Annotated in this window: 56 protein-coding genes (2 of these 56 cut by a window edge); 22 read left to right on the top strand and 34 right to left on the bottom strand. The window is 44.1% G+C overall.

Annotation, left to right across the window (positions count from 1 at the left end; all coding sequences use genetic code 11):
* The 3 genes from R8N49_RS13695 to R8N49_RS13685 all read left to right on the top strand — a co-directional run.
* Nucleotides 1–468: the final stretch of an efflux RND transporter periplasmic adaptor subunit gene (locus R8N49_RS13695; protein WP_054579512.1), read on the top strand. It extends 702 nt beyond the left edge of the window; the window shows 468 of its 1170 coding nt (coding positions 703–1170); the start codon falls outside the window, past its left edge; its stop codon occupies nucleotides 466–468.
* 12 nt (nucleotides 469–480) lie between these two features.
* Nucleotides 481–3621: a multidrug efflux RND transporter permease subunit gene (locus R8N49_RS13690; protein ID WP_318190004.1), complete on the top strand. Its 3141-nt coding sequence runs from the start codon at nucleotides 481–483 to the stop codon at nucleotides 3619–3621.
* A gap of 145 nt (nucleotides 3622–3766) precedes the next feature.
* Entirely contained in the window at nucleotides 3767–4696 is a 930-nt protein-coding gene (locus R8N49_RS13685; RefSeq protein ID WP_025768139.1) for a LysR family transcriptional regulator, read from the top strand.
* 1233 nt (nucleotides 4697–5929) lie between these two features.
* Here the strand turns inward: R8N49_RS13685 and R8N49_RS13680 are convergent.
* Nucleotides 5930–6829, bottom strand: a complete 900-nt coding sequence (locus tag R8N49_RS13680) for a LysR family transcriptional regulator (protein WP_053307039.1) — start codon at nucleotides 6827–6829, stop codon at nucleotides 5930–5932.
* 112 nt (nucleotides 6830–6941) lie between these two features.
* Between R8N49_RS13680 and eamB the strand changes: the two genes are divergently transcribed.
* From eamB to queC, 3 genes are all read left to right on the top strand, one after another.
* A complete protein-coding gene (gene eamB / locus R8N49_RS13675) occupies nucleotides 6942–7526 on the top strand; it encodes a cysteine/O-acetylserine transporter (RefSeq protein WP_005388201.1) in 585 nt (194 codons plus the stop codon).
* Between the two features lie 299 nt (nucleotides 7527–7825).
* Complete coding sequence (locus tag R8N49_RS13670) at nucleotides 7826–8164, top strand: helix-turn-helix domain-containing protein (protein ID WP_005388200.1); 339 nt, start codon at nucleotides 7826–7828, stop codon at nucleotides 8162–8164.
* A gap of 67 nt (nucleotides 8165–8231) precedes the next feature.
* Nucleotides 8232–8888 carry a 7-cyano-7-deazaguanine synthase QueC gene (gene queC, locus R8N49_RS13665; RefSeq protein ID WP_258489137.1) on the top strand — a complete coding sequence of 219 codons (657 nt, stop codon included), beginning with the start codon at nucleotides 8232–8234 and terminating at the stop codon, nucleotides 8886–8888.
* A gap of 310 nt (nucleotides 8889–9198) precedes the next feature.
* Here queC and queE read toward each other — a convergent pair whose 3' ends face one another.
* Nucleotides 9199–9849: a 7-carboxy-7-deazaguanine synthase QueE gene (gene queE / locus R8N49_RS13660; RefSeq protein WP_005377296.1), complete on the bottom strand. Its 651-nt coding sequence runs from the start codon at nucleotides 9847–9849 to the stop codon at nucleotides 9199–9201.
* 216 nt (nucleotides 9850–10065) lie between these two features.
* Here queE and R8N49_RS13655 point away from each other — a divergent pair, with 216 nt between their 5' ends.
* Nucleotides 10066–10875, top strand: coding sequence for a Cof-type HAD-IIB family hydrolase (locus R8N49_RS13655; protein ID WP_017821691.1), 810 nt, complete (start codon nucleotides 10066–10068; stop codon nucleotides 10873–10875).
* A gap of 160 nt (nucleotides 10876–11035) precedes the next feature.
* Here R8N49_RS13655 and R8N49_RS13650 read toward each other — a convergent pair whose 3' ends face one another.
* The 10 genes from R8N49_RS13650 to R8N49_RS13605 all read right to left on the bottom strand — a co-directional run bounded on the left by R8N49_RS13650 (nucleotide 11036) and on the right by R8N49_RS13605 (nucleotide 24527).
* On the bottom strand, nucleotides 11036–12481 hold the full coding sequence (locus R8N49_RS13650) for a bifunctional NUDIX hydrolase/phosphatase PAP2 family protein (RefSeq protein WP_017633779.1): 1446 nt from the start codon (nucleotides 12479–12481) through the stop codon (nucleotides 11036–11038).
* A 385-nt stretch (nucleotides 12482–12866) separates the two neighbouring features.
* Complete coding sequence (locus tag R8N49_RS13645) at nucleotides 12867–14198, bottom strand: trypsin-like serine protease (protein WP_186585011.1); 1332 nt, start codon at nucleotides 14196–14198, stop codon at nucleotides 12867–12869.
* A gap of 191 nt (nucleotides 14199–14389) precedes the next feature.
* Nucleotides 14390–14869, bottom strand: a complete 480-nt coding sequence (locus R8N49_RS13640; RefSeq protein ID WP_005377290.1) for a GNAT family N-acetyltransferase — start codon at nucleotides 14867–14869, stop codon at nucleotides 14390–14392.
* 189 nt (nucleotides 14870–15058) lie between these two features.
* Entirely contained in the window at nucleotides 15059–16936 is a 1878-nt protein-coding gene (locus R8N49_RS13635; protein ID WP_186585010.1) for a propionyl-CoA synthetase, read from the bottom strand.
* Between the two features lie 77 nt (nucleotides 16937–17013).
* Complete coding sequence (gene prpF / locus R8N49_RS13630) at nucleotides 17014–18210, bottom strand: 2-methylaconitate cis-trans isomerase PrpF (RefSeq protein ID WP_186585009.1); 1197 nt, start codon at nucleotides 18208–18210, stop codon at nucleotides 17014–17016.
* Nucleotides 18211–18219: 9 nt separating this feature from the next.
* Nucleotides 18220–20811 carry a Fe/S-dependent 2-methylisocitrate dehydratase AcnD gene (gene acnD / locus R8N49_RS13625; protein ID WP_186585008.1) on the bottom strand — a complete coding sequence of 864 codons (2592 nt, stop codon included), beginning with the start codon at nucleotides 20809–20811 and terminating at the stop codon, nucleotides 18220–18222.
* 156 nt (nucleotides 20812–20967) lie between these two features.
* Nucleotides 20968–22110 (bottom strand): 2-methylcitrate synthase, encoded by a 1143-nt coding sequence (gene prpC, locus R8N49_RS13620; protein WP_005377283.1) that lies wholly within the window; start codon nucleotides 22108–22110, stop codon nucleotides 20968–20970.
* Nucleotides 22111–22241: 131 nt separating this feature from the next.
* Complete coding sequence (gene prpB / locus R8N49_RS13615) at nucleotides 22242–23138, bottom strand: methylisocitrate lyase (protein WP_258489136.1); 897 nt, start codon at nucleotides 23136–23138, stop codon at nucleotides 22242–22244.
* A gap of 12 nt (nucleotides 23139–23150) precedes the next feature.
* Nucleotides 23151–23864, bottom strand: coding sequence for a GntR family transcriptional regulator (locus tag R8N49_RS13610; protein ID WP_005377279.1), 714 nt, complete (start codon nucleotides 23862–23864; stop codon nucleotides 23151–23153).
* A 264-nt stretch (nucleotides 23865–24128) separates the two neighbouring features.
* Nucleotides 24129–24527 carry a GFA family protein gene (locus R8N49_RS13605; RefSeq protein WP_005377278.1) on the bottom strand — a complete coding sequence of 133 codons (399 nt, stop codon included), beginning with the start codon at nucleotides 24525–24527 and terminating at the stop codon, nucleotides 24129–24131.
* Between the two features lie 265 nt (nucleotides 24528–24792).
* Here R8N49_RS13605 and R8N49_RS13600 point away from each other — a divergent pair, with 265 nt between their 5' ends.
* The 5 genes from R8N49_RS13600 (at nucleotide 24793) to R8N49_RS13580 (ending at nucleotide 29689) form a co-directional block, all read left to right on the top strand.
* Nucleotides 24793–25764: a tripartite tricarboxylate transporter substrate binding protein gene (locus R8N49_RS13600; RefSeq protein ID WP_005388181.1), complete on the top strand. Its 972-nt coding sequence runs from the start codon at nucleotides 24793–24795 to the stop codon at nucleotides 25762–25764.
* Between the two features lie 237 nt (nucleotides 25765–26001).
* Nucleotides 26002–26496, top strand: a complete 495-nt coding sequence (locus R8N49_RS13595) for a tripartite tricarboxylate transporter TctB family protein (RefSeq protein ID WP_005388179.1) — start codon at nucleotides 26002–26004, stop codon at nucleotides 26494–26496.
* Between the two features lie 19 nt (nucleotides 26497–26515).
* Entirely contained in the window at nucleotides 26516–28042 is a 1527-nt protein-coding gene (locus R8N49_RS13590) for a tripartite tricarboxylate transporter permease (RefSeq protein ID WP_005388177.1), read from the top strand.
* A 279-nt stretch (nucleotides 28043–28321) separates the two neighbouring features.
* Complete coding sequence (locus R8N49_RS13585; RefSeq protein WP_104979245.1) at nucleotides 28322–28837, top strand: adenylate kinase; 516 nt, start codon at nucleotides 28322–28324, stop codon at nucleotides 28835–28837.
* 81 nt (nucleotides 28838–28918) lie between these two features.
* Complete coding sequence (locus R8N49_RS13580; protein WP_047102688.1) at nucleotides 28919–29689, top strand: sulfite exporter TauE/SafE family protein; 771 nt, start codon at nucleotides 28919–28921, stop codon at nucleotides 29687–29689.
* 293 nt (nucleotides 29690–29982) lie between these two features.
* On the opposite strand, the gene R8N49_RS13575 is transcribed toward R8N49_RS13580, so the two are convergent.
* The 15 genes from R8N49_RS13575 to sctW all read right to left on the bottom strand — a co-directional run bounded on the left by R8N49_RS13575 (nucleotide 29983) and on the right by sctW (nucleotide 42628).
* Nucleotides 29983–30954: a TAXI family TRAP transporter solute-binding subunit gene (locus R8N49_RS13575; protein ID WP_005388171.1), complete on the bottom strand. Its 972-nt coding sequence runs from the start codon at nucleotides 30952–30954 to the stop codon at nucleotides 29983–29985.
* Between the two features lie 259 nt (nucleotides 30955–31213).
* On the bottom strand, nucleotides 31214–31579 hold the full coding sequence (locus tag R8N49_RS13570) for a hypothetical protein (protein ID WP_053350348.1): 366 nt from the start codon (nucleotides 31577–31579) through the stop codon (nucleotides 31214–31216).
* 6 nt (nucleotides 31580–31585) lie between these two features.
* Entirely contained in the window at nucleotides 31586–32608 is a 1023-nt protein-coding gene (locus tag R8N49_RS13565; RefSeq protein WP_047009803.1) for a hypothetical protein, read from the bottom strand.
* Nucleotides 32609–32965: 357 nt separating this feature from the next.
* Complete coding sequence (gene vopD, locus R8N49_RS13560; RefSeq protein ID WP_005377262.1) at nucleotides 32966–33970, bottom strand: type III secretion system translocon subunit VopD; 1005 nt, start codon at nucleotides 33968–33970, stop codon at nucleotides 32966–32968.
* A 10-nt stretch (nucleotides 33971–33980) separates the two neighbouring features.
* Complete coding sequence (gene vopB / locus R8N49_RS13555) at nucleotides 33981–35180, bottom strand: type III secretion system translocon subunit VopB (RefSeq protein WP_005377260.1); 1200 nt, start codon at nucleotides 35178–35180, stop codon at nucleotides 33981–33983.
* A 7-nt stretch (nucleotides 35181–35187) separates the two neighbouring features.
* Entirely contained in the window at nucleotides 35188–35673 is a 486-nt protein-coding gene (gene vcrH / locus R8N49_RS13550) for a SycD/LcrH family type III secretion system chaperone VcrH (protein WP_005377258.1), read from the bottom strand.
* A 12-nt stretch (nucleotides 35674–35685) separates the two neighbouring features.
* Complete coding sequence (locus tag R8N49_RS13545; RefSeq protein WP_284144530.1) at nucleotides 35686–37509, bottom strand: virulence-associated V antigen; 1824 nt, start codon at nucleotides 37507–37509, stop codon at nucleotides 35686–35688.
* 10 nt (nucleotides 37510–37519) lie between these two features.
* Nucleotides 37520–37804: an LcrG family type III secretion system chaperone gene (locus tag R8N49_RS13540; RefSeq protein ID WP_005395092.1), complete on the bottom strand. Its 285-nt coding sequence runs from the start codon at nucleotides 37802–37804 to the stop codon at nucleotides 37520–37522.
* A gap of 60 nt (nucleotides 37805–37864) precedes the next feature.
* Nucleotides 37865–38278 (bottom strand): LcrR family type III secretion system chaperone, encoded by a 414-nt coding sequence (locus R8N49_RS13535; RefSeq protein ID WP_042523767.1) that lies wholly within the window; start codon nucleotides 38276–38278, stop codon nucleotides 37865–37867.
* Nucleotides 38278–40404, bottom strand: coding sequence for a SctV family type III secretion system export apparatus subunit VcrD (gene vcrD / locus R8N49_RS13530; protein WP_155484594.1), 2127 nt, complete (start codon nucleotides 40402–40404; stop codon nucleotides 38278–38280). The genes R8N49_RS13535 and vcrD overlap by 1 nt, the downstream gene beginning before the upstream one ends.
* Nucleotides 40388–40729, bottom strand: a complete 342-nt coding sequence (gene vscY, locus R8N49_RS13525; protein ID WP_005377248.1) for a type III secretion system chaperone VscY — start codon at nucleotides 40727–40729, stop codon at nucleotides 40388–40390. The genes vcrD and vscY overlap by 17 nt, the downstream gene beginning before the upstream one ends.
* A 5-nt stretch (nucleotides 40730–40734) precedes the next feature.
* Nucleotides 40735–41112: a type III secretion system protein VscX gene (gene vscX / locus R8N49_RS13520; protein ID WP_005377246.1), complete on the bottom strand. Its 378-nt coding sequence runs from the start codon at nucleotides 41110–41112 to the stop codon at nucleotides 40735–40737.
* Complete coding sequence (gene sycN, locus R8N49_RS13515; protein ID WP_005388159.1) at nucleotides 41109–41483, bottom strand: type III secretion chaperone SycN; 375 nt, start codon at nucleotides 41481–41483, stop codon at nucleotides 41109–41111. Before sycN ends, vscX begins: the two co-directional genes overlap by 4 nt.
* Nucleotides 41470–41754 carry a TyeA family type III secretion system gatekeeper subunit gene (locus R8N49_RS13510; RefSeq protein ID WP_005377239.1) on the bottom strand — a complete coding sequence of 95 codons (285 nt, stop codon included), beginning with the start codon at nucleotides 41752–41754 and terminating at the stop codon, nucleotides 41470–41472. Before R8N49_RS13510 ends, sycN begins: the two co-directional genes overlap by 14 nt.
* Nucleotides 41735–42628: a type III secretion system gatekeeper subunit SctW gene (sctW, locus tag R8N49_RS13505; protein ID WP_017821331.1), complete on the bottom strand. Its 894-nt coding sequence runs from the start codon at nucleotides 42626–42628 to the stop codon at nucleotides 41735–41737. The genes R8N49_RS13510 and sctW overlap by 20 nt, the downstream gene beginning before the upstream one ends.
* A gap of 185 nt (nucleotides 42629–42813) precedes the next feature.
* Between sctW and vscN the strand changes: the two genes are divergently transcribed.
* From vscN to R8N49_RS13455, 10 genes are all read left to right on the top strand, one after another.
* Entirely contained in the window at nucleotides 42814–44136 is a 1323-nt protein-coding gene (vscN, locus tag R8N49_RS13500; RefSeq protein ID WP_258489299.1) for a SctN family type III secretion system ATPase VscN, read from the top strand.
* Entirely contained in the window at nucleotides 44133–44594 is a 462-nt protein-coding gene (locus R8N49_RS13495) for a type III secretion protein (RefSeq protein ID WP_005377236.1), read from the top strand. Before vscN ends, R8N49_RS13495 begins: the two co-directional genes overlap by 4 nt.
* A 9-nt stretch (nucleotides 44595–44603) precedes the next feature.
* A complete protein-coding gene (locus tag R8N49_RS13490) occupies nucleotides 44604–45815 on the top strand; it encodes a type III secretion system needle length determinant (protein ID WP_238844307.1) in 1212 nt (403 codons plus the stop codon).
* Nucleotides 45812–46780, top strand: a complete 969-nt coding sequence (gene vscQ, locus R8N49_RS13485) for a SctQ family type III secretion system cytoplasmic ring protein VscQ (RefSeq protein ID WP_318190003.1) — start codon at nucleotides 45812–45814, stop codon at nucleotides 46778–46780. The genes R8N49_RS13490 and vscQ overlap by 4 nt, the downstream gene beginning before the upstream one ends.
* A complete protein-coding gene (gene vscR, locus R8N49_RS13480; RefSeq protein WP_005377232.1) occupies nucleotides 46777–47427 on the top strand; it encodes a SctR family type III secretion system export apparatus subunit VscR in 651 nt (216 codons plus the stop codon). Before vscQ ends, vscR begins: the two co-directional genes overlap by 4 nt.
* 13 nt (nucleotides 47428–47440) lie before the next feature.
* Nucleotides 47441–47707: a SctS family type III secretion system export apparatus subunit VscS gene (vscS, locus tag R8N49_RS13475; RefSeq protein WP_005377227.1), complete on the top strand. Its 267-nt coding sequence runs from the start codon at nucleotides 47441–47443 to the stop codon at nucleotides 47705–47707.
* The gene (gene sctT / locus R8N49_RS13470) at nucleotides 47704–48489 is read left to right on the top strand and encodes a type III secretion system export apparatus subunit SctT (RefSeq protein WP_031778955.1); all 786 of its coding nucleotides are present in this window, start codon (nucleotides 47704–47706) and stop codon (nucleotides 48487–48489) included. Before vscS ends, sctT begins: the two co-directional genes overlap by 4 nt.
* Before the next feature lie 15 nt (nucleotides 48490–48504).
* Entirely contained in the window at nucleotides 48505–49554 is a 1050-nt protein-coding gene (vscU, locus tag R8N49_RS13465; RefSeq protein WP_053350339.1) for a SctU family type III secretion system export apparatus subunit VscU, read from the top strand.
* A gap of 102 nt (nucleotides 49555–49656) precedes the next feature.
* Nucleotides 49657–50367, top strand: a complete 711-nt coding sequence (locus R8N49_RS13460) for a helix-turn-helix domain-containing protein (RefSeq protein ID WP_182016484.1) — start codon at nucleotides 49657–49659, stop codon at nucleotides 50365–50367.
* Between the two features lie 106 nt (nucleotides 50368–50473).
* Nucleotides 50474–51376, top strand: a complete 903-nt coding sequence (locus R8N49_RS13455) for a DMT family transporter (protein ID WP_373921220.1) — start codon at nucleotides 50474–50476, stop codon at nucleotides 51374–51376.
* 89 nt (nucleotides 51377–51465) lie between these two features.
* Here R8N49_RS13455 and R8N49_RS13450 read toward each other — a convergent pair whose 3' ends face one another.
* The 7 genes from R8N49_RS13450 to R8N49_RS13420 form a co-directional block, all read right to left on the bottom strand.
* A complete protein-coding gene (locus R8N49_RS13450; RefSeq protein WP_053304391.1) occupies nucleotides 51466–52944 on the bottom strand; it encodes a hypothetical protein in 1479 nt (492 codons plus the stop codon).
* Between the two features lie 9 nt (nucleotides 52945–52953).
* Nucleotides 52954–53412, bottom strand: a complete 459-nt coding sequence (locus tag R8N49_RS13445) for a CesT family type III secretion system chaperone (protein ID WP_005387141.1) — start codon at nucleotides 53410–53412, stop codon at nucleotides 52954–52956.
* Nucleotides 53413–53642: 230 nt separating this feature from the next.
* Complete coding sequence (vopR, locus tag R8N49_RS13440) at nucleotides 53643–54620, bottom strand: type III secretion system effector VopR (protein ID WP_258489297.1); 978 nt, start codon at nucleotides 54618–54620, stop codon at nucleotides 53643–53645.
* A gap of 10 nt (nucleotides 54621–54630) precedes the next feature.
* Nucleotides 54631–55077, bottom strand: coding sequence for a type III secretion system chaperone (locus R8N49_RS13435; RefSeq protein ID WP_025768119.1), 447 nt, complete (start codon nucleotides 55075–55077; stop codon nucleotides 54631–54633).
* 255 nt (nucleotides 55078–55332) lie between these two features.
* On the bottom strand, nucleotides 55333–56496 hold the full coding sequence (locus tag R8N49_RS13430) for a VopS family T3SS effector adenosine monophosphate-protein transferase (RefSeq protein ID WP_318190002.1): 1164 nt from the start codon (nucleotides 56494–56496) through the stop codon (nucleotides 55333–55335).
* A gap of 3 nt (nucleotides 56497–56499) precedes the next feature.
* Nucleotides 56500–56985: a type III secretion system chaperone gene (locus R8N49_RS13425; protein WP_258457090.1), complete on the bottom strand. Its 486-nt coding sequence runs from the start codon at nucleotides 56983–56985 to the stop codon at nucleotides 56500–56502.
* Nucleotides 56986–57116: 131 nt separating this feature from the next.
* Nucleotides 57117–57671: the 3' portion of an HrpE/YscL family type III secretion apparatus protein gene (locus R8N49_RS13420; protein ID WP_053307008.1), read on the bottom strand. Its footprint extends 84 nt past the window's final position; 555 of the gene's 639 nt are visible here — the last part of the coding sequence; its start codon lies off the right edge, out of view — the gene reads right to left on this strand; the stop codon is at nucleotides 57117–57119.

Raw genomic sequence — 57671 nt, 5'->3', positions numbered from 1 at the left:
TCTGGACAAAATGGGCAGGAGTTTTTTGGACGCGTTGACTTTGTCGACAACTCCATCAACGAAAACACCGGTACTTTGCAGGTTCGAGCGGTATTCGATGCAACAAAATCAAACTTAAAAGTGGGATCGTTTGGCCGAGTTCAGATATCAACAACCAAACCAGTTGAACGAGTTCTCGTTCCAGAGCGTTCTATTGGCACAGATCTAGAAAACCGCTTTGTATTAACACTCAATGAAGAGAATACGTTGCAATACAGCATCGTAACCTTAGGCGAACGTTACGGAACATTTCGTGCCATCGAGAATGGCTTGAACGCCGACTCAGTTATTGCGGTAAATGGCCCAGCAAAAGTTGGCCCAAATAGCAAAATCACACCAAAAAATGTCACGCTAGATATTAGCAACACTTCATTGATTATGGCTTCAAACTCAACATCGTTGCCAAACAAACGTTTAGCTCAAGACTAAGAAGACAACCGAATGAAATTTGCACACTTTTTTATTCAAAGACCCATATTTGCCTCTATGTTATCGCTATTGATATTAATAGTAGGCGCAATTTCACTTTTACAGTTGCCTGTGAGTGAATATCCAGAGGTTGTCCCTCCTACAGTGGTAGTTACAGCAAACTATCCTGGTGCGAACCCAAAAGTAATCGCAGAAACAGTTGCTACGCCTCTGGAGCAAGAAATTAATGGTACAGAAAACATGTTATATATGTTTTCGCAGGCAACCAGTGACGGCAGAATGACATTGACCGTAACCTTTGCTTTAGGTACGGACTTGGACAAAGCTCAGGTTCAAATTCAAAACCGCGTCACTACAGCTTTGCCCCGATTACCAGAAGCCGTCCAACGGTTAGGAGTTGTTGCCGAAAAAGCCTCTCCTGATCTCACCATGGTTGTGCATATATATTCTCCAGATTCTAGCCGTGAAGTCAGTTATTTAGCTAACTACGCTAATTTAAACTTGAAAGATGAGATAGCTCGGCTCGGAGGCGTTGGTGATGTGCGCCTTTTCGGTGGTGATGAGTACTCAATGCGCTTGTGGTTAAATCCAGATGAGCTCGCTTCTAGAAATCTAACCGTAATGGACGTTGTCTCAGCCGTCCGATCTCAAAACCAACAGGTGGCAGCAGGCTCATTAGGTGCGCAACCAGCCGCTAATGAAAACCAATTCCAAGTTTTGTTGAGCGTAAAGGGCCGTTTGGAGAATATTGATGAATTCAACGACATTGTAGTAAAAGTTGACGAAACAGGGGCTTTGACACGTCTTAAAGACGTTGCACGCGTAGAGCTAGGTCAAAACTCTTATGCACTGCGCGCCTTGTTAAATGGTAAACCAGCGGTGGCGATGCCCGTATTCCAGCGCCCTGGTGCTAATGCTATTGAGCTATCTAATCAGGTTCGTTCAACCATGGACCGTTTACAAACAGCCTTTCCAGCTGGAGTTTCATATGAAATAGCCTACGACCCGACCGTCTTTGTTCGTGGTTCGATAGACGCGGTGGTTCATACTCTGCTAGAGGCAATTGTACTTGTTGTTGTCGTAGTCATTTTGTTTTTGCAAACATGGCGCGCGTCTATCATCCCTATCATTGCGGTGCCTGTTTCATTAATCGGTACGTTCGCCGTAATGCAAATGCTTGGAGTATCGATTAACACGCTTTCGTTGTTTGGGCTTGTTCTCGCCATAGGCATCGTCGTCGATGACGCCATTGTTGTCGTCGAAAACGTGGAACGGAACATCCATAATGGACTTGCACCACTAGAAGCAACGAAACAAGCAATGACCGAAGTTACCGGGCCAATTATTGCAATTGCTTTAGTGTTATGTGCGGTGTTCATCCCGACGACCTTTATTACAGGGTTATCCGGTCAGTTTTATAAGCAGTTCGCACTAACAATTACGATCTCGACGATTATTTCAGCAATTAACTCGTTGACGTTATCGCCTGCTTTATCAGCACTGCTATTACAAGATAAGAACGCAAAACCCGATCGGCTAACCAAGCTCTTGGATGCGGTTTTTGGTAAGTATGTTTTTGCGCCATTCAATAGAATTTTTGAGTATAGCTCGAACCAATATCAAGCTCTGGTCAAGAAGCTGATTCGCTATAGCCTTGTTGTTGTGGTGGTATACATTGCGTTACTCGGGGGAACGGTTTCTCTATTCAAAGCTGTTCCTGGAGGATTCATTCCTCAACAAGATAAGCAGTATTTAGTTGCGATCGCCCAACTTCCAGATGCAGCAAGTTTAGATCGAACAGAGTCCGTTATTAAAGAAATGGAAAACCTCGCGCTGGCAACACCTGGCGTAGCACAAACCATTTCTTTCCCAGGCTTATCGGTCAATGGTTTTACTAACAGTCCGAATAGTGGCATCGTTTTTGTTACGCTTGAGGACTTCGATAAACGAAATGATCCAACTCTCGGAGCAAATGCGATTGTTGCATCTTTGAATAAGAGCTTTTCAATCATTGATGAAGCCTTCGTTGCGATTTTTCCACCACCACCAATCCAAGGACTTGGCTCTACTGGCGGCTTTAAACTTCAAATCGAAGACCGAGCGAACAAGGGGTTTGATGAGCTCTTCAAGCAATTGAACTTGGTAATAAGTGAGGCATCAACAAGACCCGAGCTGATGGGATTATATTCCACATTTCGTATACAAGTGCCGCAGATGGACATCCAAATAGATCGTGAACAAGCGATGCTGCAAGGTGTTCCTCTAGAGCAGGTTTTTGATGCGCTTCAAGTTTATTTAGGATCATTATACGTCAATGACTTCAATATGTTTGGTAGAACATACAAAGTGAATGCCCAGGCAGACATGAACTATCGTCTCGAACCTGACCAAATACTTAACTACAAAGTAAGAAATGCTGCCGGACAAATGGTTCCTCTCGGCGCTGTACTGGAGATCATACCCACGATTGGGCCTGACCGCGTGATGCACTATAACGGCTACCCTAGTGCAGAACTAAACGGCAGTCCTGCTTTTGGTTACAGTTCTGACCAAGCCCAAACGGCTATTGAGGAAGTACTGGATCAAAACCTAGCAGAGGGAATGGTTTATGAATGGACTGATGTAACCTACCAGCAGATTTTGGCTGGTAACACGATGGTGTATATATTCCCACTTGTTGTTTTGTTAGTTTTCATGGTGCTAGCTTCGCAGTACGAGAGTTTAAAACTGCCATTCGCTATCATTTTGATCGTTCCTATGACCATTTTTTCTGCACTAGCAGGTGTTTGGTTCATTGGTGGTGACAACAATATATTCACACAAATTGCTTTGATTGTCCTTGTGGCTCTAGCGTGTAAAAATGCCATCTTGATGGTGGAGTTCGCTAAAGAACTTAAAGACAATGGCCAAGATACCTTATCAGCGATTTTGGAAGCATGTCGTTTACGTCTTCGACCGATTCTAATGACATCAATTGCATTTACCGCTGGTGTTATTCCATTAATGATTGGTACAGGGGCCGGAGCGGAAATGCGACAAGCAATGGGTATTGCTGTATTCTCGGGTATGGTAGGCGTAACGGTATTTGGATTACTACTCACACCTGTTTTTTACATGTTAGTGAGTCGAAACAAAAAACGTCAAACACTATAACCATAATATAAATACTCATTTAAATTCATACTAAAGGGAGCTATTGCTCCCTTTTCTTTTGGTTATTAAGTATATTAATAATTTCTAGACAGAGCAGAAGTTATACATGAAACTAATACGCTAATATCTAACGTGGATAAACATTGTGGATTTAGCAAATAAACTACACCTGCTTTTAGAAGTCTCTAAAGCTGGATCTTTTGCAAAAGCAGCAGATGGGATGAATATCGACCGCTCTGTTTTGTCTAAACACATCAAGCAGTTAGAAGAGCACTTAGGCGTTAGGCTATTAAACAGAACGACTCGCTCTCTTTCATTAACACAAGTCGGCAAGCAAATAGTAGAAAAAGCAGACCAAATATCTCAACTCCTTGATGATACTCAACAAATAGCGGAGAACTTTCAGACTGAGCCTTCAGGGAAAGTACGAATTTCAAGCTCAACATTATTTGGAAAACTCTATCTACAACCTTCGATAGAGAAGTTTTTACATAAGTACCCAAAAGCAAGTGTTGAACTAATGCTAGATGATCTTCATGTAGACGTGATTAGAAGTAATTTTGATATTGCTTTTCGAATCGGACCTATGAGGGATTCATCAATGGTAGCAAGAAAATTAGCAAAAAATACGACTGCAATCATTGCTTCTCGAAATTTAATTGAAAAACATGGTAACCCAGAAACGCCTGATGAGTTAGTTAAGCTACCTTTTATTATTTATTCAAATGGTAATTTTATTGTCGATAAACTTAAATTCTACGACAAAGCAAAATCAGATGGTTTAGATACATACCCAATATCAGGGTCATACATGGTAAATGAAGCTGAGCTAATAATTGAAAGCGTAAAGTCAGGTCTGGGCGCAGCACTTATAGGTCAATTTATGCTCCCTAACAACCTAGAGTCTTCTAATTTAGTTCAACTTTTACCAGAATATGAAACTCAAGATTTTGGTGATATTTATGCCATGTACTCACACCGTCAGCAATCACCATTGGTTAGGGCATTCATTGATATCGTTCAAGAAGAAATTGGCATACCACCAATATGGGAAAAGCATTTCAATAAAAGCTAGGTAATTCTATTTAACCAAAATTAACAGAAAATAAAACATCAAATAAAATCAATAAGTTAAAACAGGAATATTTAAGATTCATAGGAGTTTAATGTTAGGTGAATTAAGTTCCATTCTAAATGGCGCTTAATTCACTAAATATAAAACATTCTTGATTTATAATACTAACAAATCCATCACCTATACAAGTTACGATGTATATTAAAGAAAAACACACCTCGGTCACTAGTTTGTTAGTATATAAAATATCTTATCTTATTTTTTTGGTTATTTACACGTTAGCAACGATTTATTTTAGCGTACAAATGGACAAAAGCACATCGGAGAACTCTCTTATAGAAATGACTCAAATAGCATTTGTGCTTTTTTCATCGTTAATGTGTTTGTATAAATCTAAGGAATATCTTGAACTCAAACACATATTAGTAATAATGTCTTCATTTTTTATGGTTATATTCGTTAGAGAAATGGACTACCACATAGAGCAGTATTTCCCTCACGGTTCATGGAAGTATCCTGCTTGGATTATAATAGTCTCGGTCTGTTATTTTTGTTTTAATAACATAGTTAACATAAAAAATGAGGTAAAACTTTTCATTTCTCATTCTAGCTTCACGACATTAACGATTGGCTTTTTTATTGTTTTCTTATTCTCACGCTTTGCAGGGTATGGTGATTTTTGGGTCGAGTTTATGGGGAACTCATACAATAGAGACGTGAAAAACTTGGTCGAAGAAAGCTTAGAGTTACTAGGTTACGCGATACTTTTAAACGGTGTTTTACTTATTAAAGTAGAAAACCACTAAGTATAAATAAAAGTTCATAGCTTGTAGTTCAAGCTTTGAACTTTTTTGGTTAAAAAAAAGCAGCAAATTATATTTGCTGCAAATGATGAAAAAAACAATATGCGTAAGTTAACTTCCTAGCAATGGATGCGTTAACGAGTTAATAATAACGAACCGTAACAATTAAGTCTCGTTGAAAATAATCCATAAAGAATGGAATTTATTACACTGTTAATTATGTAACCTTATCTAATCTAGTTATCACACGCCGTCGTTTTTATATCTTATCTCTTTCCGTCAATAAATAGCTCTTCACATCAGATCCCATTTATCATCCCACAACAGTCGGATTCAAAACAAAGCAATAAAAATCAATAAATTAGAAGTAGCCACTTAAAAAATAAAAAGGAGTAAAAACGAAACTATATCAGATAGAACATATTAAAGATCACCGACTCTGAGTAGAAAGCCGTTCATACTCGTTACGCATACAATCAATAAAGACTTCCATCGCCGGCGTCACACACTTCCCAGCATGATAAGCGCAGAGTGGCTTGATCATCTGTGAAAATTCGGTGAACTCAAGCTCTTGTAAACTGCCCTCTTGCAACTCTTTTTCAACCGTAAAACGAGGTAAGTAAGAGATACCAATATTACTCTCAACGCAATTTTTGATCGTATTAATACTGCTAAGTTCGATCATGTTGTCGATGCTAATATCACGCTCCTGAATAATGCTCTCAAACATCCGTCGAAAAAGGCACTTAGGGCCATTGCTTATAAACCCTAAATCAATATGTTGCTCTCTCTTCTTTAAATCTAGCCCTTTTAAAAGCGGTGAAGCAACCAATACCAGTGGCTCGTGCTCAAACTCGTGGACCTTGAGCGTATCGTCATTACCTACTCGATAAAACACACCTAAATCAGCTTTATCCGCTATCAACTCATCTCGAATCTGATAGCAATTTTGTGATTGCAGAGAGAGTCTGACATTGGGCGCTCTGATCCTGAACTCTTTTAAAACATTAGCCATCTTATAAGCAAGTTGAGTCTCAGCAACCAGCACTTTCAATTCACCGGTCGGCTCCGAGTTTTCTTGCTGTGCTGTTCCCTCAATATTTTCCATCACTCGCGACAGTTCATAGACGTAAGGCAGTATCTTTTCTCCTGCTTGAGTCAAAACCATCTTACGCCCTATTTTTTCGAACAGCTGCAGAGACAGATCTTGTTCCAACTGCTTGATTTGAAAGGTGACGGTTGATTGCGTGCAATAAAGCTTCTGTGACGCTTTTAGAAACGATCCTTCTTCAACAATAGCTTTAAAAGTAAGAAAGCGTTTTAGATTCATGACTAGACTCCACAACCAACAGTTCAATAAATTAAAAGTCTAAGTTTTAATTTATTCAATTTTTTAATCAATTGTAGCGAAGTATAGTGCAGTAAAAACAGGAGAGATAGAGATGACCGCCATCTACACCGCATTTTTTACTTACGTAATCATTACTTCAATTACACCAGGGCCAAACAACATTTTATCGCTCAGCATCGCGACGCAATATGGACTAAAACGCTCAACAAAAGTGATTTCGGGGATGTTTTGTGGCTATGTTGTTTTGATGCTACTTTGTGGCGCTTTCACGTATAACATGATCAGCCTCTTGCCCGTGATTACACCTTGGCTAACATGGATTGGAGCAGCTTATATTGTTTGGTTGGCTTGGGGGCTTGCTACGAGTGAGATCAAAACTTCATCGGATAATTCTAAAGGTATCAGTTTCTTAACAGGTTTCGGTTTGCAGTTCGTTAATGTGAAAATCATTCTTTATGGAATTACCTCTATTTCTACGTTCGTACTGCCCCACACTCAGAATATCTACTGGATCTTAGCGACTAGCCTCATTCTTGCTTTGATCGCACTTCTTAGCAACGTAGTCTGGGCCGTTGCAGGAAAGCTACTTCAATCGCAATTCCAGAGATATGGCAAAGTCATCAATATGAGCTTAGCAGCAGCTCTGATCTATTGTGCGACACAGTTATTTACTTAAGTATATAGTTGATCATCAAGAACAATATTGCTCTTCAACTTAGACGACTACGTTTATGTGAAGAGCAAATTCTGCTCTACAAATCGCTGCGGTTTCTCGTGCCCTTACTCGCTCCTTCATACGGCAGTTTTTGAAGAAGTAGATTCAACGTCACTTAATCAACCTAAAGATACGAAATCTTTTTTAGTTATACAGACACGGCCTTGGCGACCTCGGCAATAACTAAGCATTACTTAGTATACACAAATCAGAAAAACTAAGATAATCTTAGTCATCCAAGTCCTTCGTATGAACTTTAAGTGTTGTTTAATAATCCACTCCCAGCCCGCCTTAAGCATGCGCGTAAACAAGCGAATCTATCCCAAAAAGCACTGGGCATCCGTATCGGCATGGATGATAGTTCTGCAAGTGCAAGGATGAATCAATACGAAAGGGAGCGCCATACTCCCGACGTAAAAACGCTCAAACTTATCGCAGATGAGCTAAACGTGCCTCTAAACTATTTTTTTTGTGAAGATGAAATCACCGCTGAACTTGCTGTGAATCTCCACAAGCTGTCAAATGATGACAAGCAAAGAGTGCTTGAGAGCACAGCCCAGCTGATTGCGGACGCAATCGCCACGAAGTCGAGTACGTAATTGGGATTAAACGCCTAAGAATACGTATCAATACCAAAGAATCAAAGAGCATAACTAAGGGTTCAACATGGCTACAACAAAAGCACTTGTGGTTTTTTCCGGTGGGCAGGACTCTACGACCTGCTTAATCGATGCATTAAATACATATGATGAGGTTCATGCTATAACGTTTGATTATGGCCAGCGTCATTCAGATGAAATAGATATCGCTATCGAATTAGGTAAGCAACTTAACATCAAAAGCCACAAAGTCCTGGATGTAAAATCAATTAATGAGTTAGCGATAAGCTCGCTGACAAGAGACAACATTCCGGTATCTAATGACTTAAGCGACGCTAACGTACCCAATACATTCGTTCCAGGGAGAAACATTCTCTTTCTTACTTACGCATGTATCCATGCTTACCAGCTTGGCATTCAAGACATCATTACGGGAGTCTGCGAAACAGACTTTAGTGGTTACCCTGACTGCCGAGACAACTTTATTCGCTCTCTAAATCTCTCTTGCAATTTAGGTATGGATAAAGCCTTCAACATTAAGACTCCTTTAATGTGGCTTACTAAAGCAGAGACCTGGGCTCTAGCTGATAAGAACAATATGTTGGAGTTTGTCCAAAACAATACGTTAACATGTTACAACGGAATCGTTGGTAAAGGCTGTGGTGAATGCCCAGCGTGCCTACTGCGACAAAGCGGCTTAGAAGAATACTTAGCGAGCAAATAGTCTTTGTTAGCGGTAATAGCGCTGGGATAAAACCTTTTGCGTTAGCTTCTAAACGTTTTATCTCAGCGTGAAACTCCAGCCAACAGAGCTTCATTTTGATGCCGCCAGATTGGTGGCATCAATTAAATGCGAAACGATTGTCGAACCAAAGATAGCACTACACCACAACAGCCAACACTGCTTAGCTTTTACAACGCTATAAATTGCTTAGATATATCGACAATGTTTCGATAGCAAAGCTACCAACGGCATTACTCGCGAAACCGGGATTAGATAGAAAAGCTACCTCGAATGATGACGAGTCTCTCGTCTAAGCAATACTCAAATATTTATGAGTTTGAACAGACAAACGCCAATTGCGGGCAATGCACGTATCAATACACAATTGCGTAGCACGAGGCTTCTGGCTAATTGGTTGTAGTGCAATGATAGTCTCAGCCGCTACGTTCGCATTTGCTAAAAGGTCATCAAGGTGGTCGATGTCTTTCTGGGTGCCGACTGGATGCTTAATCTCATTTGCCCGCTCTAACGCGCTATTAAGCACTGGTAATTTACCTTTCATTGCTACTTTTGGTGACACTGTCACCCACGTATTTTCTGAAGTAATCACTTCTGATGTGCCACTGGTTTCAATTTGGCATTGGCACCCCATATCTTCAAACGCCTTTGTTAAAGGGCGCAGATCATAAATACAAGGCTCTCCACCAGTAATCACGATATGCTTAGCATTAAAGCCTTGCTGTTGATATTGCTCTACGATGTTCTCGGCAGATGCAACACACCACGTCGGAGAGTCTTCCGTTTTCACCAGAATATCGCCTATTTGACGTTGATCATTCTCATCTGCATACCACGTTTGTTTGGTATCGCACCATGAGCAACCAACCGGACACTCTTGAAGCCGAACAAAAACAGCAGGGACTCCAGTGAAAACCCCTTCCCCTTGGATGGTTTCAAACATCTCATTTAGCTTATACAACGCAGAACTCACTCAACTCATAACATTTCGAGGCGAAGACCATAATGGACACGCGTGTCTAGGTCAATTTAAACCAAAAATTAATTGTTAAAATAGACCATTTTGTAGTTTCATAGCGTAATGAATATAGGTTTCTGGTTAACGTTAAACCAAGCCTTATTCACTGACAGCTCCCAAAAAACTTTAAGGTAAGAAATGATGTATAAACTGATCGCACTAGATATGGATGGCACGCTACTCAATAGTGATAAAGCCATTTCTGAAGAAAACAAACAAGCGATCGCAAAAGCTCGAGAAGCAGGCGTTACTGTCGTTCTCGCTTCTGGTCGCCCATTAGAAGGAATGCAAGACAAGCTCGACGAACTGAATATCCATTCCGATCGAGATTTTGTTCTTTACTACAACGGTTCGATGGTCAAGAACGTAGGCACAAACGACATCATCCACCAGCAAATCATAGATGGTAAAGCTGCAAAATTGGTGGCGCGAAAAGCCGAAGAGCTAGGTGCGTACGTCCATGCTTTTAGTCAAGTTCATGGTTTAATCACCAACGAACACAACCCTTACACCGATATTGAAGCAAAGATAAATGGCTTAAATGTCACCGAGATGAACTTCGAATCACTAGAAGACGATCATCCAATCATCAAAGCTATGATGGTTGCAGAGCCAAGCAAACTAACAGAAGTTATAGCAGCACTGCCAGCTGAAATGCGCGAAGCGTTTACGGTTGTTCAAAGCGCTCCGTTTTTCCTTGAGTTTCTTAACCCTGCGAGCAACAAAGGTATTGGTGTTGCCGCAATTGCCGAGTATCTGGGAATTAAACCGGAAGAAGTTATCTGTATGGGTGACGCAGAAAATGACCACCACATGCTGAAATACGCTGGCCTTGGTATCGCGATGGCAAATGCAATGGAAGAAACCAAGCAAATCGCTGACTACATTACGGCAAGTAATGATGAGCACGGTGTCGCTAAAGCTATAGAAAAGTTCGTGCTCAATGCATAGCCCTTTCCGCCATGTCTGTTGCGTTAAGCTTCTTACGTTTAACACCCCTAGCCGTCCAAGATAGGCAAGCGGCGTTGTTCGTGGACTAAACGTGTAAAAGCCTTGCTGTAATGCAAGGCTTTGTTTTTACTAAAATACTAATAGATAACAAATACAGCCATCAATCTAGCAACGTTTTGCTCGGTTGGTTTTCACAAGTCAGCTTCCTTGCAAGCAGCATAAATAACAACATTAATAATGGATAATGTAACGTCGACAAGACTAATGACCACAAACCGCTAAACGATACGATATTAGCCGAGTACAAATAGAGTTGATCAACAAGCAACAATGCCAGCGTCACAAAGATCATCTGCCGAGTATCTAAATGTGCTTTCGACTCTTTAAATGTCATGACCAACGCTGATGCAGTGATTAAAATTGCTAACCAGCGACCAAACACAGGTAATGGCCAGATGACGGAGATGACCGATGTTGCCGCAGTCATAATGAACCAGACGCCTTTTGAGCTTAGAACTTGATCAACGTTCACATCTTGATTTGTCTCCAGTCGAAGAACATGCCAAGCCACCAAGCTGCCTAACAGCGCGCCAAATAACATATCTAAAATAAAGGCACTGCCGAGGAAAAACTTACCTAACACCACAGTAAGAGTGATGAACACGAAGACTGCCGTTGTTCCATTCAAACCAAAATACTGGGTTCTATGAAACAAGAACGTCAGCACACAAAACCACACAGCGATAGGCAAGCTAGGAAAACTAAAGCCAAAGCTGTGCGTTAACTCCATCATTGGTATATAGACATGTGGGCGCGGTAGCGAAAAGCCTTGTTGAGCGACAAGCACCATAAGCGACGTTGCACTAATTGCGAAAAAGAGTCGGTACACAAACCGGCTACCAAAGCGCATCATGGCAAAAGGAAATAGAAAGAGTAGTACCGTCGGTTCTGTCAGATCTATAACGAGTTTCGAGATCTGACTAGCTACCTCGTAACTCGTTTCTGACAACGCCCCTACCCAACTCTGTAAATCTATCAGCCACGCCAATTCAACCTGACGAAATGAAGGCGCGGATTCGATCAACTGAGTCACATAAGATACTGATTGCTTGGTAGCTTGATCAAAAAACTGAGTGGCTTGTGGCCATTGCTCAGGATAACGATATAAAGATGATGGTAATTCAGATGGGCTAAGCAACATCGCTGACGCAACTTCTACTCCATAATGAGGGGCAAACCAAATAGGCAGTTCATTTCCACCTAAAGAATTATTCATAGAAAAAGCGATAATGTCAGAGTCTGATATACAGTCGTAAAAAACCGCAGTGTCCGTTCTGCCAAGCTCCTCTCCAACCGTAACCACTATACCGGTTTCTTCCCACGTTTCTCGTTGAGCAGCAACTTGTGGAGACTCACCATCAATAATGGTTCCGCCAGGTAGAGAAATCTTATCCGTTAATACTTCATGAACTAGCACTAACTTGTCATCAGCGCGAACAATACAGAGCGCTCCTTTAACTTCGCTCGCAGTGGCTTTAGCCGTAGAGATCGGTGAAACAGGTAACAAAATAAAACAAAGGATGAGTAATAACAGCTGTCTCAACACAAAATATGACCTTAAATAAACATAATGATAACCAATGAATCATGGCAGTTAATCTTATCTTTTTCGACAAAAATTAAGTAACGAGTTATGCCAAACTGAGTTGATCGCGTAAAACCTGATCTCAACGCTCACTGGAGAATAATTTAATGCAAACCTGACAAAAATCAGACAAAACATAAAATGTTGATCGCAATTCTGCCAGTTATATAAAGATAACGTCAGGAAAAAGTCATACACATTTTGTGGGTTCTCATAGTTGACACAATAAAAAAGGGCTTATTATTCGCAAACAATAAACCCCAGTTATGGTAACTATGTACTGATCGTTGAAACCAAGAATGAATCTTATCTCATGGTCAACGAATCAAATTCACTGGCCCGATCGTTAGTTAGACTTGCAATTCGCATCGCCGACTTTTTGCCAAACACCCCAAGGCCCTGAGTCTGCTGGATTATCACCTTGAGTCCACCACTGCGCTTGCCAAACTTTACCATTCCAAGTAACCGTATCTCCTTTGAGATACACTAAGCTGGCTTGCCATACAGTTTTACAGCTATCTGTGGGAGGCGTTGTCACCGTTTTCGCTTGAGCGGATACTAACGCTTGGTATTGTGTGCTGGTCTTATCAACGTTGAAGTTCAAAACCACTCTTGCTTCTCCGCTCTGAGTAGCACCAAATTCAACATCAATACGACAACTTGCATTCATTGCTAACGTCGCCTGAGAGCACTGATCATTGGCAATAACAGCTGCATCAGTAACACCCGAAGCAAACGCGCGAACATTTTCCACAGTGAAGGTGGTGTTCCCTGAATTCTGGATAACAAAGCTATGTTGCTGTAACTCCCCAACATTAAATGATGCCAGTGTCTGTTCGGTGGTGTATCCAACAGAAACATTCTCTTTTGGTGGTGTTACTGTTCCGATAACACCATCGACAAAATTGCGCATAGCAGCGATATCGCTATAAACCCCATACATACCAGGACGAGCACAACCTATTCCCCAACTGACCACACCAAGTTGAGTAATTACACCACTGCGATTAATGACGATTGGACCACCACTATCTCCCTGACAAGAATCTATCCCACCTTGAGGAATACCAGCACAGAATGACACTTCTCCAACCGTTGTGTAGTTGCCACCGGCTTGACGGCAAGTCATATCCGACACAAGTGGGACGTCAACCTCTTGCAATCGAGACGGAGAGCTTCCTCCTTCAGAAGTTCGCCCTAAGCCAGCAACACTAAGCCAATCTCCGATGCTCGCGTATTGCGTTAGACTACCATTCGCAATCTCAACTGAAGAAACAGCTTGAGGCACAGAGTCGAGCTTCAATACCGCGAGGTCATGAGAAAGCGTCGCGCGGCGATATGCCGGGTGCATATGGATCTCACTGACGTTTGCACGAACACCATCACTACCGTTATAAACAACGCCACCGATTTTAACCGCAATCTGACTCGGAGAATCACCCTCAACACAATGTGCAGCAGTCAGGACGTAACCATTCCCGATATAACTGGCCCCACAATACGATCGGTTACCATAACGACTAACAATTTGGGTGTAGAATTTCCAGTCACGTGGGTCGGCAGTTACTCCGCCTACGATCTGGGGTTGGATAGTGTGATTTTGCGTCTGTGACAAATCATCAGCACTTGCGAACATTGGCAAAACGGCTAAAGCAAGTAACGATTTTGTTAGTTTCAAAATATTGTCCTCTTGTTTTTGTAAGCACGATCCTCGTGCTACTAATAAACAAGCAGACAAAAACGCCGATACCAATGTAGGTGCATATCAATTTGTTAACATTGCGAGTAGCTTATAGAGAAAAGTCTATTGACGAACTGAATGATTTCAATTCGATCGAACCTAAATCACAATATTAAAGTTAAATACGATTATTCGTTCAGCGGTTTTCTTAAATAGTGGATATGGTGTGCAAATCCTTGTTTTTCATACAAAGATATTGCGCCCTGGTTAAAATGCCATACTTCAACAAACATCTGTTTTGCACCGTAATCAGAGAACGTTGACTCAATTTTATTAATCAAAGCCTGCGCCGTACCTTGTTTTCGATATTCAGGCAGCACATAGAGCTCATCCACGCTTCCCATCATAACTGGCTGGCTGACGGTAGAAATAAGTTCACAGAAGTGACCAGAAATAAAGCCAATAATTTCATCTCCTTGTTTTGCTACGTAAACAAGGCACTCAGGGTCATCAATATATCGAGCAATGCTTTTTTCTTGTTCTATCTCCTCTGCCGTTTTGAAAAGCTCAGGAGATTGAAGATGATGCTCATCATGAAGCTCGAACATAAGATCGTTGAGCAACTCTAGGTCGCTAAAACACGCAGGTTTAATCGCAAACGTGGTCATACAAAGGGTCACTAAAAATGGAATGGCTGTAGTTTGTGAGGAAAACGTCGTATTGGCAAGTCACAAATGCTTTCACGATACGTTTGTACTGTTTGAGCAACAAAAAAGCCCCTGTACTTAATAAACGTACAGAGGCAGAACCAACCTACAGAGTTCGAGGATCAGGGGTTAGTTAGAATTGAGTTTTTCTCAGCGTCGTAGCACTCGCTCAATTTCGTTCAAGCTACTTGGGTCATCAATCGTTGACGGAACGGTGTATTTTTCACCATCAGCTATTTGACGTATAGTTCGACGCAAAATTTTACCTGAACGTGTTTTCGGTAAACGGTCTACAACCAACGCATGCTTGAAGCAAGCAACTGCACCTATCTCACTACGCACTTTGCCAACAAGCTCACCTTCAAGGTCTAGCTCATCCACTTTGACGCCGTCTTTCAGTACAACAAAACCAAGTGGAAGCTGACCTTTTAGATCATCGTGGATACCGACCACCGCACATTCTGCAATCGCTGGGTGGCCTCCTACTATTTCTTCCATTTCACCTGTCGACAATCGGTGTCCCGCGACATTAATCACATCATCAATACGTCCCATAATAAACAGGTAACCGTCTTCATCCAGATAGCCACCATCACCAGACACGTAGTAGCCTGGGAACTGGCTAAGATAACCAGTTTCAAAACGGTCATGATTACGCCAAACCGCTGGCAGACAACTTGGTGGTAGCGGACGTTTTAATGCGACAAAGCCTTGTTGGTTAGGCCCGACAGCCTCTCCAAGTTCATTCAGAATTTCGACCTGATAACCCGGAATGGGCTTCGTCGAAGAACCAGCTTTAACTGGCATCATTTCGACACCTGTCGGGTTGCCAGCGATGGCCCAGCCCGTCTCGGTTTGCCACCAGTGGTCAATAACGGGCTTGTCCGCTTTGCTCTGAACCCACTCCAGTGTCGGAGGGTCAAGGCGTTCTCCCGCCATAAAGATGTTTTTCAGATTCGACAAGTCGTACTGTTTTAAGTGCTCGCCTTCCGGGTCCTCTTTCTTAATCGCACGAAACGCCGTTGGTGCAGAGAACAACGCATCTACTTTATATTCATCACACACTCGCCAAAATGCGCCAGGATCCGGTGTTCGAACAGGCTTGCCTTCGAATAGGATAGTAGTGCAACCGTGAATCAGTGGGGCGTAAACAATGTAAGAGTGCCCTACTACCCAGCCCACATCAGATGCCGCCCAAAAGACGCCATCTTGAGGAATGTTATAGATTGCGCTCATGGAGTACTTCATCGCGACAGCATGGCCACCGTTATCACGCACAACGCCTTTCGGCTTACCTGTCGTGCCCGATGTATAAAGTATGTAGAGCGGATCGGTTGCTAACACCGGAACACAACCATGTGGCAGCGCTTGTTTGTACTCTCGCAGCCAATCTAAGTCTCTTTCTTGGTTTAGCTCAGCGTCGCACTCTGGACGTTGGAAAACAAACACTTTCTCAGGCTTCCAACGGCTGTCCATAATGGCTTTGTCTACCATTGGTTTGTATGGAATGACTTTGTTGATCTCAATCCCGCACGACGCCGTCATGATCACTTTCGGCTCTGCATCTTCAATTCGTACAGCAAGCTCATTAGGTGCAAAACCACCGAATACTACGGAATGAATCGCCCCCAAACGCGCGCAGGCAAGCATCGCCATTGCGGCTTCTGGGATCATCGGCATATAAATAACGACTCGGTCGCCTTTTTCAACACCTTGAGCAGACAGCATGCCAGCAATTTTTGCTACTTGGTCACGTAGATCGCTATAGGTGTACGTGGCTTTACGACCTGTCACTGGCGAGTCATAAATGAGTGCAGTATTATCACCGCGTCCTTGCTCGCAATGGTAATCTAATGCTAACCAGCACGTATTCATTACACCATCTGGAAACCAACGTTCTATGCCGTTTTCATCAGATTTCAAGATAGTTTTAGGAGATTCAAACCAATCGAGATTCTCCGCTTGAGCGCGCCAAAAACTCTCCGGTTCATTCTTCGCCCATAAGTATTCTTTTTCGTATGAAGACATATTGCTTCCTCCAGTATGTCCTGACATTGCTCTCGTTCTACTCAAAGATCGCTCTTTTAATCCAAAGATCGTCTCTTTTAATCGAAGACATAGAAGGGTACACGCACAAATCCCTCCATCAGTATTCTCGCACTTCGGCTCATAATGGCTTTTTGCACCACCCAGCCCTGCTCAGTTTGCTTCGCTTGTGCCCCAACTTTTAACGTTCCTGACGGGTGACCAAAAGTCACGGACTCTTTTTCACCGCCACCAGCGGCTAAATTCACTAACGTTCCGGGCACACACGCAGCAGAAGCAATAGCAACGGCTGCTGTTCCCATCATTGCATGATGTAGCTTGCCCATCGACAGCGCGCGAACGAGCACATCAATATCCGACTCATTAACGGCTTTACCACTTGAAGACAGGTAACTTTTCGGTTTAGAAACAAACGCTATTTTCGGCGTATGTTGGCGTGTTTGAGCTTCTTCTAAATCAGAAATCAGGCCCATTTTTAACGCGCCATATGCGCGGATGGATTCGAACATCGCTAATGCTGTGTCATCGTTGTTGACATCGTCTTGCAGCTCGGTGCCCTGATATCCTATCGATTCAGCATCAATAAAAATGGTTGGTATGCCCGCGTTAATAAAGGTCGCGTTGAACGTACCCACATCCGGCACCACCAAATCATCAACTAAGTTGCCCGTTGGGAACATACTTCCTTCGCCATCGGAAGGATCAACAAAATCCACTTGAATCTCTGCCGCTGGAAACGTGACACCATCGAGTTCAAACTCTCCGGTTTCTTGGACGAAACCATTGACGATTGGCACGTGAATCAAAATCGTTTTGCTTATGTTCACTTGCCAAACACGCACCGTCACAATGCCATTGTCTGGAATACGGTCTTGTGGGATCAGACCAGCATGAATGGCGAAAGGACCGACAGCGGCAGACAAGTTGCCGCAGTTACCACTCCAATCGACGAATGGTTTGTCGATCGACACTTGGCCAAATAAGTAGTCAACATCGTGATCGGCTCTGCTGCTGCGCGAAACAATCACTGTTTTACTGGTGCTTGACGTCGCGCCCCCCATGCCATCAATTTGCTTCGCGTAAGGATCAGGGCTGCCAATAACGCGTAGCAACAGTTTGTCACGTGCGGCTCCAGCCACTTGCGCTTCTTGAGGTAAATCCTCTAGGTTGAAAAAGACACCTTTACTCGTGCCGCCACGCATGTACGTCGCGGGCACTTTTATTTGGCTTGTTTGATTCGGAGTATTATTTGACATACGCACTCCTTATTGTGCCAAGAAATCTTGCGCGAAACGCTGCAGAACACCGCCCGCGTTGTACACGTGAACTTCGTCAGCGGTATCTAAGCGACAAGTAACCGGAACATCGACTCTATCGCCGTTGCTGCGTGTGATAACCAGCGCTAAATCAGCGCCCGGCTTGATTTCTCCAACCACGTCGTAAAGTTCCGTACCATCCAGCTCTAGCGTATTGCGGTTAACGCCTGGCTTAAATTGCAGTGGTAGTACGCCCATGCCAACCAAGTTAGTACGGTGAATACGCTCAAAGCCTTCAGCAACAATGGCTTCTACGCCTGCCAGTCGAACGCCTTTTGCTGCCCAGTCACGGGATGACCCCTGACCATAGTCAGCACCTGCAACAACAATCAGTGGTTGCTTGCGGTTCATGTAGGTCTCAATCGCTTCCCACATGCGTACAACCTGACCTTCCGGCTCGATTCGCGCCAGAGAACCCTGAACCACTTCACCGTTCTCTTTCACCATTTCGTTAAATAGTTTCGGGTTAGCAAAGGTCGCGCGTTGCGCCGTTAAGTGGTCACCACGGTGAGTCGCGTAAGAGTTGAAATCTTCTTCTGGCACACCCATTTTCGCTAAGTATTCACCTGCTGCGCTGCTTGCGAGAATCGCGTTGGATGGTGATAAGTGATCAGTGGTGATGTTGTCGCCCAGAATCGCCAATGGACGCATACCAGACAATGTTCTTTCTCCCGCTAGCGCACCTTCCCAGTACGGTGGTCGGCGGATGTAGGTACTCATCGGACGCCAGTCGTACAGCGGGTTGGGATTTTGCTCTTGATCATTCAGCTTAAACATCTGAATGTAAACTTGCTTAAACTGCTCAGGTTTAACATGAGTACCGACAACTGCATCGATCTCTTCATCGCTTGGCCACAAATCATTGAGATAAATTGGTTTGCCGTTTTGGTCCGTGCCAAGCGCATCGCGCTCGATATCAAAACGAATTGTACCGGCTAGTGCATAAGCGACAACCAATGGTGGTGAAGCCAAGAAAGCTTGTTTGGCGTACGGATGGATTCGACCATCAAAGTTACGGTTACCAGAAAGCACCGCTGTCGCATATAAATCACGGTCGATGATCTCTTGTTGGATTTTTGGATCCAGCGCACCACTCATACCGTTACAAGTTGTACATGCGTAACCAACAATGCCAAAGCCAAGCTTCTCTAGCTCTGGTAATAAGCCCGCTTCTTCCAGATACAAGCGTGCAACTTTAGAACCCGGAGCAAAAGACGATTTCACCCACGGTTTACGTACAAGACCAAGTTCGTTGGCTTTCTTCGCCACAAGGCCAGCAGCAACCACGTTTCTTGGGTTACTGGTATTCGTACATGAGGTAATAGCAGCGATGATCACTGCACCATCTGGCAACTCGCCTTCTTTCTCTTCCCACGCTCCAGAAATGCCGCGCTGTGCCAACTCAGAAGTTGGTAAACGACGATGAGGGTTTGACGGACCAGCCAAGTTACGGCTAACTGATGATAAATCGAACTCAAGTACGCGCTCGTAAACGGCGCTATCAAGATCGTCTGCCCAAAGACCGGTTTGTTTTGCGTAATTTTCTACTAGAGCAACTTGTTCTTCATCTCGACCAGTTAGTTTCAAGTAATTGATGGTCTGCTCATCAATATAAAACATGCCAGCTGTTGCGCCGTATTCTGGTGTCATGTTTGAAATCGTTGCGCGGTCTCCGATCGTTAGATCACGTGCGCCTTCTCCGAAGAATTCAAGATATGAAGATACCACACGCTCATTACGCAGAAACTCAGTAATCGCGAGGACAATATCCGTTGCGGTAATGCCCGGTTGACGTTTACCCGTCAGTTTGACACCGACAATATCTGGTAGACGCATCATTGATGGTCGGCCAAGCATGACGGTTTCTGCTTCCAGACCACCGACACCTATCGCAATAACACCAAGAGCGTCTACGTGAGGCGTATGACTGTCCGTACCCACACAGGTGTCTGGGTAGGCAATGCCCTGCTTTGCTTGTACCACAGGAGACATTTTTTCCAAGTTGATTTGGTGCATGATGCCATTCCCAGCTGGAATCACGCTGACGTTTTCAAACGCTGTTTTACACCACTCGATAAAGTGGAATCGGTCTTCATTACGGCGCTCTTCAATCGCGCGGTTTTTGTCGAAGGCATCAGGGTCAAAGCCCGCATGTTCAACCGCTAAAGAGTGGTCAACGATCAATTGTGTCTCAACCACTGGGTTCACTTTTGCAGGATCGCCGCCCTGATCTGAAATGGCATCGCGCAGACCCGCTAAATCGACTAGAGCGGTCTGACCAAGAATGTCATGACAAACAACGCGTGCTGGATACCAAGGAAAATCAAGATCGCGTTTGCGTTCTATTAACTGTTTCAGGCTATCTTTCAATGTGTTCGGGTCACAGCGACGGACCAGTTGCTCAGCTAGCACGCGAGAGGTATAAGGGAGTGTTTCATAGGCTCCAGGAGAAATGGCATTGACGGCTTCGCGTGCATCAAAATAATCCAGTTGAGTTCCCGGAAGCGGCTTACGATATTGGGTATTAATATTTGTGTTCATGGTTTGCTTCCATTCAGTCTTTACATCTTGCCTTCATCAAGGTTTTCTATTGCTCCAGAAACACAGTGATGAGAGGTTCTCCTTCCTCTGTTAGAGAGAATGACAAAGGAAGGAGGTGGTCAACCAAAGCATATAATGCCCTCGTTGACCTTCGCGCTAGCGATTCTCGATAGGCACCCATTCTTGATGATCTGGGCCCGTATAATCGGCACTTGGGCGAATAATACGGTTATTGGCACGCTGTTCATAAACGTGTGCAGCCCAGCCCGTTAAACGACTCATCACAAAGATTGGGGTAAATAGTTTGGTTGGAATGTCCATGAAGTGGTAAGCCGATGCATGGAAGAAGTCCGCATTACAGAACAGACCTTTCTCTCGCTTCATCACTGATTCAACACGCTCAGAAACCGCATATAGATGAGTATCACCAACTTGTTTCGATAGCTCTTTGGACCAGCGTTTTATTAAGGCGTTGCGAGGGTCACTTTCACGATAAATCGCATGACCAAATCCCATGATCTTGTCTTTATTGGCTAGCATTTTCATGATGTTCGCTTCCGCCTCGTCGGGCGTTTGCCAATCTTCAATCATTTCCATCGCCGCTTCGTTCGCACCGCCGTGAAGTGGTCCACGAAGCGTACCGATTGCAGCCGTGATACAAGAATGGATGTCTGACAACGTTGATGCACAAACGCGTGCCGCGAATGTAGAAGCATTAAACTCATGTTCAGCATAAAGAATGAGCGAGCAATGCATCACTTGTTTGTGCAGCGCAGATGGCGCTTTGTCTGTAAGTAATCGCAAGAAGTAACCACCGATGCAATCTTCAGTCTGATCCTCGGTGTTAATACGCACTCCATCATGACTAAAGCGGTACCAGTAACAGATGATGGCAGGGAACAAGGCTAGCATACGTTCGGTTGCTTTCAGTTGCTCCTCAAAGCTCATTTCCTGCTCTAGGTTACCCAATACAGAACAACCCGTGCGCATTACGTCCATTGGGTGTGCGCTTGCAGGAATTAACTCTAAAGCTTGTTTTAGCTCGGCTGGCAAACCTCTAAGGCTGAGTAGATGTGTCTTGTACGCATCAAGTTCTTGTTGATTCGGCAAGTGACCGCGTAACAGAAGGTGAGCCACTTCTTCAAACTGTGCGTTGTTCGCAAGATCAGTAATATCGTATCCACGATAAGTTAAACCAGTTCCCGTTTTTCCGACAGTACATAAAGCTGTGCTTCCTGCGCTTTGACCACGAAGGCCTGCGCCACCTAATTCTGCTTTCTTTTCTGCAGTTTGAGACATTGTTTGAACTCCTTTTCTGTCTGACTTTTCCCTCTCTGGGGTGTTTTTAGCCAAACGAATTTCACGTTATTAGATGAGATAAATTCCGATTATCTTTTTCTTGGGCTTCCGTTTATTTTTGCTTTTCCCCGCTATTTCCCTTCAGAGAATAACTGGTCAAGTTTGTCTTCATAGTCGTGGTAATTTAGGTGCTGATACAACTCTTTACGTGTTTGCATCGAATCAACCAGTGCTTCCTGATTACCCACTTCTAGCAAATGTTTGTAGACCGTTTCAGCAGCTTTGTTCATGGCACGGAACGCACTTAATGGATAAAGCACCATGTCCACTTTTGCTTTCGCTAGCTCATCACAGCCATACAGCGGTGTCGCGCCAAATTCTGTAATATTCGCCAGAATAGGAACGTGCTTTCCGGTCGCTTGCTCAAGCGCATTTGAGAACTGAAGGTACTGGCCCAGCTTGTTCATCGCTTCGGGGAAGATCATGTCTGCGCCAGCTTCCACACACGCAATCGCGCGCTCGACTGCGCTGTCCATGCCTTCAACAGCTAACGCGTCAGTACGAGCCATAATCACGAAACTTTCATCATTGCGTGCATCAACCGCGGCTTTTACACGATCAACCATCTCTTGCTGGCTGACTATTGCTTTGTTCGGACGATGACCACAACGTTTCTGTGCGACTTGGTCTTCCATGTGCACCGCTGCCGCGCCTGCTTTTTCCATCGCTTTGATCGTGCGAGCAATGTTAAATGCACCGCCAAAACCCGTGTCGATATCAACCAAAAGAGGCAAATCACATGCGTTAGTGATGCGGTCAACGTCAACCAAAACGTCGTTTAATGTTGTGATACCGAGATCCGGCAATCCGTATGAAGCATTTGCGATACCGCCACCAGACAAGTAAATCGCTTGGTGACCCAAGTTTTTTGCCATCATGGCGCAATACGGGTTTATAGTGCCGACAATTTGTAGTGGATTATTTTGTTCAATGGCGAGTCTGAATTTCGCTCCCGGTGTTAAGCTCATGACGAATTCCTTCTAGTCTTTGTCTAAACTTTCTGTATGTATAATTTGAGATTGGATGAGCTTTCGACTTCCTGATATGTGTCTTCTCATCAACATTTCTGCAAGCTCTTCATCGCGATTGCGAATGGCTTCCAAAATGAATTTGTGTTCGGTGAGCGCCTCATTCGGGCGAGATTGCGCACGTGGCGACTGGTAACGATACATCCGTAATAAGTGATAGAGTTCATCACACAGCAGAGATATTAACTTACTGTTTCTGCTCGCTTGGATGATGCGATAGTGAAAATCAAAGTCACCATGTTGATGGAAGTAAGATGCGCCTTCCATTTGGTCTATATGCTTGGAATGTGTCGACAATAGCATTTCCAAGCTTAAGAGCTCTTCTTGCGTAATGTGTCGCGCAGCTAACCTTGCCGCCATGCCTTCCAATGCTTCTCGAACGGCATAAAGTTCTATCAGCTTTTCCGGAGAAAAAGTGGTCACTCTAGCCCCAACATGAGGAATTCGCTCGATGAGCCCTAGCCCCTCTAAGCGCATCAATGCTTCACGCAAAGGCCCACGACTGACTTGATATTTCTTTGCTAGCTCAGGCTCTGATATCTTATGGCCAGGCTTCACATCGCCATTAACAATGACTTCAATCAGTGTTTCGGTCAGCGTTTCGGATTTGGTGTGTTCTTTCTCAGAACCCAGCACTTTATAACGAGCTTTCAACTCAGAGTTCATATTCAGATACTCTTGTTACCGACATCGAAATGTCTACAATTTCTTAACCTGAATATAAAGTAGTCGATCAAAGTGTCGACAATCAAGTAAATTGTCGACAATTTAGACTAAGGTCGTAATTTAAATGGGTCTAAAATGCCCGTTAAGTGCCTTTTTTAGCAGAAATAAAGAATGGTGAGTTCACATTGTCGACAACTTATAAACCTTTAAGCTTATGATCTAAAAACTAAAAGCTCAGCTGTCGAACAATAATCGGATAAAAAACTATTCTTTAGGTACAAATTGATCAAAGACTTGTTGCGAAGTCATCTTTTGTGAAGCGGAATTGAGGTCATAATAAGCTGGCTTTTCATCGGTAAAAATCTCTAAAGTGAGTTTGAAATCTGGGTTATCGAACAAACCAGCGGAAAGAATGTACTCACCTGTCGGCAACAAATGATAGAAAAGGTTTGTGCCGCATTCGCCACAAAAACCTCTCACCGCCCAGTCAGACGATTGATAACGCTTTGGCTCGGCCCCCTTAAACGTTACGTTAGGACCACAATGCACAGCATGAAGTGCGCCACTCGACCATTTTCGACACATAGAGCAATGGCACAGGCTAACCTCATTTTTAACCTCAGCGATGACTTCAATTGCGCCGCACAAACACGTCCCTTTCATTCTCTTTTCCTCGTTCATTTCCGTCATTTTATTATGGCCTACCAAAGCGTAAAGCCGCGTGACCTAACACCAACTTCTCGTCGTGAACTTTATGAACAAAATAACCGAAATGCTCAATATTCTCTTTATATCTCTTTTACAGACAGATATTTAACACTTAATTAACCTTTACACCAAGTTCAGCTTTAACGCTTACAAGGCATGACAACTGAGCAAAAACAATAAGGCTCAACTAAATAGAGTCGCTAACATAAGGAACGTGAACATGTTAAAGGTACTCAAACCAACGCTCGCCGCTTCAATCATCGCAGCTTCATTTTCATTCAACGCTCTTGCTGCAGATATTGAAAAAATGCACTTTCTTATCCCTGGAGGTGCCGGTGGCGGTTGGGACATGACCGCCCGAGGTACTGGTGATGTATTAATAAAGTCGGACATCGTCGAAACCGTATCATTTCAAAACCTATCTGGTGGTGGCGGTGGCAAAGCAATCGCACATTTGATTGAAACGGCTGATCGTCAAGAAGATACACTCATGGTGAACTCAACACCGATCGTCGTTCGCTCGCTCAGTGGGATCTTCCCACAATCTTTCCGCGACTTGACTCCTGTTGCCGCAACGGTTGCCGATTATGGCGCCATTGTTACATCAGCCGATTCTCCTTACAGCTCTTGGGAAGATGTCGTTAAAGCTTTTAAAGAAAACCCACGTAAGGTGAAGGTTGCTGGTGGCTCTGCTCGTGGTTCTATGGATCATTTGGTTATAGCAGCAGCTTTCAAAGGTGAAGGTTTTGATGCGCGTAAAGTTCGTTACATTGCCTATGATGCAGGTGGAAAAGCCATGGCAGCCCTACTTTCAGGCGAAACACAACTGCTCTCTACAGGGCTAGGTGAAGTACTCGAAATGTCTAAGTCTGGGCAAGTGAAAGTGTTAGCGATTACAGCACCAAAACGTTTAGAAGCTGCGCCTAACATTCCAACTCTCACCGAATATGGTAATGAAACTGTCTTTGCTAACTGGCGTGGATTCTTTGCAGCACCAGGCACAAGCCAAGAAAAGCTAGATGAATGGAATGCCGCATTTACTAAAATGTATAACACCGACGAATGGCAAGTCGTTCGAGACCGCAATGGTTGGATCGACAACTATAAAGCGGATAAAGCATTCTTCGCGTTTCTTGAAGATCAAGAGCAACAGATGGGTGACTTAATGCGCGAGTTAGGCTTCCTGAAGTAACAATCGAATTGGGGTCCCTCAGATACCAACCTCAATGAATAACATAGGTTGGTATTTCCCCATGTATTTGCACTCTAAGTTTCACCGCATATGGACATTGTCGACAATCGGCATGCACACTCCTTTGTTTATATACCCAAAGCGGCTCGACTAGCAGCGAAATGCTTAATTGTTAATGGTTTAGTTTATTCATTGACGTCCATATGCGGTCTTTTTTACTTTTGTTAGGAGTTGAATATGCCTCGTTCAACCAACTTTTTCACCAAAGAGTATTTGCTCTGTCGTGACCGCGTCGGCGCAATGATCTTTCTACTTTTCTGTCTTTGCTACGGTTATCAGACCTCACAAATTCCATTGTTTCCAGGTGATGAGTATGAACCATTCACCGCACGTACTCTGCCAACCATCCTGACTTACGTTGGTGTCGGCCTTTCTTTGCTATTGCTGGTGACAGGACAACCAGATAAACAAAGTGGCGCAGTGCTGACCTTCAATTGGAAGTTACTGATTGCCTTTTTAATTTTAATGGCGCTCTACGGCGTGGGCCTGACTTACTTAGGTTTTGTGATAGCTACTGGCTTCTTTTTATTGGCTGGCTTTTATCTGCTCGGGGAAAGACGTAAACCCGTTCTGTTTGGCGCGTCGTTTCCATTCGTGATCGCGTTCTACTTATTACTCACTCAAGGTTTGGACATCTATCTCGAACCGGGTTTGATTTTCACCATCTGGTAGTCAAAGAAAGGACTGAATTATGTTAGATGGAATTCTACAAGGTTTATCCACCGCAGTAATGCCAATGAACATTATGATGGTGATCGTTGGTTGCTTCGTCGGTACATTTATCGGCATGTTACCTGGACTTGGGCCGATCTCAGCCATTGCTTTGATGATCCCAATTACTTATGGCCTAGAGCCCTCCTCTGGCCTTATTTTAATGGCGGGTGTTTATTACGGTGCGGTATTTGGTGGTTCTACATCGTCGATTTTAATTAACGCGCCGGGTTGTTCTTCAACCGTGGTCACAGCATTCGACGGCTACCCAATGGCTCAAAAAGGCCAGGCAGGTAAAGCATTAGCTTTGGCAGCTTATTCGTCTTTCACTGGCGGTACGCTATCTGCCATTATGTTGCTTGTTGCCGCACCAGCATTGGCTAGCGTCTCCCTTAGCTTCCAATCGTCGGACTATTTTGCGTTGATGCTACTTGGGTTATCAGCAGTCGCGGCTTTTGCGGGGAAAGGTCAGGTAATCAAAGCGTGGATGATGACCATTCTTGGTTTGATGCTATCTACAGTTGGAATCGATAAAGGCGTAGGCGTTGAACGCTTTACCTTCGGTTTAACGGATTTAATGGATGGCTTTAGCTTCTTGTTGCTTGCAATGGCGACATTCGCACTGGGTGAGACACTGATGGGCATCCTTAAACCATCAAAAGACACCAGCGATGAAGAACAAGAAAAGCTGAGCAACATTGGCTCAATGAAAGTGACCAAGGAAGAAATCAAAGATGTTGCGCCTGTTTCAATTCGCTCTTCAATATTAGGTTTCTTCACTGGCGTTCTTCCTGGCGCAGGGGCAACCATTGCTGCTTTTTTAAGCTATGGTATGGAGCGCAACCTCGCACCTAAAGAGAAAAAGGATGAGTTCGGTAAAGGCAGTATACGTGGTTTGGTTGCGCCAGAGTCTGCGAACAATGCAGCATCTAGTGGTTCATTTGTACCGCTATTAACGCTTGGTATTCCGGGCTCTGGTACAACAGCAATAATGCTCGGTGCGCTGATCGCTTATGGTATTCAACCTGGCCCTCGCCTATTTGTTGAACACCCAGATGTGTTCTGGTCAGTGATCATTTCCATGTACTTCGGCAACATCGTACTTGTGATCCTGAACTTACCGTTGATTCCGTACATTTCAAAGCTTTTGGCGGTTCCAAGAACGGTGCTTCTACCGATGATTTTATTCTTCTCAATCACCGGCGTTTATTTGGTCTCTTTTAATACTATGGATGTGTTCGTGATGCTGATTGTGGCTATGGCTGCCATTGCACTTCGGCTCGCTAACTTCCCACTCGCACCTTTATTGCTGGGCTTCATCCTTGGAGGATTAATGGAAGAGAACTTACGCCGCGCATTAATGATTTCAGATGGAGAACTGAGTTTCCTATGGGAGCGTCCTATTACCCTTACCTTTACTGTTTTAGCTGTATTGGTATTGGCAAGTCCACTAATCGTAAAGCTGATTCAAAAGTTTAAAGCACAGCCAGTCAGCGTTGAGCAGTAATCGCTGTCTCTTTCAACCTAGATAAAGCCATCCATCGTGATGGCTTTATCTTCCGCCCTCCAAATCGTTCGCTTATTGTGCAGATGGTATTGACAAATCACTGTCGTTATATGAAGGTGATTGTATGAACACACACTTAGCGCAACTTAACCAACGAATTATCATCATTCCATAGGAATGGTGGGATTTTTTGATGCGCTCAGTATTTATCGAACCCACCCATAGCGGTGGGTTTTCTGTCTCTACCGTATGGGAAAAGCTCTCTTGGAGGCGGTCACTATGCAAAAAATAGCAGTTTTTGGTAAACCCGGTAGTGGAAAATCGACGGTAAGTAAAGTAATCTCGTCGGCTACCGGTCTTCCTCTTCATCAATTAGATTCAATAGTATATAAACCAAACGGTGATCCCGTTGAGCGTAGCGTTTTTGATGAAGCCCATAGCAATATACTAAGCTCAGATCGTTGGATTATAGATGGCCTTGGACCGATCAGCTCTTTCAACGCTCGTTTAGATGCAGCCGATACTCTCATTTATATTGATCTACCATACTCAGTAAGCTATTGGTTTGTGACGAAACGTCTCCTTAAAGGACTATTCATTAAACCTGAAGGTTGGCCTGATGGTAGTTCGGTACTGAAAGGAACGTTACAAAGCTACAAAGTTCTTCAGCAATGCCCCGCATTCTGGAATGATGACTTTATGTATCGCCTCGAAGGGTACTCTCAAAGTAAAGCCGTTCATGTCATCAAAAACGTTACAGAACTGAACAATTTTGTTTTAGAGCGGGTAAAGTAAACCTCATATCAGAACATTAGAGCATGTGGGTTAGAGCATCTGAAGCTCTAACAATGAAAAAGAACATAACAAGGATTGTTTATGCTTTTAGAACTCTCACTTTTATTCATTGCTGGCGTAATTGGTGGGATCATTAACTCCATAGCAGGAGGCGGAAGCTTTATTACTTTTCCGGCTCTATTGGCAGTAGGTGTTCCTCCTATTATGGCTAACGCAACAAACACGTATGCTTCATGTGCGGGTTACATTAGCGGAGCCGTCGGGTTCAGAGAAGAGATCATGAAGAACAAGCATGAACTGCTGTTCACAGTCTCATTCAGTTTAGTCGGCGGCGCTGTCGGAGCATATCTGTTGCTCAACACGCCAGAATCGCTATTTATGGAAGCTATCCCTTGGTTACTCTTATTTGCCACCGTGCTTTTTCTCACCGGTTCTCGTTTAACAATGCTAATCAAAACTGTCGCGAAAGAGCACAAACATGCTGGCATACTCGGAGCAATCGCGTTGGGTTTATTACTTGTTGGTGTCTCTGCTTACGGTGGTTTTTTCAACGCAGGTTTAGGGGTTATTGTTCTGAGCTATCTGGTAGTAGCGGGCCACCAAGACATTAATTTAATGAACGGTTTGAAATTGCTCGTATCTACGTGTGTTTCACTCATTGCTATCGTGATTTTTGTTGCCAATGGCTCCATTGACTGGCACACAGGTAGTGTTGTTTTGGTCGGTACGTTGGTAGGTGGGTATCTTGCAGCTCGTGTCTCTCGTCAACTGAATCCCAATCATGTTAAAGGGTTTGTTGCTCTTTCTTCTATTCTCATCACTATCTACTTTTTCATTGATGTTTATGTTTAAGCAAAACTTGTACAAGTGGATAACAATCCTACAAAAACACCAGCGCGAAAGATTAATGCAGATAGCTTAACGATTTTTTGTGTCACTCCAGCGAGGTTAGGAATCTAATAGCACTACACTGAGCGGCTAATGAAACCATTTTGATCACAAAGTGCTCGGATAGAAGATCCTGTATCACGCTCCTTCGTCGCTGTACAGGATGACGAGAAATAGAAATATGCCACTCGCGGTTAAACGAGTGGCATTGATCGAGAAAGATGGCGTTTTACATCAATAATAAGAGAAAGTAACGCTTACTTAATCAGCCCTACTTCTTTGTAGTATTTGAGCGCACCTGGGTGAAGAGGCGCAGATAAACCGTCTTTTACCATTTCCTCTTTCTTCAAGTTTGCAAACGCTGGGTGGAGACGGCGGAAATCATCGAAGTTTTCAAATACCGCTTTAACCACGTTATAAACCACATCTTCTGGTACCGCAGTAGAAGAAACAAACGTCGCGCCCACACCAAAGGTTTGAACATCACTATCTGTGCCACGATACATACCACCTGGGACATTTGCGACACGATAGAAGCTGTTGTCTGCAACCAGTTTTTCTACATTAGGTCCAGCTACCGTTACGATATTACTATCACACGACGTAGTGGCTTCTTTAATCGCTCCACTTGGGTGACCAACGGTATAAATCATCGCATCAATTTTGTTATCACAAAGTGCTTTTGATTGCTCTGCTGCTTTTAACTCAGAGACAAGCTTAAAGTCGTCGTTACTCCAACCATACTGGTTCATTAGCACTTCCATAGTACCTCGCTGACCAGAACCAGGATTACCAATGTTAACGCGCTTACCTTTCAAATCATCAAAAGTTTTGATGTTCGCGTCTTTACGTGCAACGACAGTAAACGGTTCTGGATGAACGGAGAATACGGCGCGTAGCTCTTTAAAAGGCCCGCTTTCTTCAAACTTACTGGTTCCTTTGTAAGCATGATACTGCCAGTCTGATTGCGCGATACCGAGGTCCAATTCGCCAGCACGAATAGTGTTGATGTTATAAATCGATCCCCCAGTACTTTCTACCGAACAACGGATACCGTGATCTTCTCGCGATTTGTTAACCAAGCGGCAAATAGCGCCACCAGTCGGATAATAAACCCCTGTTACGCCACCGGTACCAATCGTGACAAACGTTTCCTCCGCAGACGCAGAAAAGCCTGTTGTGAGTGCAGCCAAAGAAGCCGCAAGTGCGATTTGCTTAAACTTAAACATTGAACATCCCTTTTACTTGTGTTGATGACCGTTTAAGTATAGCAATCGTTAACAATTTGATAACGTTTAAGTTCTCATCCTTGGCGGTTAGCTTAGTAATCACCATTTTATCGGCATATTCTGCCGTTATATAATGGCTCTATATAAGCGTAAACCGTATAGTCTAGAAAATTAAATCTTTAGACTGATATGTCCATTCTAAATTATCTATTAAATAGAAATACTCAGGTCAAATTACTATAATCTTGTTAAATAACCTTTATTCTATATAAATATGATGAATTATAACTCCAGCCAAAAGACATGATGCACTTGAAATAAATAATACGAATGAGAGAACAAACAATCGTTGAATATGAACTGGAACCTTATCCCTCTTCTCTAACATTTTATATCGTTTCGCATGAAAAGTGCTCAGAAAAACAGTTCCATATTGTAGTACTCCGTGACCTGATAAGAATATATTCAGAGTGTAGTATCGAACTCCATTATCAAGAGCATCTTCAAGATACTTCAACCACTTGGATTTCAAATAAATAACAAACAAAACCCAAGTAAATATACCTAAAATTCCAACCGTAGTCAGATAAATCACTAAATCTGATGCTAAACTGATATCTTCCATCTTCGACTACTTATTAAGTTGAGTTTTATATAATTCTGTTCCCAAATACTCACCAGTCGAACCTCCATACTTTCCTCCTAAGTATCCCCCAGTGCCTCCTGCTACAACAGAGCACCAAAAAGCACTAGTTCCACCTGATGGTAATCCAAAAACTAAAGTACACACTCCCCATGTAGCAAGCATGCCTCCAGCAGTTCCTCCCGCAATACTCGCAGAAGCCTTGCCTATTTGCGAGTACTTGGTTTCAGTGCATTGTTTTTCGTCTTTTACAGTACACGCTTTCTCGATAGATGCCGCAGCTTCAACTCCAGTCAAAGCGATACTAACATAACCAACACGTTTTAAATTCCGTGACATTTTAGCAACTGCTGCATAGTTTTTGGCAAAATCAGGAATGGCAGTTACCGTGCCTTGCTGCTTTCCCCAGCGATGAAGAATACTCTTGCTACTTAAGCCCAAGTTTTTCTTAATATCACCAGCAAGTAAATTATCATTTATTGTTGGCTGTCCAAACCTTTTTAAAGCTGTATTTAAACGCTGAAATTGTATATTACGCTTAGAAAAAAATTGTTGGTTATTTAAATTTCCACTACGGTTAAAACTTGATATGTAAGTTTTTTCGATATCTTTTAGGATTGACTTAACCTGAGTTACGTGAGAATTCCACACATTATTACTAACCCCTAATAGCAAACCGTTATAGCTAGCAACATTAGATAAAAAATCATAGCGTTTTACGAGGATCTCACGCTCAGCTCGATCTAATTCCATAAGAGATTTATCTACTGCATTTGCAAGACTCAAAAACTGAGCTTCCTCTAGCGTACATTCGATTGAGTTAGCTGGAGATAGCAAAACAACTTGTCCAACTTTAACCATATTATCTTTCAAATGAGGGTTAACAGCTCTAAAGTGTTCGTAAACTATCTTATCTGGTGAGTTATACATGATCATTATTAGCCGATCTATTGACATCGTTTTTTCGACTATATGTATCGCCATATCCTTTTTGTGTGATGAAATATCCATTGTTACTCCTCAATGTTGCTGATCCATATCCACACTAGTAAGCTTGCCGTCTTAAAAAGAAATTAGTTGTGTCAAACAACCATCAGATTCGCAGTCATCATCCGACAGAAAAGAACATTTAAAACACTTTCTTCGTAAGTTCAATGGCATTCTAACCCAGCAGTATGCAACAAGACCAATATCAGATGGTAAACTTTGAGCTGAGTTCAACAAAAACAGTAACTTTTATGCAATGTAACTCACTACGTTATATTGCTTTACAAACAAATCACCCAGTAAATATCCGTATCTAGTTTAGATAGCTGAAATAAAAAAAGCGTTGTATAAACAACGCTTTGTAGTTAGTGAAACGGATGGTTACACCGTTGGGACTGACGCTCGCCACGCTTGGTTCTGGCTATCTGAGATAGATCGGAACAAGTCACGTAGCTCTTTCAATAAACCTTCTTGGAAACCAATGTTTTCATCGGCTTTCTGTTTGGCTGCTTGTGCGCGAGTCGCTTGTACTTCATCATCTTTGCTGCGCGCTTGCGCTTTGGTTTGCTCTACATTCGATGCTGAGTTTGCCATCTGGCCCAAAGCTTGAAGAATCGCGTTCTTCGCTTGGTTTGAGCTCATCAACTTATCGAACTTACGGCCACCACTTGTCAGCTGCGCTGTCGTGTCTGCGATATTGTCTTTCGCTAGTGAGTGCGCACGCTTAACCTGATCTTGCTGCGTTTTAGACAAGCTATTGTTATTTAATAACTCTTCTGCTTGATCGAAGCCAGCTTTTTGCGTTTTCAGTACATTATTGCTCGCCATTTCATTCTTGATTTCTTTCCCTGCTTTGAAAGAACCAAGGGCACCAATAATTGCGGTAGCACCCGCTAATACACCCGAAACGACTGCCATCGCGATCATTGCGCTTGCCGAGTTGTTTAGTTCTGCCGCTTGGCTTTCTAAACTCGCGACGTTTGCTTCAACAGCAATTTCACGTTGTAGCACTTGCTGCTCACGGCTCAGCTTTGATACTTGATACAACAATGTTAATAGCGTCAACGATTGTGATACCGCATCTGATGGTGACTTGATCACCTCCTCACCGTTAAGCGCTTTCATCGTTGTGCTCATTAATGAGCTCACCGTCGGCGCAAGAGCACTCATTAAGTTTGCAACAACTTGAGCTTGGTTACTCACTGTGGGAGCTTTAGGTGTCTCTAACTGGTAGCGTGCTGCACCAGAAACACCTGACTCACTTTGGCTTTTAACGGCACCCGCTTCAAGCTTTGTTTCCGGCGCTTTTTCTGCTTTGTTGGTTTTAATGGTATCGCCTAAACCGTATAGTTCACCACGACCCGTTCCGCCTACTTTATCTAGCATAATAAACTCCTTATACCGTTGCAGGACGGCTTAACACCGTTTGCATAGTTTCACTTTTCGCTTGAATCATTTGCATGATGAGGCTCATCAGCTCTTGGAAGTCTTCCATCAACTTACCAATCTCTTCTTTGAGCTTATCAATGACAGCCTGGCTTAACGTCATTTTGGCTCGAAGGTCTGTGATATCAGCCTGAATCTCTGTTACGTGAGCATTGTTAGCAGCATGGACACTGTCCGTTGCGCCTTTACCCACGTTGACGGCAAGATCGACGGTTTCTGCGCCATAACGAATCGCTTTCGCTGTTGTTGTCGCAGCTTTTGTGCCCATATCCGCCACTTTCGCCATGTTTGCAGCGGCTTTCGTAGCGATTTCCGTGACCTTTTGAGCTACCTTACCAGCACCTTTTGCTGCAAGTTTCGCGATACCGCCAGCAGCTGCACCACCAAACGTCACAACAGCTCCGATAACCGCGACGGCGATTTCTAATGCCATTACGACTTTGTTTAGCACATCGACATTTACGCCCGCTTCTTTTAGCGCATCTTGAACGGCTGGCTCTTGCAACGCCATGCTCACTGCTCCCATGACGCCACCAGCGATCATAAGTGCACCGGCTGCTGCACCAACACCCGTTGCCACCATTACGGCACCAACAACAATAGAAACCACCGCACTGATCCAACCAAAGATCTTCGCTGCTAAGCCTGATTTTTGGGCTTCTTTTGCAGCGGCTTCCGATTCTTTGATTTTGTCTTGGTTTTCCACCATCTCTTTTTCGTGCTTAGCTTTTGCGACCTTCACTTCCTGAATTTTCAGCTCGTTTTGAGCACTTTTCAGTTTATCCGTGATAGCAGCAAGCTCTACTTCAAAATCATCAGCAGATCCTGCGATGATTTTGACGGCAATCGAACCTGTTTGGTCTGCAACTGCATGGAGAGATTTTGCAATGGTATCGACGATCTTTTGCAGCTGTGCCATGGCTTTTAGCGTCAAATCATTCACTTTGTCACTAACAGCTGCGTTAGGTGCATCTAACTGAACTTTTACTTTTCCGGTGTTCAGTACATCTGCATCTTTACTCTTCACGTTTTCTACCGTCACAGAAGGCGTCGCTGTAGACGCCGTTTTCTGCACGTTATCTAACGTGGCTTGGCCAGATTCAGGGCTATAAACCTGTGTCTGGATGCGGTCAAGTGCAATAGAACTCATAGTCTAATTACTCCTTTTTATTTCTCACCGCTTCTAACATGATGCCTGCACGCTCATGCAAATCTGCATATTGTGATTTTCCGGCAGACATCTCCTTCGCGCTGTAAAACCCACTCTCTGCTTCTGTCAGTTGTTCCAGTTTAAGGTGACATTCAGCAGAGTGAAAAGGTGGGCGTGGATCATTTACGTCCACTAGCGCTGCGTAGCTGTAGGCGTCTATTGCCTGCAGATACTCACCCAACTCCTGACGAGCCGCGCCAAGGCCAATGAAAAATCGCGCCTGATAATGATCAAGCATGCTGAGTAATTGAAATACTTTCGCTGCTTGCTCAATCTTTCCCGATTGGAAAAAGTTGTAACCTACGGCATAAATGTGTTCGATGGTGTCCTGAGACACATCGTGCAACATTTTTAGCGTGCCTCCCTCTTCCAAAAAAGACAGCAGTTCTTCTGCTTGCATTTGAGATGGATCGGTCGCGTTTGTTTTAGTCATGGTTGGTTATCCTTAAATGGCTCGTAGGATTTCTTGTAAAATACTGTGGTACTTCTGAACAAACTTGTTCATCGCTTCAACGGTCGAGTTGTATTGAGAACTGGTGTCGTTCAGCTCAGTGGTTTTGATTTGCACTTCATCGTTAAGCAACTTGGATTTAGCACTGACAGAACTAGAAAAATTAGACAGCTTTTTCGACTTCTCTTCGTCTTGGTACGAAGCACCATCACCGATAGTAATACCTTGTGTTTGAAGGAAGTCTCGATGGTTTGTTATCTTATTATCCGTCAAATACTTGTACTCAGGTGAAGCTTCAAAATCCGTTTGATTGCTGTAGTTAAAGTCACTCGCTTTGAAGTTACTTTCTGGATATCCCGGTTTATAAACCCCATCAACACTTTGCGTAGAGTGAATTTTTGATTGCACAACACCAAAAACTTTAAGCTGTATTGTGAGATCCTCTAATGCCTCTTTCTGGTCATTACGTTTCTCTAAACGGTTAACACGACGCTCATTTAGTGCAAGCAGCACTTGCTCATCAAAACGGTCTCCAATGCTGGACTCAACAACGGCCAACAAATCACGAGCCGTTAGAGAGTGCTCTGCTCTCACCTCGCGATCCGCTTTCTCTTTATCGGTGATATTGAGTAGACGCTCTTTCAATGCCCCTAAGTTTTTGCGCAATGCCTCGTATCGCTCAGTAAATGAAGCCCCGGTAGATTCACCTTTTACTATTTTTTCAAACTGTAATCGGATATCTCGTTCGGTGTTTTCTTTGATCAAATTAACTTGAGCTGCCGTTATTTGTGTCTTTTGGACATCGGCTATCGCGCTGTCCTGGTAAAAGTCATCGATTTCTATATTTGTTAAACTCACCGCGAAGTTGGCGAACAGACTAGAAAGGGTCAAAGGCTCAGTTCCACCAATGACAGTATTAAGTGTTGCTTTTAGATTGTTCGTTCCACTCGCCTCACCATAAGCTGCGCTATATTGGCCTTTCACTTGAGCGGCCATTTCATCTAACGCTTCTTTAAGCTGCTGTTTAGAAATACCAGGAGTCCAGGTAATTCTGCTAGCTAGCGCACTTGCGTCATCGGTGCTTAAAGTAATACCAATGCCTTGAAAACTACTTTTTAATTGAGCTGAGACTTGAAGGGCGAAACTCTCTTTAGTCAACAGAAAGTCCGAGCTCTTCAGTTGCGCGAGATTAACGGAACCTAAGCTACTAAAGGCATTGCGAAGAAAAGAAATAGAAGCATCTCTCACTTCACGGGAGCCCATTTGATTAGCAAGCTCTGCAACAAAAAGAGAAATTTCTTTGGTGGCATTAGCCAGACCTGTCTCGGAGAGGTTGGCGATCTGCTCCGCTTGGTTACTCTGAGTGCCCAGATTAAATTGACTAACAAACTCAGTAGACAACGAGCTATCTACGTTTTCCGTCAGTAACTTACTAAACCAAGCCTGAAACTGATTTGATAGCGTTTGGTTTGTTTGAGCATTAAACTCGGCTGCGGTTAATTCGCCATCTGAGCTAGCACTTTGTAGCGACTTTATCCAAACAGATGCGGTGTCGGTCAATGATATACCAGCAAACGCGTTATTTTTCGCTTTTAGGTTTTCAAGTGTATCAACATAAAGCGCGATACTTTGTGATTCCGTTTGTCCCGAGATAGTTGGCAATGAAGAGATTATCGAGGCAAGTTGCTGAGTCTCTGCTTCACCCAGTACAGGGGTAAATGCCTCTATCAAGTTTTGTTGGAAAGTGGGTAATGGTGCACTACTCGCAGCTGTGTCTGTTGCTCCTGTCGTAGAGCCAGTCGTTTTCATATTCGTCATTTCCAAACCTCTAAATCATCATGCCGCGCATCACTGTGGGACGCTTTCTGCGTTTACCTGACGTACCTTGTAGCTGATTTTGTTGTTGCCGGCGGCGCTGGACTTCGTCTATTAGCTCTTGCTCTGCACGTTTCATGGTATCTACTGGCGCTTTTATGCCTCCAAGTAAAACATCCCCCGCAACAGGACCAACACCTAAGCCTTCCAATAGCTCGTTAAAAATATCGGTTCTGTCTTCAGCTTTTCTAATGGCAAGCTCAGCGTTCTCAATCGCATCGGTAAACGGTTGCTTCATCTTGATTCCTATCTTAAAGCGGGTCATCTCATCGGTGCTGTCAGTAACAGTCGTGAGTTTTTACTTTTTCAACTTTTTCAAAGGTCTATAATCTGCTAGGCGTAAACAGTACCAGCCGTCTAGCTCATCATGGCTTGCACCGCATGCTTTTAGATAGAACTGTGCCAGTCGCTGGCTGCTCATGTTGCTACCACGTAACACATCGACGTTGCCGCGAATGACCCAATCGGAGGGATAAAGTTGAATGGCATGTTCAGCCAAGAGAAATAAGCCGGCAAAGGGGTTACTCAACCCCAATTTTGGACGAATGCGTTTCAGAAGAACGATGATGATTTCACCGTCCTCCACCCGAAAAACGAGCTCTAAGCCTTCAACTTCAATTCGATAACCAAGTTGAATTTCACTTTGTTGCCAAAAGTATGGCGTCACTTCGATCCCCGCTTGCGCCAGCGAGAGTATTAGTTTTGTTTTCATTACATCCCCACCCTTCCAAGTGGCTGAATATTGATTTGCTGGGTTAGTTCTTGAAATGACAAAACGGGCAGATCGTAGTATTCCGATTCAATAAGCTTTCGCACATATCGGCGTACATCCATAGACACAACTAGCACAGGTTTATTCGGCATGCGGCTTAAGTCACCAATGGTCTGTTTCACATCACTGACAAATTGTTGCGTTACTGACGGGTCTAACGCCAAGTAACTCCCTGCTGAGGTTTGACGAATACCGCTGCGTATTGTGTCTTCGAGACTTTGATCCAATAAGTAAGCGGGCAACATGTTTTGTCCGCTCGCGTATTTGTAGCAAATGTAACGTTTTAAGCTGGAACGAATGTACTCCGTCAGCTGTACAACATCTTTCTCTTTTTGGCCCCACTCAACCATGGCTTCCAAGATCACGCGAAGGTTTCGGATAGAAATGTCTTCAGAAACCAAGCGTTGCAAGATTTCCGTCATTTTTTGCAACGGAACAATACGCTGGGCCTCTTTGACTAGCTCCGAATAACTGCCTTCCATCTGCTCCAACAGATAACGCGTCTCCTGAATACCAATAAAGTCTTGCGCGTACTCCTTAAGAACATGAGACAAGTGGTACGTTAAAATTCTGTCGGGTGTGAGAAAACCTACATGACTGGCTACGAGTTTTTGCTCATAACTCTGTGCCACCCAAATGCTGGAAATACCAGGTAGAAAATCTTCATCTTGCTCATAAGGCACGCCTAATAAATCGATCTGTTCATTCCCTTCTGTCACCAAGAGTTGATCTTTAACAATTCGTCCTCGTGCAACCGGGACTTCTTGTAACTGAATTAAGTACTCGCCATTTTGCATCCCCTCGTTAAAGCGCAGGTGGATGCCTGGGAAAGGCACGCCTAGGTCGAGATATAGTGCGCGTCTAACCCTTGCTAGCTCTTCATTTAATGCGACCGCTTCCAAGCTTTCCTGAAGGCTCGCGTCAAGATCAATCAACAGCGGGACTGTCATGGCGAACTCTTCTTGCTCACCTAACTTACCTTTACTGTTTCTAGAAGGCGTGGGTTTGCTTGGCTTCGCTGCTGGCGATCCGGCTCCTTGCGAAACAAAGCTTGATAAGTCGGTGCTATCTGATTCCGCTTGTTTTTTCTGTTGATAGAAAAGGAAGAAACCACCACCACCAACCACGGCGGCCAAGACCAGAAAAGTGATTTTTGGAAACCCAGGAATGAGTGCGAACAGCACCAAAAGCACACCACCAATAAGAAGTGCTCGTGGCTGAGCAATCACCTGCCCACCAATATCCGATCCAAGATCAGAAGAGTCTTCATGAGAAACACGCGTCACGATAATACCGGCGGTAATCGCGATAAAAAGTGCCGGGATCTGCGATACCAAACCATCGCCAACGGTCAAAATCGCAAACAACTCAAGTGCTTCAGAAGCACTCATGCCTTTTTGCGTTACCCCGATCGTGACGCCACCTAAGATGTTGACCACAATGATGACCAGACCCGCAATGGAGTCGCCTTTAACGAACTTCATCGCGCCATCCATCGAGCCATACATTTGGCTTTCTTTTTCAATCAGTGATCGTCGGTGCCTAGCTTCGTGTACGTCAATTACTCCGGCACGCATGTCACCGTCAATACTCATCTGCTTACCAGGCATCGCATCGAGTGAGAAGCGCGCACTAACTTCTGCTACCCTTTCTGAGCCTTTGGTGATCACCATAAACTGAACAATGGTAATGATCAGGAACACAACGATACCGACCACTAAGTTACCGCCCACAACGAAGTTACCGAATGTATAAACGATTTGACCAGCATCGCCTTGTAGCAAGATCAAGCGGGTTGTCGTGATAGATAAAGACAGACGAAACAATGTCGTGATCAATAGCACCGCAGGAAATGCAGAGAACTCAAGTGGCGTGGTGATGTAAATCGCTAACATAAGCAGCACCACCGCAATGCTCATGTTGGTGCCAATCAGCACATCCACCAGTGCGGTAGGAAGTGGCAATATCATCATAAAGACGATCGCGAGTAACATCACCGCAAGCATGATGTCTTTGCGTTGCCCTACTTTGTTTAGAATATCGATAAACTTATTCATGTGATTCACTATTTAAAGATTGCAGATAGCGTCGGTGCGCTTGGCGTGCCCCATCGACGTCATTTTGTTTCCAACGCGCTTGGCTTAAACAAAACCAGAGTCCTGCCGAGTCAGGATGAAGGTCAGATTTTAATAAGTGCTCACACACCTCAATCGCCCGGGTATATCGACCACTTTGTAAACACGCCACAGCAAGTGTTTGCATCGCCTCTTTGTGCTGCGGTTCTATTTCTAGAACCGCATCGAGAATAGAAATGGCATGCTCTGGCTTTTGGTATTGAACTTGTAGCGCAGCGTGAACAAGTAAGAGTTCAATGTCTTTGGATCTCAACATGTTGGTTAGACCTGAATAAGGAGATTGAGCGCCATAGTGAGGTAACGCTGATCTAGTTGCGTACTTTGTAGCGTTTCAGATGCTTTGATAAAAGAAGCGGAGCCTGAATCCTGTGCAAGAACTTGCAGCTGAGCTAACGTTTCATCAAATTGTTGACGGTATTTTTCTGGACGCAACAACTCTGAGTGCAGCAGCTTGGGCTTAGTTAACGCGATGAGATATTGGTCTGAAGGCCTGAGATCATAGAGCTTCTCTAAATGTGTAGCGACCGCCTGACCATCAGGAAGCAATTGAAATCGCTCTGGGAAATCGGCCTTAACTTCACTATGAGTAACATGCGTAAAGGCTTCGATGCCTACGTTTAAAGTGCTGACTCGAGTCATGAGCCTGCCACATCGTTATGTAGACGAGCCAAAAGCGTAAACGCTTGCTCTAAGGTCGGAAGTGTTACTTCTTCTCCTTTTAGCCTTGCTGAAAAAACCAGAGTTTGCTCATCTAACAAGCCGGTTTTAATTTCGAAAGGCCAGCCTTGATCGGCATGACACAAACACAGTGCACTTTGAATCATGTCACTGGTTTGATGCCAAGATAACGCTCGAGACAACATCAAGAATAACTGCTCACCCTGTCGCTCAATATGCAGCGTACCACTTTGCTCAAAATCCAGCTGCACCCGTCCAGCTGATGAGAAATCGACGGCATCGAGCCCCATTCCTCGGCAAAATTCATCGACGGATGCATCAATCCAACTCATCTTCCCACGCTTCCTCTTCTTCTATATCAATGGCTTCGTCTAGCGCCTTTTGTACCGCTTGGATTAAATTCTGTCGTTGTTCTTCATCGGCGAATACGTCAATTGGGATTGCGCGAACTAACTTATGGAACTCTCGAAAAAAATCGATTTTTTGTTCTACCGCCGTCAATTCCATTGCGTTGGCGACTTTCCATATCTCATCACTGCTTACCCATCGCTGCTCTACCAACGCAATCACATCAGCCATCAAATTAGAAACTTGATAAGCCATAATTCGTCCTTTCAGGTTTAAACATTTGGAACAGCTGACTCACACGATCTTGCAACGTATTTAGAGTTTTGAGTTTTTGCATATCGGACATCAACCACTGCAACTTAACCGAATCGATACTGCTACCTTGAACACTAAGATCTGCACTCATGCCTTGCAGCATAAAGTCAACAGCGGTCGATACCTCCTGCTCACCAAAGCGCGCCACTACATCTTGATAAGCCGCGCCGAGCCCTTGATAACTATGAACGGTATCGCGGTAGAAGCCGCGCAGCTGATGTAAAGAGCTAAACTCTTGCTCTTGGCTGTATTCATCAGCAAAATTTGAGACGCGGATTTCCGTATCGATTTGAGACCATGTATCTGGGTTTTGCTCGATTCTTAGAAGTGCTTGGTCAATCAGCGCTAGTAGGTGTTTACTTTCTGGACTCGCACTCAAAAACTTTTTAACGGCTTTTAGCGCGAGGTATTGATGGCTTTTCTCCTCGGAAAACCCATTCAAGTAGGCTTGTAATTGCGCGATGGTCGAGATATTTCCTCCCGCCATTTTTGTAGCCAAATCTTTGATCTTTTGATTCTTTTCAAGATCAGGGACTTTTCTTAAATAGTCCGAAACGAGTTCATGTGCTTCATTAACTCGAACACCACTGTCTTTCACTTTGCGCTTAGTCAGATCTTTCTCTGCTTTTTCGGAACCGAGTGAAGTGAGTTCTTCCATCGCATCAAAAAGTGATTGTGTGGCATTGTGAACACGGACGGTTTCACCGCGATAATTGCCTTTTTGTGAAACGTCGGGGCGAGACGATTCCAACCCGTTTTGGATAGACGCATCAAACTTTGGATTTGTTGCGATATGATTGTTGATAATACTCATTCACTTGCACTCCTTCCGCACAATACAGGCGAATTATAGGAAGTGCGCTTTTTTGAAGCTGTCAAAATCAGACGTGTTTTTTTAGTGCGCTTTCAGTTTTCTAAAAACTCCCGACTGATATTCACTATAAATTGATTCTTATACTTTCTATTCTCTCAGCATCAATCATTGCGCATATTTTTACCTTGAACGATTTCTCATACATCACTGATATCCAACAATCTGCGATTAAACACACGCGTTTGATCCAAATTCGCGGGCGCGTTACACAAGTCACCGGCACCATTATCAAAGCTGTCGTCCCTGGCGTTCGTGTAGGTGAACTGTGTGAGTTGCGTAATCCCGATCAAACTCTGTCTTTGTTAGCGGAAGTGGTTGGCTTCCAGCAGCATCACGCTTTGCTCACCCCGTTAGGAAATATGTTTGGGATTTCCTCAAATACAGAAGTAAGCCCAATGGGCAAAATGCACGAAGTGGGTGTTGGCGACCACCTGTTAGGTACAACGCTTGACGGGCTTGGACGTCCTTTCGATGGTACGCAAAGTCAGGAACCAAGTGCTTGGTATCCTGTTTATCGCGATGCGCCACCACCAATGCAACGTAAACTAATTGAAAAGCCAATCTCTCTTGGCGTTCGATCCATTGATGGGCTACTGACCTGTGGTGAAGGTCAGCGCATGGGTATTTTTGCAGCGGCTGGCGGGGGTAAAAGTACCCTACTGGCAAAACTGATTCGCTCCGCAGAAGTTGACGTGACCGTTCTCGCCTTAATTGGTGAACGCGGACGCGAAGTGCGCGAGTTTATTGAGCATGACCTAGGCGAAGAAGGAATGGCCAAATCGGTTTTAGTGGTCGCTACCTCTGATCGCCCAGCAATGGAGCGTGCCAAAGCCGCTTTTGTTGCCACTTCTATCGCAGAATATTTTCGTGATCAAGGTAAACGCGTGCTACTGCTGATGGATTCTGTAACGCGTTTCGCCCGCGCACAGAGGGAGATTGGACTAGCCGCAGGCGAGCCACCAACACGACGTGGCTATCCGCCTTCCGTTTTTGCCGCTTTGCCAAAGCTGATGGAACGAGCTGGACAATCAGACAAAGGATCAATTACAGCACTGTACACCGTGTTGGTGGAAGGTGACGACATGACAGAGCCTGTCGCGGATGAAACTCGCTCCATTTTAGATGGGCACATCATTCTCTCGCGTAAACTTGCCGCAATGAACCATTACCCTGCGATTGATGTACTTCGGTCAGCAAGCCGAGTGATGAATCAAATCGTTGAATCCGATCATCAGGCGTCTGCTGCTCATATTCGCGAAATGTTAGCTAAGTATGAAGAAGTTGAACTGCTAATCAAAATTGACGAATACCAACATGGCGCAGATAGCCGAGCGGATATGGCCATTGCACAAAGTGATGATATATGCGCCTTTTTACGCCAAGGCACTCATGAACCAAGCGATCTTGATGGCGCTATCGCTCAACTTAAAGGGATGGTGAAACAATGATAGAACGCTTATTAGAAATCAAAAAAATTCGCGCTGACCGTGCGGATAAAGCCGTCAAGCGTCAAGAATACCGAGTGTCAAACGCCGCAGCACAGGTTCAAAAGGCCGAACGTTCTGTCGCGGACTATCACGTTTGGCGCCAGGAAGAAGAAGAGCGACGTTTTGCTAAAGCAAAACAACAAACGCTCGTTCTCAAAGAGCTGGAAACATTAAGACAAGAAATCGCGTTGTTAAGAGAGAGAGAAGCCGAACTTAAACAACGTGTGGCCGAGTCAAAAAAAGCGCTTGAAATCGAACGCTCGGCACTTAAAGAAAAGCAAAAAGAGGCGCGACAAGCCCATAAAACCAAAGAAAAATTCGTTCAGTTGCAGCAACAAGAAGTCGCGGAAAAATCGCGAGAAAGGCAATACCAAGAAGAACTCGAACAGGAAGAGTTTCGCACTGTCGACATTATCTAAAGGTTCACTATGCGCATTACCCCAACAACTGAAACATCGAATACGCTGCACAAATCAACGCCAGAACAAGCGCCTCTCGAGAAGGAGGCCGAGCTTCAATCACAATTCGAGCATGCAATGACGAAGAAGCCTAGCAAGGGAAAGGAGTCTATCGTTGGGAATCCCCAAAAAAATCATACTGGCGAAGAAGACATACCGCTAAGGCATAAGACATCTCAAGGTCTAGATAAGAAACCTAACCTATCGAACCAAGAAGCCAACGCTGACAAAAACACCTCCACTTTAAAAGGTAAAAGTGACGTCGTCACTAAGAGAGATATAGAGAAACCGCAAGACGACGCAGCAAATAGCGAAGAAATAATTAGCGAAAACAATAAATTGCTTAAAAATGATGGAAAAAGCGATGGCGACACAGTTCTAAGCTCCCCTTCTACCGAGCGTGTTGATCCTCACTTTCAAGCTCAAGCTCATTTGAAAGATGATAAACCGACGCCGATGGATAAACATACCTCGCCGGATTGTCTCTCTACGCTTGAATCTGGCTTGCTTCCCCAAAGTGCGACAGAGACAGAGCTCGCTCAATATGGGATTAACATTGTTGGCTTAACGAAAAAGCAAACTGAAAAAACGCACAATAAGCGTGCAACTCCGCCGCTACAGAATACAGGCAAACGACCAGACCAAACTGGTGGCCTGCCTGAAACCAAGCCTCTTGAAAAAATCGTGACGAAAAGCGCACTAGTCGCCGTTAAAACGGATGAAGAAAAAGTGCCTTCTCAACCCTTTGCAAGTGCGGTAACACAAGGCGATGTCATCTTAAAAAGTGTTGCTTCGCAGGCTCAACCAAGCCCAACGCGAGACGTAAACCAATTACTCCAGCAATTGGTGGACAAAATCTATGTTGCTCTGCCAACCGCATCGGACAACAAAGAGGTTCGGCTGTTTCTAAGTGAAGGGCAATTAAAAGGTGGTGAAATCCACATAAAGTTGGACGCTCAAGGGTATAGCGTGACGATTCGACAAGAGCATGCCCTTTCCATTATTAGCCAGCAAGCTAGACAAGATCTTGCTGAACGGCTAAACCGATTCGGCGGTGAGCAGCCACTTCGCTTAGCGATCAGCGAACAAACTCAACAGCTCGATCAACAACAACATGAACAACAACACTCACGCCAACAACGCAGCGTGTATGAAGAATGGCAAGCGGAGAATGACCTATGACACCGTTAATAATCCCCAAAGTGGATGCAGAAAGTATCGCGCTCAGCAATCAACTTTGTGCAAAACAGTGCCACTTCCAAGGGACTGATGGTCAGAGCGTATCGATTACTGTTGCTCAAATCCCTTCATTTGAAGGGTTCCGTTTAACCACGTTGATTGGAGGGCAAACCCTACAAGTAGACTTTTCTCGTGCGCAGCTCCAACATTGGCTGAAATCGACCTTAAATGCTACTGCGTTTGCGTCCCTGCCTAACTCCCTCCAGTTAGCACTTTTGAGCTCACAGATAGAACCGCATAGTGAGGCAATCAAAGCGCTATTTGGTCAGTTACCCATTCTTAGTCAACTACAGCCGTTAGAGGCGAGCCAGGCCCAAGAGCATACTTTAATGTTAACCCTCAATAAGCCTAACGGCTCTCTTTGTTTGTGGGTTAGCGAAGGATCAGACGTGTTGTTGGATGCGCTACCAAACAGCGCTGCTCTACAAGCTCGACACCTCGCTTTACCTGTGTGGTTAAGTCTTGGAAGGACCCATTTGACGTTAAGCGAATTTAATTCGCTCGAGCTGGGAGATGTCATCTTTTTTGACGATGGTTACATCGCCAAGCAACAAGCCATTTTTCAAGTATCTAACCAGAATCTCTGGCGCTGCCAACTGGATGACCAAACTCTTCACATTATGGAAAAAGAAACCAATATGAATGACGTAAACACTTCAGAAATGTTAACCGACCACCAGCAACTGCCTGTGGAACTCACGTTTGATATCGGCCATCAAACCATCACGCTAGAGCAGCTTAACCAGCTTCAGCCAGGGTACGTATTCGAGCTAAACCAGCCTGTATCTAAGCCGGTAACATTGCGTGCCAACGGCAAAATCATTGGTGAGTGTGAACTGGTTAATGTTAACGAACATTTAGGTGTGCGCGTACTGGAGCTGTTCGGTGGCACGCAGGAGCCAGCATGATCCAGTTACCCGACGAGCTCAATCTCATTGTCAGCTTAGCACTGCTGGCACTGATCCCATTTATCGCCATGATGGCGACGTCGTTTGTGAAACTCGCCGTTGTATTCTCACTGTTGCGTAACGCTCTCGGTGTACAGCAAATTCCGCCGAATATGGCGCTTTACGGATTGGCTATTATTTTGTCAATTTTCATCATGGCTCCCGTCGGGTTTGAAACCTACGACTACGTAAAGCAGCATGATATCTCCCTTGAAGATTCTGCAAGTGTAGAAGGCCTCATTGAAAGCGGTTTACAGCCTTATCGAGAATTTTTGAAAAAGCATATTCGGGAAACCGAAGCCATATTCTTCACTGATGCTGCACGCACATTGTGGCCACAGAAGTACGTAGACCGTTTAGAGTCGGACAGTTTATTGCTCTTACTGCCCGCATTTACCGTCAGCGAGCTTACTCGCGCTTTTGAAATTGGCTTTCTGTTGTACTTACCGTTCATCGCTATTGACCTAATTGTGTCGAATATCCTACTCGCGATGGGGATGATGATGGTATCGCCAATGACGATTTCCCTCCCCTTCAAATTGTTGCTTTTTGTCTTGCTTGACGGCTGGACAAAGCTCACCCACGGCTTAGTGTTGAGTTACGGTTAATCACGGAGAAAGTATGCATTCTGCTGAAATCATTCATTTCACGACTCAAGCATTAACCCTAGTGTTGTACTTGTCATTACCGCCGATTTTAGTCGCAGCATTGGTTGGTACATTGGTGTCGCTTATTCAGGCGTTAACTCAGGTCCAAGAACAAACGTTAGGCTTTGTGGTCAAGCTTATCGCGGTCATTATTACGCTGTTCGTCACAACGCAATGGCTAGGGGCAGAGCTCCACGCCTTCGCCTCGCTTGCTATGGATAAAATTCCTCAAATACGATGAGTTATCACGACTTACACCAGGCTTTATTTTTGTACAGCCTGACGTTACCTCGGTTAATGGCGTGCTTCATCTTTTTGCCTATTTTGAGCAAGCAAATGCTAGGCGGCACCATGGTGAGAAATGGTGTGCTTTGCTCACTCGCACTGTTTATATTTCCGATGATTAATCAGCAAAGCTTGCCCGCAGAAACCGACGGCATTTGGCTGATAATGATTTTGGGTAAGGAGGTATTAATTGGGCTATTGATAGGGTTTGTTGCTGCTATCCCCTTTTGGGCGATAGAAGCGGCCGGTTTTCTGGTCGACAACCAACGTGGGGCTGCCATGGCAAGTATGTTTAACCCAACGCTAGGCTCACAATCCACACCAACAGCGGTATTACTGACCCAAACGTTGATTACCCTGTTCTTCTCTGGCGGGGGCTTTGTCACTTTTATCTATGCGTTATTCAAAAGCTATACATCTTGGCCGATCGTGGACTTTTTCCCAACCGTTAGCGACGCATGGGTGAGCTTCTTCTACGCGCAATTTGAACAGCTTATGTGGCTTGGTGTGTTGATGTCCGCTCCACTAGTGTTGGCAATGTTTCTTGCTGAGTTTGGTCTGGCGCTTATCAGTCGTTTTGCACCGCAATTGAATGTTTTTTTCCTTGCCATGCCAATAAAAAGTGCCATCGCGAGTGTTTTACTGATCGTGTATCTCGGAATAATGATGGATCACTTTGAAGTACAGTTTTACGGCATTACCCGATTCGCAGAACAACTCAATACCATTTGGCAATAACGCTTAGGATTCTTTATGAGTGCAGAAAAAACAGAGCAACCCACCGCAAAAAAGTTACGCGATGCTCGACAGAAAGGTCAGGTTGCCAAAAGCCAAGAAATCGTATCGTCTGCATTAATTTTGGCGCTCATAATTGTACTGTTTGCGTTCGCCGATTATTACATGTCGCACATCTCAGCGCTTATTCTCCTACCAAGTAAGCTTGCTTATCAGGGTTTCCAAGATGCGCTAGTCGATGTCGCTATCGCCATCGCAAAAGAAATTGCCTATCTACTCGCTCCGATTATTCTGGTTGCTGCACTCGTCGCCATCTTTTCCAATATGGGGCAGTTCGGATTCCTATTTAGTGGTGAGTCCGTTAAACCCGACATCAAAAAGATCAATCCCGTCGAAGGGGCCAAACGCATTTTTTCCCTCAAGAGTGTGATTGAGTTTATCAAGTCGATCCTTAAAGTCTCTCTTCTTTCCTGCATTATCTGGGTGACATTACGCGGTAACATCAACGCTTTAATGCAAATTCCAACTTGTGGGCTAGAATGTGTCCCGACCATTACTGGCGTCATGATTAAACAATTAATGATTATCTCTTCGGTAGGTTTCATCGTCATCGCTGCCGCAGATTTTGCGTACCAAAAGTTTGATCACACGAAGAAGCTCAAAATGAGCAAGGACGAAGTGAAGCGCGAATACAAAGAGATGGAAGGCAGTCCAGAAATAAAAAGCAAACGTCGTCAGTTGCACCAAGAGCTACAAGCCTCCAATCAACGCGAAAACGTTAAACGTTCTAATGTATTAGTTACAAACCCAACACATATCGCGGTTGGCCTTTATTACAAGAAAGGCGAAACGCCCCTGCCCGTCATCACTTTGATGGAAACCGATGCGGTAGCCAAACGTATGGTCGCAATCGCTAGAGAGGAAGGCGTGCCTGTGATGCAAAAAGTCCCTCTTGCTCGCGCACTATACGCCGACGGTAACGTCGACCAGTACATCCCAAGCGATCTTATTGAGGCAACTGCGGAAGTGCTTCGTTGGTTGGCTTCGTTAGAGTCCGAGGCGGACTAACAAACCACATCCCATTCAAGATCTGGGCTTACAACTGCCCAGCTTTCAACCTCGATACTTTCAACGCTATAATGCGGTATCCTTTAACTGTATGTTGTTTTTATGAAATCTAGCTTAAGCATTCGCTCCTACACGAAACGTATGAGCCGACATACTCATAGTGATTATCATCAACTGGTGCTTCCTCTCCAGGGCAACATACATATTGATATGGATAGTTATGTCGGAAAGGTGGCGGTTGGCGACTGCATAGTCATCCCCAAAAGTTGTGCTCACGGTTTTAATGCCGAAGAGTCATCACGCTTTATTGTTGCGGATATGACCACTTTGCCCACTCATTTGATGGATAATAGTGTGGCTGTGTTTTCGATTAGCCCGCCTCTACTGAGCTTTATCCAGTTTGTCGAAAAGCAACTTGAGTATCAGGTTAGTGATGAAATTGAAAACTCAATGGTTGCAACCTTCTATCTGTTGCTGGAGCAGCAAAAGCGGTCTCGCTCCGTAGATTCGCGTATTCGAGATGTACAGGTTTTGATCGCCGAGCAGCTTGATCAGCCACTCACCATTGCCTCGTTAGCGAATGCCGCTTGCTTGAGTCCGACGCAATTTAAAAAGCTTTTTAAAGAGCAATTAAAAGTAAGCGTCCATAAGTACATTACACTACAACGTATGGAAAAAGCCAAAGCACTACTGACTCATACAGACCTTCCAGTTCAGTTGATAGCTGAACGAGTTGGCTATAGTGACCTTTCCGCGTTTAGTCGACGGTTTTCAATGCATTTTGGTATGTCTCCTAGAGAGTTTTCCCGATAGTCACTAAAATAGTCTTCTGGAACAAGTATTCCGTCTTTTCAGCACAAAAATCTCTATCGCTTTCTTTTATTCTTTCTACCCTAAAACAGCCATTCACTAGGTAGAAATTACAGTGTTAAAAAAACATTTCACCGACTATCAATTAGGAACTTTATCCATACTTTTTGCTTCAACCCTGTGGGGAACGACGGGCACCGCTGCCAGCTTGGCACCGGATGTCAGTGCTCTCGCCATTGGCGCATTTTCTATGGGTATTGGTGGATTTATGCAAGCATGTCTGTCTGCGAAGTCACTGAAGAGAGATTTTCGAAAAGTCGTACATAAGAAGAAAACGTTACTGGTTAGTATTATCGCCTTAGCCACCTACCCACTGGCTTTTTATTCATCAATGCGATTCGCCGGTGTGGCTATTGGTACGGTTGTTTCTATCTCCACTGCACCTTTCTTTTCTGCTTTGTTAGAGTGCCTCTTTAGCCGAAATCAGACCATAACCAAGCGCTGGATGATGAGTTTCGCAATCGGGGTCATTGGCATTACCTTGTTGCTGGCTTCTGAGTCATCCGCAAATAGCTTATTTGATCAGGATATGAAGCATTGGGGTGTATTACTTGGCCTATTGGCAGGTCTGACGTACGCCATTTACTCATGGGGAGTAAAGGCTATGATTGACCACGGCATTGAATCGCAAACGGCCATGGGAAGTGTTTTTGGTATTGGTGGAGTTTTGCTTCTACCAACACTTTTCATCACGGGCGATAATCTATTTGCATCATCAACTAATACGACGGTCATGCTCTACATGGCCTTGATTCCAATGGGGTTAGGTTACGTCGCTTTTGGGTTTGGGCTACGGTTTGTTACAGCCAGTGGAGCTAGCATACTCACGCTATTTGAACCTATTATCGCAGCAGCACTAGCAGTTGCGATTGTTGGGGAAGAAATTTCTTTCATTGGTTGGGTTGGTATAACGTTGACACTTGTGTGTTTGTTTCTTCAGTCGAAAAGTTAAATTCAATGGAGATGAGCCAGCCCCAAAAAGTAACGCTGACGATAGATAAAGTAAGGAGCAGCACCTACTCCCTACTTTACCATTTGAAATTACACCCAGCCTTCTGCCAAGTACATCAATCGCAATTGACTTGGTGAGCCTAATTTTTCTAGCGCATCTAATTGGACGTCACTCAGGTTTGGGCATTTATCAAGATAAACTCGTCCGTTTGCTGCATCTAGGGGGAGCTTGTAGGTTAGCTTTTCGTTTATTTTACTTGCTTCCCCTTTATCAATCGCTCGAACAGCTGGCATGAGCCAATCCCAATCTTCTCCTAACAGTTTTTTAAACGCCCCGTTAGCAATAGACTCGGTTTTACTTGGTGCATCCTCTGGGCTTAGCTTCAAGATAGAATCTACGTCAGGAACCAAGTGCTCACTTGGCTCTGAACCCAACATCTTTTTCAGTGTTAATCGAGCGGCTTCCATCTCTTGTGCTTCTTTAGGCGCTTGAGGAGAAGTCATTGCAGTATCCTCCTTAGGGCCAAGGTACGCCATTAATGCGCGGACAGAAGCCGGATCTTGCATACTGAAGGTAAAGTCTCCTTTTGCATTGGAAACTTCAAGTCTAGGTAAAACACCAGACATTTCGCCTTGCATAAGTTGCTCTTTTACTTCCGTATTTAACCCGTATGCCCCAGCTTGGTTCGCCACAAAGCCACCGCCGCTCATGATAGCAGTCGTTGCCGCAGAACCGATTGCCTCTTTTGCTATCGGTGTGACGCCCACCGTTGCTACAGAGCTAACACCGAACGTGCCCAGGCTCCCCGTCGCCATCCCTAACGTAGCTCCAATGCCACCTTCAGCCGACAGTATCGCATGACCTTGAGCCAAGGTTTGCTGCATCGGCATAGAAAGACGTTGATCTCGCCCTGGCAGCTGTGAAATTTGTTCTAACTGATGATGGTAAGCCTCAGCATCACCATTTACGGCCGCTTTGTGCAGCTCTCGACCTGTAGAAATCAATAAGCCAACGCCAGGTAATGCCAAGTTAATAACGGCGTTCACACCAGAACCTTTTAGCTTTTCTTTGCCCATCTGTAACAGTTCAGCAGCGAAGCCATCCATTTTTCCTGGATACTGGGCTTCTAAACTCACCTGCATACGCGGATCTTTGCTGATCGCATCAAACGTATTTTTAAGCTGCTGGTACGTATCGCTGCTCACTTTTATTTCATCCAATAGGCTGACAACTTCTAAGATTTTACGCTCAGTAAGTGGCTCACCGCGATAGCCTGAAGGACTCACTAGGGAGTAAGCCAACAGCGCAACCTCAGGTTTTTCTTGCTTAAGTAGCGCCTGCTTTAAATCAAGGTGAGTTTTGATGTTTTCTTGGAAAAACTTAGTGTATTTGCTTCTCAATACGCCTTCGTGAATAGAAGCAAACTTATGACCTTTGTGGAATGTGGAAGGTTCTTTTACTTCACCTCTTTTACTGATCACTCGATCATCTTTTTGCGCAGCAACTGCACGAAACTGTTCTAGATCAGGTACTGGGCTTTGGCTGATTTTTTGTGTTGTATTAACCATTTTTCTCTCCTACACACGAAGTGATTGAACATGAGCTTGTTCATGATTAGAGGTGGTTGGAATCGCTTGATCCAACATTGCGAAACGCGCTTGCCACAGCTCGGCCTGTTCAATAACTTCGTGAAACCAAGCGGTAAGGTTCGTCGTATTTAGATGCTCAACGGGTTTACGTCCTGCTAAGACAAGCTGTCGACCGTTTGGAGCCAAAGCAAGTGCGAGGCTGCCACTACCTATTCCTTGATAGTTAGCATGAGCAAGAAGCTCTAAACCTTTTAGTCGTTGTTCACCGGATTTTTCTAACCCTCCGAACGTTACAGACAGCATCAAATCATCCGTATCTGTAGCGATGAAATACAACATGTAGCGATCATCGACCAGTAGCTGACAACGTTCATTTTCTTCAAAATTCAGTTCGGGCAACTCATTGAGTTGGCAAAACTCCAAGAGCAGTTGTTGAATCGTGTTCATAACTTTTTCCTTTTGTTTCAATAACTCTATTGAACAACGATTGCAGATTGAACGATGTCGGTAATGGCTTTATTTTTGTCACTTTTTCGCCTTCATTGTGAGGTTTTCCGCAGAAATCTCGCTCTAAAATCGAGTTGCCAGAGTAATAAAAAAGAGCAGCTCAGAGCTGCTCTTTCAATAAAGGTTAGATGCTTAGCATGATGTATTTGCTCACTTCTTTTGCAGAGTGACTAACCCAGTTTATGGCTATCAAAAATGACTTCTGTTGGCGGGAACATATTCGAAACAGGTGGTCGTTGTGCATCTCCAAACATTGGTGCACCGAATGCAGATGTCGCCCACGGGTCAACAATTTTCACATCCTTACTCCACGTTGATGGATCTTTTATGTCGCTCTCCTCTTGTCGACCAACCAGTACATAAAGGTGTGTACCTGAATGACCCTTTTTAAACGCAACCACTTCTACTTTGGGTTCACTTTCAGATGTTCCTGACATGCCTTGAATCATCTCAGCGGCGGCAGCAAAGGCAAATGTAGTACAGCAGCCGGCTTTCGCGGTTTGTACTGCCTTAGCAATGTTCTGTAGAGTGCTTAATTGCGGTGCGGTTCCTCTTTGTGCTGCAGCTTGAACTCCGTTTGCGGACATCGTCGCTCTGTGATCTTGCATGATTCGCGCTTGATCCGCGTGAAGCTCTTTTAGTCGTGGCTTTCCTTTTGTTTCATAAAACTGTGACCCCTTAACACCGAACGTATTTAAGTCCGTACAGGCAAAATCACCAAGCTTTTGAAGGTTGGCTTTATGTTCGTTGATAAGCGCGACACTCGATGAAGCTTTATTGGTTTTGGAAGAAGAGGCTGCCGTTTGTGCAGTTGGCCAATTTGAGCTAGGACCAGACGACAATCTCTCAAGATTTTTCAGACTCCCAAGCGTTAACTTGTTTTCACCATTCAACACATTTTTCAGCATGAGCTTCGCAACATCTTTAGGAATACCCTGCTTAGTAAGCAGGCTCACTACAATATCCTTCGCTTTATTCTGGTGGCTAATACGCGCGCTGATACTTTTATTTTTTGGTGCACCCTCTTTAACAAAAATATCTTTGCCGTTGTGTGCTCGAACCTCTTTGTCGTCAGCTTGATTTTGTGTCGCCAAATGTGACGTTAACTGACTCAACGAGTGCATGTGCGATGTATTAATATTGACCATGTGTGATGCCTTAAACTTGAATAAATGCGTGTACGTCTGTTTGGCTAAAATCTACAACCGTGTTGTTTTGAAATAACTGTCCCCAAGTATCAACTAATTCGTTCAACTGAATGATTAAGTTAGCAATGTTGGTGAGTTCACTTCCAGTCGCGATAGCAACTTGAAGAACAACGTCTTTGCGTGTTGGATTCACACAAAACTGCACACCACCTGTTTCTCGATACAAAAAGTTGTATTCAAGTAAAACTTGAAGTTTGTCTAGCGTAATATCATCTTGTTCTATAAGCAGGTTTTTGGAAATCAATAACTCGCCTTTTTCCTCTACGAGCAGAACATCGACACTGTTGTTTTCAGCAAAATGCAGTGACCACATTTGATCGTCATACGCTGTCACGCGCTCAAGGTTCAGCACTTCTCCTAGCTCAGAGAGAAGCATATTAATCTTTCCTGTATCCATGTTGTGTCCTGTCTAATTTATTATAACTAAGTGACATCGATATATTTGTTTCAGCGAAGCCACTTGGGTATAACGGCTCATTTAAATAAGCGAATAAGGATAAAAGAGATTTTATGGCGAGATAGAAACCGACACTTTATTTCAACGTCTCATTTTTATTGCTATTAGCCGTTTTATTGAGAAGAAAAATTAAGGTTAAGCTGGAAAATAAAAGAGCGGCAATCGCCGCTCCAAAAATTAAATAGAAGTAAAAAATCACTTAATACCGTGAAGGCTATTTTCTGCATCCATAGCTAAAGGATTGAACGAGTCGTTACGAAGTTCTGCTATCGCGTATAGCATACGCCCCATGCGACCATTTCCATCGGTAAAGCCATGGTACCCGATAACTCCGGCGAACAAATGTTTACCTAAGTCTTTATCTTCTACAGGGTTCTCTTTCAAAAAGCCTTCAATGTGCTGCTTTAACATGCCCTCACCGCCAATACTTGAAGGCAAAGTGCCACCCGAAATATTTGGCCCTCGGTAATCACGCTCAACATTAGGCACCAATCGAGCGTGTAGCTCTTTTAGGTTTTCCATATTCAATAAGTCTTTACCATTAGACGCGTATTCTTTCAGTAAAGACGTAATATTTTCGGCATCGTTTCCTTTAGAGTTAGAAGCATTAATGATCCACGCCGCAGCTCTTTCAACATTATTGGTTACGCCACTTTTGTTAAACGCATCCTCCGCCAGTCCTTCAGCGTATACACCTTGGCTTAGATCGGTGCTTGCTAGACCTTCGATATGACGTTGCGCCGATTTAAGATGCATCACCTCCATATCAAACACCGCTTGCATTTGATTAATGCTACCTGCCGGGTTTTTCTGCGCTGCAGATACACCACCGCCGTAGTCCTTTACTACACGTCCAGCAAGCGACTTCGCTGCACTTTCGCCAATCAGTGATGTGAGTTTTTTACCAGAATCGGTTTCTAACATTGCCTCTGTCATCGCTCGCTCTGCTAACTGGTTTAGCTCAGCAGAGTTCGACTGAACTGATTTACTGTCTAACTTCGCAAAGGCATTTAAGACATCTGATGCGGTTTTTATGTTTCCATCTTTGAAGAACCTTTGTCCATGCTCAACAGAAGAAGCAGCTCGTAAACGCTGAGCTTGGCCTTGCTCATTATCAAATACGGCTTTTGTAAGGGCTTTCGCAACCGATTGTGAGCTGCCTTCGCGAAACAATTTTCCTGTCGCTTCAAAAAATCGCGCTACCGCACCATTAGTAGGATTGGTACGAGTAAATTCTTGGGTCGCTGCGTTGATTTGGTATTCTTTGCCACCAATACTCAGCTTACCTTCGTTAAGTATCTCGTTACGAGCTTGCGGCATGGCGGCCTGCAACGCGCTAACACTTCCAAAACTGATCATGCTTTAAACCCTTAATGTGGAAAAATGAGTGGTATTCGTTTCCGGTACTTCGATTGTTTTATTGGTTACTTCTTGTGTATTCGCACTTTTTAACCACTCGATGAAATTCGCAAATGACTCATCGAAAAAAGATGCAGTTAGCAGTTGCTGAGGCAGGTGTATGAAACCGATATATCCGGTCTCTTCCTCCCAGCATACCGCTGGAGAGCCTTGCGTTAAGGCATCTTTCATATGTTGATGCAAAATATCAGCACTCGGTTTATCACCTGAAATCAGCCCGATAAGCGTCACACGATCTTCTTGTGCACGAATTGTGATTGCTGTGTTTTGCTCAACGAGTAGATGGCAACAATCATCCTCATCAAAAACCAACGGCTCCAATTGGCAGCGGCTGGCAAAATCTGTCAGTAAAGAAGTTATAAATCCATTAGCCATTCGACTAAATAATCCTATTTTTGTTGTTTTAGAGGCGCTGCTTGGTTGCAACACTTATCAACTAAGCAGCTTTCTTAGGTGTATTCTTAAGGATTTATGGCAGTGAATATTTTAGAAATGGTCGGATTTTTTTTGTTTAAAGGCATTAAAATGAAAAAACTCAGCAAGTGCTGAGTTTTTGAGGTTTATTCATGAATCGTAATTTTACGCTCGCTGAGCTGCTTCACCATGGCTTGCTTTAATGCATGCAGCTGTCCATCAATACTGGCGTCGATGATCCCAACTTCTGTTTCCAAAATGCAGCCTCCATTTTTCAAGCGCGCATCTGCTACCACGTCAACGTAACCGACTTCAGGGAAATCACTTAATACTCCTGCCACCTTTTCTCTCACCTCAACAACCTGCTCTGGGTGGACATGTAAAATGACCTGCTTTTGGTTGCTCACCAGTTGCAACGCTTCTCGAACTACACTCACCGTGGTATCGACATCATCGAAGGTATCGATGATCTTGCGTACTGCTTCTAACACCACATCTGTCATTTTTTCTTCGACTTGCTGATAGTAGTCATTACAACGTGCTAAGGTTTCAACCATCGTTTGCGCATTTTCAATCTTGGCTTGTGCAAGGCCATCTTGATAACCACGTTGTTTTTCGGTTTCGTAGGCTTGCTGGGCATTAGCAATGATGCTCTCAGCTTTGGAGTTCGCGGCTTCAACTAAGTGTTGCGAATCCAGATA

The sequence above is a fragment of the Vibrio sp. 1978 genome (assembly GCF_033344345.1).
This window is presented reverse-complemented; position numbering and strand designations above follow the sequence as displayed.

What these genes read in the sequence shown, in the direction of transcription:
- R8N49_RS13510 (WP_005377239.1), bottom strand. Translation starts at nt 41,754, where the DNA reads ATGGCTTATCAAGTTTCTAATTTGATGGCTGATGTGATTGCGTTGGTA.
- queC (WP_258489137.1), top strand. Translation starts at nt 8,232, where the DNA reads ATGGCTACAACAAAAGCACTTGTGGTTTTTTCCGGTGGGCAGGACTCT.
- R8N49_RS13490 (WP_238844307.1), top strand. Translation starts at nt 44,604, where the DNA reads ATGCGCATTACCCCAACAACTGAAACATCGAATACGCTGCACAAATCA.
- R8N49_RS13640 (WP_005377290.1), bottom strand. Translation starts at nt 14,869, where the DNA reads ATGACCACGTTTGCGATTAAACCTGCGTGTTTTAGCGACCTAGAGTTG.
- R8N49_RS13565 (WP_047009803.1), bottom strand. Translation starts at nt 32,608, where the DNA reads ATGGATATTTCATCACACAAAAAGGATATGGCGATACATATAGTCGAA.
- R8N49_RS13585 (WP_104979245.1), top strand. Translation starts at nt 28,322, where the DNA reads ATGCAAAAAATAGCAGTTTTTGGTAAACCCGGTAGTGGAAAATCGACG.
- R8N49_RS13570 (WP_053350348.1), bottom strand. Translation starts at nt 31,579, where the DNA reads ATGGAAGATATCAGTTTAGCATCAGATTTAGTGATTTATCTGACTACG.
- R8N49_RS13540 (WP_005395092.1), bottom strand. Translation starts at nt 37,804, where the DNA reads ATGAAGCAACCGTTTACCGATGCGATTGAGAACGCTGAGCTTGCCATT.
- vscX (WP_005377246.1), bottom strand. Translation starts at nt 41,112, where the DNA reads ATGACTCGAGTCAGCACTTTAAACGTAGGCATCGAAGCCTTTACGCAT.
- R8N49_RS13445 (WP_005387141.1), bottom strand. Translation starts at nt 53,412, where the DNA reads ATGAACACGATTCAACAACTGCTCTTGGAGTTTTGCCAACTCAATGAG.
- prpF (WP_186585009.1), bottom strand. Translation starts at nt 18,210, where the DNA reads ATGTCAAATAATACTCCGAATCAAACAAGCCAAATAAAAGTGCCCGCG.
- vscY (WP_005377248.1), bottom strand. Translation starts at nt 40,729, where the DNA reads ATGTTGAGATCCAAAGACATTGAACTCTTACTTGTTCACGCTGCGCTA.
- R8N49_RS13430 (WP_318190002.1), bottom strand. Translation starts at nt 56,496, where the DNA reads ATGATCAGTTTTGGAAGTGTTAGCGCGTTGCAGGCCGCCATGCCGCAA.
- R8N49_RS13590 (WP_005388177.1), top strand. Translation starts at nt 26,516, where the DNA reads ATGTTAGATGGAATTCTACAAGGTTTATCCACCGCAGTAATGCCAATG.
- R8N49_RS13595 (WP_005388179.1), top strand. Translation starts at nt 26,002, where the DNA reads ATGCCTCGTTCAACCAACTTTTTCACCAAAGAGTATTTGCTCTGTCGT.
- vopR (WP_258489297.1), bottom strand. Translation starts at nt 54,620, where the DNA reads ATGGTCAATATTAATACATCGCACATGCACTCGTTGAGTCAGTTAACG.
- prpB (WP_258489136.1), bottom strand. Translation starts at nt 23,138, where the DNA reads ATGAGCTTAACACCGGGAGCGAAATTCAGACTCGCCATTGAACAAAAT.
- vscS (WP_005377227.1), top strand. Translation starts at nt 47,441, where the DNA reads ATGCATTCTGCTGAAATCATTCATTTCACGACTCAAGCATTAACCCTA.
- vopD (WP_005377262.1), bottom strand. Translation starts at nt 33,970, where the DNA reads ATGCTAGATAAAGTAGGCGGAACGGGTCGTGGTGAACTATACGGTTTA.
- R8N49_RS13600 (WP_005388181.1), top strand. Translation starts at nt 24,793, where the DNA reads ATGTTAAAGGTACTCAAACCAACGCTCGCCGCTTCAATCATCGCAGCT.
- vcrH (WP_005377258.1), bottom strand. Translation starts at nt 35,673, where the DNA reads ATGACTAAAACAAACGCGACCGATCCATCTCAAATGCAAGCAGAAGAA.
- vopB (WP_005377260.1), bottom strand. Translation starts at nt 35,180, where the DNA reads ATGAGTTCTATTGCACTTGACCGCATCCAGACACAGGTTTATAGCCCT.
- vscU (WP_053350339.1), top strand. Translation starts at nt 48,505, where the DNA reads ATGAGTGCAGAAAAAACAGAGCAACCCACCGCAAAAAAGTTACGCGAT.
- R8N49_RS13435 (WP_025768119.1), bottom strand. Translation starts at nt 55,077, where the DNA reads ATGGATACAGGAAAGATTAATATGCTTCTCTCTGAGCTAGGAGAAGTG.
- vscR (WP_005377232.1), top strand. Translation starts at nt 46,777, where the DNA reads ATGATCCAGTTACCCGACGAGCTCAATCTCATTGTCAGCTTAGCACTG.
- R8N49_RS13580 (WP_047102688.1), top strand. Translation starts at nt 28,919, where the DNA reads ATGCTTTTAGAACTCTCACTTTTATTCATTGCTGGCGTAATTGGTGGG.
- vscQ (WP_318190003.1), top strand. Translation starts at nt 45,812, where the DNA reads ATGACACCGTTAATAATCCCCAAAGTGGATGCAGAAAGTATCGCGCTC.
- R8N49_RS13495 (WP_005377236.1), top strand. Translation starts at nt 44,133, where the DNA reads ATGATAGAACGCTTATTAGAAATCAAAAAAATTCGCGCTGACCGTGCG.
- R8N49_RS13575 (WP_005388171.1), bottom strand. Translation starts at nt 30,954, where the DNA reads ATGTTTAAGTTTAAGCAAATCGCACTTGCGGCTTCTTTGGCTGCACTC.
- sctT (WP_031778955.1), top strand. Translation starts at nt 47,704, where the DNA reads ATGAGTTATCACGACTTACACCAGGCTTTATTTTTGTACAGCCTGACG.
- R8N49_RS13655 (WP_017821691.1), top strand. Translation starts at nt 10,066, where the DNA reads ATGTATAAACTGATCGCACTAGATATGGATGGCACGCTACTCAATAGT.
- R8N49_RS13535 (WP_042523767.1), bottom strand. Translation starts at nt 38,278, where the DNA reads ATGAAAACAAAACTAATACTCTCGCTGGCGCAAGCGGGGATCGAAGTG.
- R8N49_RS13690 (WP_318190004.1), top strand. Translation starts at nt 481, where the DNA reads ATGAAATTTGCACACTTTTTTATTCAAAGACCCATATTTGCCTCTATG.
- R8N49_RS13610 (WP_005377279.1), bottom strand. Translation starts at nt 23,864, where the DNA reads ATGAACTCTGAGTTGAAAGCTCGTTATAAAGTGCTGGGTTCTGAGAAA.
- R8N49_RS13450 (WP_053304391.1), bottom strand. Translation starts at nt 52,944, where the DNA reads ATGGTTAATACAACACAAAAAATCAGCCAAAGCCCAGTACCTGATCTA.
- acnD (WP_186585008.1), bottom strand. Translation starts at nt 20,811, where the DNA reads ATGAACACAAATATTAATACCCAATATCGTAAGCCGCTTCCGGGAACT.
- R8N49_RS13545 (WP_284144530.1), bottom strand. Translation starts at nt 37,509, where the DNA reads ATGACGAATATGAAAACGACTGGCTCTACGACAGGAGCAACAGACACA.
- R8N49_RS13680 (WP_053307039.1), bottom strand. Translation starts at nt 6,829, where the DNA reads ATGAATCTAAAACGCTTTCTTACTTTTAAAGCTATTGTTGAAGAAGGA.
- sycN (WP_005388159.1), bottom strand. Translation starts at nt 41,483, where the DNA reads ATGAGTTGGATTGATGCATCCGTCGATGAATTTTGCCGAGGAATGGGG.
- R8N49_RS13605 (WP_005377278.1), bottom strand. Translation starts at nt 24,527, where the DNA reads ATGAAAGGGACGTGTTTGTGCGGCGCAATTGAAGTCATCGCTGAGGTT.
- prpC (WP_005377283.1), bottom strand. Translation starts at nt 22,110, where the DNA reads ATGTCTCAAACTGCAGAAAAGAAAGCAGAATTAGGTGGCGCAGGCCTT.
- sctW (WP_017821331.1), bottom strand. Translation starts at nt 42,628, where the DNA reads ATGAGTATTATCAACAATCATATCGCAACAAATCCAAAGTTTGATGCG.
- R8N49_RS13635 (WP_186585010.1), bottom strand. Translation starts at nt 16,936, where the DNA reads ATGTCTTCATACGAAAAAGAATACTTATGGGCGAAGAATGAACCGGAG.
- eamB (WP_005388201.1), top strand. Translation starts at nt 6,942, where the DNA reads ATGACCGCCATCTACACCGCATTTTTTACTTACGTAATCATTACTTCA.
- queE (WP_005377296.1), bottom strand. Translation starts at nt 9,849, where the DNA reads ATGTTTGAAACCATCCAAGGGGAAGGGGTTTTCACTGGAGTCCCTGCT.
- R8N49_RS13460 (WP_182016484.1), top strand. Translation starts at nt 49,657, where the DNA reads ATGAAATCTAGCTTAAGCATTCGCTCCTACACGAAACGTATGAGCCGA.